Annotated in this window: 44 protein-coding genes (2 of these 44 cut by a window edge); 6 read left to right on the top strand and 38 right to left on the bottom strand. The window is 53.6% G+C overall.

What is annotated here, in order from left to right; genetic code table 11:
- From GSF01_RS14015 to GSF01_RS13970, 10 genes are all read right to left on the bottom strand, one after another.
- The coding region annotated (locus GSF01_RS14015) for a non-ribosomal peptide synthetase (protein WP_159884984.1) crosses the window boundary (this coding region is incomplete at its 3' end): on the bottom strand, positions 1 to 6,129 show 6,129 of its 16,037 nt. The annotated region extends 9,908 nt beyond the left edge of the window.
- Positions 6,130 to 6,189: 60 nt separating this feature from the next.
- Positions 6,190 to 7,968: an ABC transporter ATP-binding protein gene (locus GSF01_RS14010; RefSeq protein WP_159884982.1), complete on the bottom strand. Its 1,779-nt coding sequence runs from the start codon at positions 7,966 to 7,968 to the stop codon at positions 6,190 to 6,192.
- Positions 7,943 to 9,742, bottom strand: coding sequence for an ABC transporter ATP-binding protein (locus tag GSF01_RS14005; RefSeq protein WP_235941487.1), 1,800 nt, complete (start codon positions 9,740 to 9,742; stop codon positions 7,943 to 7,945). The genes GSF01_RS14010 and GSF01_RS14005 overlap by 26 nt, the downstream gene beginning before the upstream one ends.
- A gap of 26 nt (positions 9,743 to 9,768) precedes the next feature.
- Positions 9,769 to 11,043 carry a diaminobutyrate--2-oxoglutarate transaminase gene (ectB, locus tag GSF01_RS14000; RefSeq protein ID WP_159884980.1) on the bottom strand — a complete coding sequence of 425 codons (1,275 nt, stop codon included), beginning with the start codon at positions 11,041 to 11,043 and terminating at the stop codon, positions 9,769 to 9,771.
- Positions 11,044 to 11,125: 82 nt separating this feature from the next.
- Entirely contained in the window at positions 11,126 to 11,920 is a 795-nt protein-coding gene (locus tag GSF01_RS13995; RefSeq protein ID WP_159884978.1) for a thioesterase II family protein, read from the bottom strand.
- Positions 11,921 to 11,977: 57 nt separating this feature from the next.
- Entirely contained in the window at positions 11,978 to 13,183 is a 1,206-nt protein-coding gene (locus GSF01_RS13990; RefSeq protein WP_159884976.1) for an ABC transporter permease, read from the bottom strand.
- Entirely contained in the window at positions 13,180 to 13,869 is a 690-nt protein-coding gene (locus GSF01_RS13985; protein WP_159884974.1) for an ABC transporter ATP-binding protein, read from the bottom strand. The genes GSF01_RS13990 and GSF01_RS13985 overlap by 4 nt, the downstream gene beginning before the upstream one ends.
- The gene (locus GSF01_RS13980; protein ID WP_159884972.1) at positions 13,866 to 14,975 is read right to left on the bottom strand and encodes an efflux RND transporter periplasmic adaptor subunit; all 1,110 of its coding nucleotides are present in this window, start codon (positions 14,973 to 14,975) and stop codon (positions 13,866 to 13,868) included. Before GSF01_RS13980 ends, GSF01_RS13985 begins: the two co-directional genes overlap by 4 nt.
- A 162-nt stretch (positions 14,976 to 15,137) precedes the next feature.
- A complete protein-coding gene (locus tag GSF01_RS13975; RefSeq protein WP_159884970.1) occupies positions 15,138 to 17,246 on the bottom strand; it encodes a hypothetical protein in 2,109 nt (702 codons plus the stop codon).
- A gap of 174 nt (positions 17,247 to 17,420) precedes the next feature.
- Complete coding sequence (locus tag GSF01_RS13970) at positions 17,421 to 18,206, bottom strand: glucose 1-dehydrogenase (protein WP_159884968.1); 786 nt, start codon at positions 18,204 to 18,206, stop codon at positions 17,421 to 17,423.
- A 251-nt stretch (positions 18,207 to 18,457) separates the two neighbouring features.
- On the opposite strand from GSF01_RS13970, the gene GSF01_RS13965 reads away from it, so the two are divergent.
- Together GSF01_RS13965 and GSF01_RS13960 are read left to right on the top strand one after the other, a co-directional pair.
- Complete coding sequence (locus tag GSF01_RS13965) at positions 18,458 to 18,997, top strand: NADPH-dependent FMN reductase (protein ID WP_159884966.1); 540 nt, start codon at positions 18,458 to 18,460, stop codon at positions 18,995 to 18,997.
- A 206-nt stretch (positions 18,998 to 19,203) separates the two neighbouring features.
- Positions 19,204 to 19,818 (top strand): SCO family protein, encoded by a 615-nt coding sequence (locus GSF01_RS13960; RefSeq protein ID WP_159884964.1) that lies wholly within the window; start codon positions 19,204 to 19,206, stop codon positions 19,816 to 19,818.
- A 4-nt stretch (positions 19,819 to 19,822) separates the two neighbouring features.
- Here GSF01_RS13960 and GSF01_RS13955 read toward each other — a convergent pair whose 3' ends face one another.
- The 15 genes from GSF01_RS13955 to GSF01_RS13885 all read right to left on the bottom strand — a co-directional run bounded on the left by GSF01_RS13955 (position 19,823) and on the right by GSF01_RS13885 (position 34,723).
- A complete protein-coding gene (locus GSF01_RS13955; RefSeq protein ID WP_235941485.1) occupies positions 19,823 to 20,674 on the bottom strand; it encodes a cytochrome c oxidase assembly protein in 852 nt (283 codons plus the stop codon).
- Positions 20,675 to 20,727: 53 nt separating this feature from the next.
- On the bottom strand, positions 20,728 to 21,060 hold the full coding sequence (locus GSF01_RS13950; protein ID WP_159884962.1) for a c-type cytochrome: 333 nt from the start codon (positions 21,058 to 21,060) through the stop codon (positions 20,728 to 20,730).
- 25 nt (positions 21,061 to 21,085) lie between these two features.
- Positions 21,086 to 21,733 carry a response regulator gene (locus GSF01_RS13945; RefSeq protein ID WP_159884960.1) on the bottom strand — a complete coding sequence of 216 codons (648 nt, stop codon included), beginning with the start codon at positions 21,731 to 21,733 and terminating at the stop codon, positions 21,086 to 21,088.
- On the bottom strand, positions 21,699 to 22,400 hold the full coding sequence (locus GSF01_RS13940) for a sensor histidine kinase (protein WP_328803680.1): 702 nt from the start codon (positions 22,398 to 22,400) through the stop codon (positions 21,699 to 21,701). The genes GSF01_RS13945 and GSF01_RS13940 overlap by 35 nt, the downstream gene beginning before the upstream one ends.
- 349 nt (positions 22,401 to 22,749) lie before the next feature.
- Positions 22,750 to 24,018 (bottom strand): erythromycin esterase family protein, encoded by a 1,269-nt coding sequence (locus tag GSF01_RS13935; protein ID WP_159884958.1) that lies wholly within the window; start codon positions 24,016 to 24,018, stop codon positions 22,750 to 22,752.
- Positions 24,019 to 24,164: 146 nt separating this feature from the next.
- Positions 24,165 to 24,632, bottom strand: a complete 468-nt coding sequence (locus GSF01_RS13930; protein WP_235941494.1) for a flavodoxin family protein — start codon at positions 24,630 to 24,632, stop codon at positions 24,165 to 24,167.
- A 111-nt stretch (positions 24,633 to 24,743) separates the two neighbouring features.
- Positions 24,744 to 25,298 carry a GNAT family N-acetyltransferase gene (locus GSF01_RS13925; RefSeq protein WP_159884956.1) on the bottom strand — a complete coding sequence of 185 codons (555 nt, stop codon included), beginning with the start codon at positions 25,296 to 25,298 and terminating at the stop codon, positions 24,744 to 24,746.
- 40 nt (positions 25,299 to 25,338) lie between these two features.
- On the bottom strand, positions 25,339 to 25,911 hold the full coding sequence (locus tag GSF01_RS13920) for a GNAT family N-acetyltransferase (RefSeq protein ID WP_159884954.1): 573 nt from the start codon (positions 25,909 to 25,911) through the stop codon (positions 25,339 to 25,341).
- Positions 25,908 to 26,618, bottom strand: a complete 711-nt coding sequence (locus GSF01_RS13915) for an amino acid ABC transporter permease (protein WP_159885016.1) — start codon at positions 26,616 to 26,618, stop codon at positions 25,908 to 25,910. Before GSF01_RS13915 ends, GSF01_RS13920 begins: the two co-directional genes overlap by 4 nt.
- Positions 26,591 to 27,364: an amino acid ABC transporter permease gene (locus GSF01_RS13910; protein ID WP_159884952.1), complete on the bottom strand. Its 774-nt coding sequence runs from the start codon at positions 27,362 to 27,364 to the stop codon at positions 26,591 to 26,593. Before GSF01_RS13910 ends, GSF01_RS13915 begins: the two co-directional genes overlap by 28 nt.
- A gap of 14 nt (positions 27,365 to 27,378) precedes the next feature.
- Positions 27,379 to 28,203 (bottom strand): transporter substrate-binding domain-containing protein, encoded by an 825-nt coding sequence (locus GSF01_RS13905; RefSeq protein ID WP_159884950.1) that lies wholly within the window; start codon positions 28,201 to 28,203, stop codon positions 27,379 to 27,381.
- Between the two features lie 772 nt (positions 28,204 to 28,975).
- Positions 28,976 to 30,715, bottom strand: a complete 1,740-nt coding sequence (locus tag GSF01_RS13900; RefSeq protein WP_159884948.1) for a DUF5605 domain-containing protein — start codon at positions 30,713 to 30,715, stop codon at positions 28,976 to 28,978.
- 353 nt (positions 30,716 to 31,068) lie between these two features.
- The gene (locus tag GSF01_RS13895) at positions 31,069 to 31,851 is read right to left on the bottom strand and encodes an SDR family NAD(P)-dependent oxidoreductase (protein ID WP_159884946.1); all 783 of its coding nucleotides are present in this window, start codon (positions 31,849 to 31,851) and stop codon (positions 31,069 to 31,071) included.
- Between the two features lie 177 nt (positions 31,852 to 32,028).
- Complete coding sequence (locus tag GSF01_RS13890; protein ID WP_159884944.1) at positions 32,029 to 32,325, bottom strand: DUF2325 domain-containing protein; 297 nt, start codon at positions 32,323 to 32,325, stop codon at positions 32,029 to 32,031.
- Between the two features lie 208 nt (positions 32,326 to 32,533).
- Complete coding sequence (locus GSF01_RS13885; protein WP_159884942.1) at positions 32,534 to 34,723, bottom strand: alpha-galactosidase; 2,190 nt, start codon at positions 34,721 to 34,723, stop codon at positions 32,534 to 32,536.
- Positions 34,724 to 34,906: 183 nt separating this feature from the next.
- On the opposite strand from GSF01_RS13885, the gene GSF01_RS13880 reads away from it, so the two are divergent.
- The gene (locus GSF01_RS13880; protein ID WP_159884940.1) at positions 34,907 to 35,671 is read left to right on the top strand and encodes a GNAT family N-acetyltransferase; all 765 of its coding nucleotides are present in this window, start codon (positions 34,907 to 34,909) and stop codon (positions 35,669 to 35,671) included.
- Between the two features lie 63 nt (positions 35,672 to 35,734).
- Here GSF01_RS13880 and GSF01_RS13875 read toward each other — a convergent pair whose 3' ends face one another.
- From GSF01_RS13875 to GSF01_RS13860, 4 genes are read right to left on the bottom strand one after another with little or no spacing between them, the layout of a single operon-like run.
- The gene (locus GSF01_RS13875; protein ID WP_159884938.1) at positions 35,735 to 36,373 is read right to left on the bottom strand and encodes an HAD family hydrolase; all 639 of its coding nucleotides are present in this window, start codon (positions 36,371 to 36,373) and stop codon (positions 35,735 to 35,737) included.
- 1 nt (position 36,374) lies between these two features.
- On the bottom strand, positions 36,375 to 37,346 hold the full coding sequence (locus GSF01_RS13870) for an ATP-grasp domain-containing protein (protein ID WP_159884936.1): 972 nt from the start codon (positions 37,344 to 37,346) through the stop codon (positions 36,375 to 36,377).
- Positions 37,336 to 38,310, bottom strand: a complete 975-nt coding sequence (locus tag GSF01_RS13865) for a CgeB family protein (protein ID WP_159884934.1) — start codon at positions 38,308 to 38,310, stop codon at positions 37,336 to 37,338. Before GSF01_RS13865 ends, GSF01_RS13870 begins: the two co-directional genes overlap by 11 nt.
- A 21-nt stretch (positions 38,311 to 38,331) precedes the next feature.
- On the bottom strand, positions 38,332 to 39,276 hold the full coding sequence (locus tag GSF01_RS13860) for an NAD-dependent epimerase/dehydratase family protein (RefSeq protein WP_159884932.1): 945 nt from the start codon (positions 39,274 to 39,276) through the stop codon (positions 38,332 to 38,334).
- A 152-nt stretch (positions 39,277 to 39,428) separates the two neighbouring features.
- Between GSF01_RS13860 and GSF01_RS13855 the strand changes: the two genes are divergently transcribed.
- Complete coding sequence (locus GSF01_RS13855) at positions 39,429 to 41,021, top strand: glycosyltransferase family protein (RefSeq protein ID WP_159884930.1); 1,593 nt, start codon at positions 39,429 to 39,431, stop codon at positions 41,019 to 41,021.
- 33 nt (positions 41,022 to 41,054) lie between these two features.
- Here GSF01_RS13855 and GSF01_RS13850 read toward each other — a convergent pair whose 3' ends face one another.
- From GSF01_RS13850 to GSF01_RS13830, 5 genes are all read right to left on the bottom strand, one after another.
- Complete coding sequence (locus tag GSF01_RS13850; protein ID WP_159884928.1) at positions 41,055 to 42,125, bottom strand: Gfo/Idh/MocA family protein; 1,071 nt, start codon at positions 42,123 to 42,125, stop codon at positions 41,055 to 41,057.
- The gene (locus tag GSF01_RS13845) at positions 42,126 to 43,232 is read right to left on the bottom strand and encodes a DegT/DnrJ/EryC1/StrS family aminotransferase (protein ID WP_159884926.1); all 1,107 of its coding nucleotides are present in this window, start codon (positions 43,230 to 43,232) and stop codon (positions 42,126 to 42,128) included. It lies immediately after the preceding gene.
- A 16-nt stretch (positions 43,233 to 43,248) separates the two neighbouring features.
- Entirely contained in the window at positions 43,249 to 44,514 is a 1,266-nt protein-coding gene (locus tag GSF01_RS13840; RefSeq protein WP_159884924.1) for a nucleotide sugar dehydrogenase, read from the bottom strand.
- Positions 44,515 to 45,120: 606 nt separating this feature from the next.
- Positions 45,121 to 46,353 carry an anti-sigma factor gene (locus tag GSF01_RS13835; RefSeq protein ID WP_159884922.1) on the bottom strand — a complete coding sequence of 411 codons (1,233 nt, stop codon included), beginning with the start codon at positions 46,351 to 46,353 and terminating at the stop codon, positions 45,121 to 45,123.
- Positions 46,337 to 46,870, bottom strand: coding sequence for a sigma-70 family RNA polymerase sigma factor (locus tag GSF01_RS13830; RefSeq protein ID WP_328803678.1), 534 nt, complete (start codon positions 46,868 to 46,870; stop codon positions 46,337 to 46,339). Before GSF01_RS13830 ends, GSF01_RS13835 begins: the two co-directional genes overlap by 17 nt.
- A 215-nt stretch (positions 46,871 to 47,085) precedes the next feature.
- Between GSF01_RS13830 and GSF01_RS13825 the strand changes: the two genes are divergently transcribed.
- On the top strand, positions 47,086 to 47,529 hold the full coding sequence (locus tag GSF01_RS13825) for an Lrp/AsnC family transcriptional regulator (protein WP_235941484.1): 444 nt from the start codon (positions 47,086 to 47,088) through the stop codon (positions 47,527 to 47,529).
- Positions 47,530 to 47,542: 13 nt separating this feature from the next.
- Complete coding sequence (locus GSF01_RS13820; RefSeq protein WP_235941482.1) at positions 47,543 to 48,172, top strand: LysE family translocator; 630 nt, start codon at positions 47,543 to 47,545, stop codon at positions 48,170 to 48,172.
- Positions 48,173 to 48,206: 34 nt separating this feature from the next.
- On the opposite strand, the gene thpR is transcribed toward GSF01_RS13820, so the two are convergent.
- The 4 genes from thpR to GSF01_RS13800 all read right to left on the bottom strand — a co-directional run.
- On the bottom strand, positions 48,207 to 48,749 hold the full coding sequence (thpR, locus tag GSF01_RS13815; RefSeq protein WP_159884920.1) for an RNA 2',3'-cyclic phosphodiesterase: 543 nt from the start codon (positions 48,747 to 48,749) through the stop codon (positions 48,207 to 48,209).
- A 227-nt stretch (positions 48,750 to 48,976) separates the two neighbouring features.
- The gene (locus tag GSF01_RS13810; RefSeq protein ID WP_159884919.1) at positions 48,977 to 50,332 is read right to left on the bottom strand and encodes an OmpL47-type beta-barrel domain-containing protein; all 1,356 of its coding nucleotides are present in this window, start codon (positions 50,330 to 50,332) and stop codon (positions 48,977 to 48,979) included.
- Positions 50,329 to 55,269 (bottom strand): pectinesterase family protein, encoded by a 4,941-nt coding sequence (locus GSF01_RS13805; RefSeq protein ID WP_159884918.1) that lies wholly within the window; start codon positions 55,267 to 55,269, stop codon positions 50,329 to 50,331. The genes GSF01_RS13810 and GSF01_RS13805 overlap by 4 nt, the downstream gene beginning before the upstream one ends.
- Positions 55,266 to 57,671, bottom strand: the 3' portion of a protein-coding gene (locus GSF01_RS13800; RefSeq protein ID WP_235941481.1) for a pectin esterase. Its footprint extends 39 nt past the window's final position; 2,406 of the gene's 2,445 nt are visible here — the last part of the coding sequence; the start codon falls outside the window, past its right edge — the gene reads right to left on this strand; it ends in the stop codon at positions 55,266 to 55,268. The genes GSF01_RS13805 and GSF01_RS13800 overlap by 4 nt, the downstream gene beginning before the upstream one ends.

Here is a 57,671-nt window from a genome sequence, read left to right as displayed (position 1 = left end):
GCGGTCGGCCAGTATAGCGACGACGGATTCCTTGCGGATTCCTTTTGCTTGCAGCGTCCTTGCCAGACTGTTCGACTGCTCGTTCAGCTCCCGGTAAGACAATTGGGCGTCCCTGAAGATGACGGCCGGATGCTCCGGGGCCGTCAGCGCATGCTTGTGGAACTGAGCAAGGAACAAATCCTCGGGCATGCTCAGCTGAGGCACAGCCGGGCCTACGAAGTGATCCAGAATCAGCAACTTCTCCTCGGAAGTCACCAGCTCCAGCTCCCCGATCCGAATCTCCGGGTTGTCCGCAGCCTGCTCCAGCACACGGATCAGATGTCCTCGGATCTGCTCGATGCTCGCCGGGTCATAAGCCCGTGCATTATATTCGAAATGAATGCCGATGTTGTCGCCGGGGATGACCGTGATGTTAAAGTGATAGTTCGTCTGCTCCGACATCGACACTTGAGAGATGCTGAAGCTGTCTTCGGCACGCTCTCCCATCCGCTCCAGCTTTTGTTCCACCGGATAGTTTTCGAATACGATAATATGGTTGACCAGGTTTTGCTTCTGCTCGGTGAGCGCCTGAATCTCGTACAGCGGATACGTTTCATAGGCGGTCGAAGCCAGTGCCTGCTCTTGCGTTTTGCGCAGCAAATCGGCAAAGGACTCCTGGGCTCCGCCCTGTATCCTTACGGGAATCGTGTTGATAAACAACCCAAGCATCCGATCGACGCCAGGCAGATCGGACGGACGGCCTGACACAACGCTTCCGAATACGACGTCTTCCTGGTTGTTGTATTTCTGAAGCACAATGCCCCAAGCCGCCTGAAGCCAAGTATTGACGGTAACTTGATGCTGCTTGGCAGCTCTGTGAATCCGTCCTGTCAGCTCTTGCCCAAGGGCGAAGGACAGCTTGTCCGCCTCGTACCCGTCCGCCTTGCGTTCTTGCGGCAGGCTGGTTTGATGCTCGAACCCTTCCACATATCGACTCCAGTAGTCCGCCGCTTGAGCGGTGTCCTGACGCTCCAGCCATTCCAGATACTGGCCGTAAGTAGGGACTGCGGCAGTCTCGGGCTGCCTCTGCTCGACCAGCGCAAAGTAGGTTTGGAACACTTCGCTCGTCACCAGGGCCAGGCACCAGCCGTCCATGATGATATGATGAAAGCTCCAGACGAACTGATAAGCGTCATCACGGGTTTGTAGAACGGCGACGCGCATCAGCAGGTCATGCGCAAGATCAAAGCCTCTGGCCTTGTCTTCACGCACGAAGGCCTCGATATAAGACTGCCGCGCAGTCGCGTCCAGCCCGCGAAGGTCCTCGCAGCCGAAGCCGGCTGGCTTCTGGGTATACACGATCTGCAGAGGCTGTTCATGCCATCCGCTGTAATAATTCGTCCGCAAAATAGGATGACGGCCGACCAGCAGTTCCAGACTCTTCCGGAACTTCTCCACATGGAAGCTTCCCTTCAGCTCGAAGGTCGCCTGCTCGAAATAAGCCCCCGAGTGCGGCTCCATCAAGCTGTGGAACAGCATCCCCTTCTGCATAGGCGTCAGCGGGTAAATATCCTCCAGCTCGCCCATCGGCCGGGTACGCTCGATCAGCTCGTCGAGCTGCTCCATGGACAGTCCCTTCATCAATACGTCGCTTGGCGTCAGCTCGGGCTGCTCTTTATTTGCGCAGTGAGCAATGACCTCGCGAAGGCTCGCCTCCAGGAGTCCGGCCAGCTTCTCGATCGTCTCCTCGCGGTAGGTGGTGGCGCTATAGCTGATATCGATCCGAAGGGCTCCCTCCGTGATCATGCCGTTCAGATCGAGCGCATATCTTCTGGCCATGCGGCCGCTAACCGAGGCGCCGCTGGAATAAGGCGAGAAGCGAAGCTCGCTGTTACGCAGATCCTGGTCGAACTGCCCCAGATAGTTAAAGCTGACCTCGGGCTCAATCGATGACACAGTCCGTGAGGAATCCTCCGTCAAATATCGGAGCAGCCCATAACCCATCCCTTTTCCTGGAATACGGCGCAGCCCTTCTTTGACCCGCTTAATCCCCTCGGCTACCTCCGTACCCGCTCCCAGATCAAGGAGAACCGGATATTGGCTGGTGAACCAGCCTACCGTGCGTGTAACATCGACATCCTTTATAATGTCTTCCCTTCCATGCCCTTCCAGGTTAATAAGGGCAAGCTCATTCCCCGTCCACTTGCGAAGCGCGATACCCAGGGCTGCGAGCAGCAGGTCGTTCACTTCCGTGTTGTAGGCACGTGGAGCCTGTCTCAACAGCTGCTCCGTTTCCTCTGCGCTCCATCCCGCCGTCACTAGCCGGCTGTCCGAGATCAGCGGGTTGTCTAGTCCTTCCGTCGCGTAATCCTTAGGCAGCGGATCGATCGGGGCTTGCCGAAGATGCTGCCAGTACTCCCGCTCGGAACTCCTATCCGCCTCATTCGCATAGCGTGCGAGCCGGTCGGCCCATAGCTGGAAGGAATCCGTTTTATGAGGCAACCGGATCGCCTCTCCCCGAAGGGCCTGCTCGTACCCGGTTGACAAATCCTCCAGCAAAATACGCCAAGATACGCCGTCGACGACCATATGGTGAATAACGAGCAGCAAGTGGTCTCCATCGTCGCAGCGGAACAGACCCAGCTTGACGAGAGGGCCTTCACTTAGCGATAAGCCGCCTTGGATGTCGTTCACTTTCGCTTCAATCGCTGCGGCCGGCTCCGGGTTGCCTCTGAAGTCGACTACCTCCAGGCTGTAAAACTCGCCTTCCGAAGGCTCCCGATTCCAGCCCTCAATCGCTCCGCCTTCCGCCTGCCGATACACGATGCGCAGGGCGTCATGGTGAAGCACCAGGCGATCCAGCGTCAGACGAAGCGCCGACTCATCAAATCCGCTTTCCCGGCAAACCATAATCGCTTGGTTATAATGATGCGGATCGACTGGCTGCCGCTCCAGGAACCAGTGCTGGATAGGCGTCAGCTGGACGGCCCCGCTTACTTCACCCTGCTCGGCCATGCGCGTAACCGGGTGTACGTATCCGCTCAGTTCGGCTACCGTCGGATATTTAAACATATCCCTCATTTCAACCTTATAACCGTTCTGCAGCAACCTGGAGGATACTTGAATAGCCTTGATCGAATCGCCGCCCAGCTCAAAGAAATGATCCAGCACGCCGATAGTCCTGACGCCCAGCACGGATTGCCAGACGGATACTAGCGCCTGCTCCACAGCGGAACGGGCCTCCACGTAAGGCGCTCCAGCCTGGACGCTGCCTTCAGGCGCCGGTAGCGCTCTGCGGTCTACCTTGCCGTTGGCGGTCAGTGGAATCCGCTCAAGCTGTACATAGTAGGACGGAACCATGTACCCCGGGAGCTCGCTTGAGAGCTCGCTCCTTACTTTGCCTGCGCTCAACTCAGACTCTGCCATGAAATAGGCGCATAAGTACTTCTGACCGTTCTCATCCTCGCGGGCAATAACGACCGCTTCTTGCACGCCCTCCACCTTTAGCAGCTGCGCTTCCACTTCGCCCAGCTCGATGCGGTATCCGCGAATTTTGACTTGTTCGTCGATCCGGCCCTTATATTCCAGCGTGCCGTCGGGAAGCCAACGAACCCAGTCGCCTGTCCGGTAGCAGCGTTCGCCGGCCCGAACCGGACTTTCGATAAATTTCTCCGTTGTTAGCTCCGGCCGGTTCAAGTAACCTCGCGCCACCCCGTCTCCGCCAACCAGCAGCTCGCCCCATGCTCCAACCGGCTGCAGCCTTAGGGAGCTGTCTACGACATAAGCAGTCGAATTGGCAATCGGTCGCCCGATCGGCACCGAGCCTGTTTGCTCTACCGTGATGGGGTAGGTCGTGGAGAACGTCGTATTTTCCGTCGGGCCATAGCCATTGACGATCGTCAGACCCGGGTTATCGCGGAGCACCCGGTTGATATGAGTTCTTGAGAGCACGTCCCCGCCTACGAGCAGCGTAGTCATACCGCTGAACATGCGGCTGTCCTGCTGGGACAGCTGGTTGAAGAGCGGAGAGGTCAGCCACATGGTGGTGATCGCATATTGACGGATCGCTTGCTTGAGATTGGCAGCGCTCAGGATAACGTCATTGCTGACCAGATACAGCTGTCCGCCATTCAACAGAGCTCCCCAGATTTCAAAGGTCGAGGCATCGAATACGATGGCGCCCGTCTGCAGGATGCGGGTCGTCTCGTCGAGCTTGACGTAGTTCGTATGCTTGACAAGCCTTACTACGCTGCGGTGCTCTACCATGACGCCCTTTGGCTTCCCGGTTGTCCCCGACGTATAGATGACATACGCCAGCGCATCGGGCGCGCTCGACAGCTCCAGATTCGAGCCGTCACCGCTGTAGATCCGCTCGTCCTTCATATCCAGAATGGAACCGTCATAATCGGCCGGGATCATAGACGGGTCGCTTGCCAGCATCACTTGTGCCTGGGAGTCCTCAAGCAGGAAACGGATTCGCTCCTCCGGGTAGTCCGGGTCGATAGGGACATACGCTCCTCCTGCCTTAAGAATAGCTAGTATACCGACAACCATTTCTATCGAGCGTTCCGCCATAATAGCTACCGGCTGCTCGGAGGCCACTCCCAACGCCCTCAAGGTACGTGCAAGCCGGTTCGACCGTTCATTCAACTCCCGGTACGTCAGACGGCTGTCCCCGCAGATGACGGCCGTTTGTTCAGGTGTCCGCTGCGCTTGCTCTTCGAATAGCGTTGCTATTGCTTGCTCACGCGGATAATCGACCGTCGTATTATTGAAGACATTCAGGATGAGCTCTCGTTCCTCGTCGCCCAAGAGGGACAGCTGCTGAATGTTTTGATAAGGATTTTCGATCATTTGGCCCGCGACGGCAAGGAATTGCTCGATGATTTGGGTAATCTCGGTCGCGTTGAATAACTCGATCCGGTAGTCCAGAAACATAACAAGCTTATTCTCGTCTACCATTTCGACCATATGGATATCGAAGTCATTCACGGTATCGCCGCAAAAATCGCTGTATACCTTCATGACCGAATCTCCGAAGCCGGCAAAGCTCAAAGCGCGATATTGAATGGAAATCCCGAACAAGCGCTGAATATCCTGGCTGCGCTGGCTCTCCCTCAGGTCTTGAATAATTTTATTGTAAGGATATCTTTGATGGCGCAGGATGGAGGATTGCTCCTTGGCCACCTTCTGTACGAACGACAGCAGCTCCGCCTCCGGCTCCACCTCGACACGGGTAGCGACCGTGCTGACGAACATGCCGAGCATATCCTTTTCTTTCTTGGTCGTCCGGTTGGCGTACAGCGTACCGATCGGAATGTCCTTTTCGTTCGTTGCCTTGTGCAGATATATGTATAAAGCCGCTAAGAAAAACGTAAACAGGCTTAATTGATGCTTGGCGCAAAATTGCTTAACGCCTTCGTATACGTCATCGTCGACCGTCACCGCTTCTCGGACAGCTTCAGAGCTCATCGTTACGGGATTGTACGCTTTCAGCCCGAGCTGATCGGGCATGCTTTCGAATTTTTGGCGCCAATAGGCCTGATCCTTCTCATACCGTTCGGACGCTTCGTAATCGGCCTCGTTCGTCAGAAAATCAAGGTAAGAAGGAGCCTCCGCGTCTCCCGGCTCCTCTCCCTTCATATAGGAGGAATAGGCATCCGATATTTGGTTGAGGATCATGTTCATGGAGATGCCGTCGGTCGCAATATGATGCATCTTCACGTTATACCAATGCTCTTCGTCGCTCAGCTTCAGCAGCACGAACTCATACAGCACGGTGTCCAGCATCGGCATAGGCTTGCGGAGATGCGCCTTTACCCATGCCAAAGCGGCCTGATCCGGGTTTTCCTGATCAGAAAGATCTATTAGCTCAAAGTCTTTGATTTCATGCTCTTCTATATACTGCTTCGGCATGCCATCGACTGTAGTTAGTCGGATTCGGAAGGCAGCGTGCCGGCCAATGACATGGTGGACGGCTTGTTTCCAGAGGTGCCGGTCGAAACTGCCGTGAATGCGAATCGTAGCCGTAACCGTAGAGACACATGTGCCCGGATACATAATGTCCATGTACCATATACGCTGCTGAGGCTGCGATAAAGGAAGCAGCTCCGGTTGCTTGCTTGGGCTGTTTGTTAACCCGCTAGTCATCTTAAGTGCACGCTCCTGTCTAATGTGTATTAAATTGTAGGCTTTCCGTTTCATCCCGAATTACGCCGGCTCCAGTACCCGGCTCGTATCAAACTGCATCTCGTATAGTCTGGCATACAGTCCGCGACTGGCGAGAAGCTCTTCATGGGTCCCCTTCTCCTGGAGCCGTCCCTCCGCAATGACGCAGATCTGATCGGCATGCTCGATGGTCGACAGCCGATGAGCGATGACAATGGTTGTGCGGCCTTTCATCAGCGCTTGCAGAGCCTGCTGTACCTCGTACTCCGACTCGAGGTCCAGCGCGGAAGTGGCTTCGTCCAGCAGCAGGATCGGCGAATTTCGGAGCAGTGCTCTGGCTATGGAGATGCGCTGCCTCTGCCCGCCGGAGAGATTGGCCCCGCGTTCGCCTACCACCGTCTCGTATCCGTCAGGCAGCTCGGTGATGAAGGTATGGGCGTAAGCGGCCCTTGCGGCTTGCTCTAGCTCTTCCATCGAAGCGTCCTGACGCCCCATCCGAATGTTGTCGGCTATCGTCCCTTGAAAGAGGAAGGCTTCTTGAGGAACATAGGACATCAGATTCCGGATATCCGCAAGCTTATAAGCCCCTGCACGCTTCCCCCAGAGGCGGATTTCCCCTTGGTCGGGAGGATAAAAGCCAAGCAGCAGCTTCAGGATAGTACTCTTCCCCCCTCCACTCGGTCCTGCGATTGCCGTCACGCGACCGGCCTCAAAGGACAGCGAAAGATGATGGAGGACATGCCGCTCCGCGTCATAGCCGAATGAAATATCGTCGAGCTCCACGGCGAGGACCTGCTTCTCAGTCTCCTCAGCGGCCTTCGCATCGGCAGCTGCGTATGCGTCTGCCGGCTCTGTCGGCTCCTCGAGCAGCTGGCGGATGCGTGCCGCTCCGGCAAATGAATTTTGCATCAGCGTCACAGCAGCGCCAAGCTGCAGAAACGTTTGCGAAATGCTGCCCTGCAGCTGGACGATCTGCCCGAGCGCGCCCAGCTCCAGCTGCTGGCGTGCCACCAGAAACAAGCCAATGATCAGAATACCGCCCATGCTCAGGAACTGGATCGCGAAGTTCCCTGCTTCCAGCAGCCCGGATTGATGGCCTTGCCGGATGCCCGACTTGCCGACTTCTTCGCTTGCCTCCGTAGCCAGCCGGCCGACCTTGTCGTTCAGCCCAAACAGCTTGACTACCTGCAAGCCGGCAATCAGGTCGCCCATTCTCTCGGTCAACTGCCCCATTTGCTTCTGGAGCTGGTCGCTCACTCGGCGCATGGGTCCCGCAAACCTTGTATTGATGAGAACGGCCAGCAGACCGAGCACAAGCAGCGTAAGTGCAAAGCGCCAATCAATCGTGCATAAGACGGCCATCGATCCGACAAAGGTGATCGCCTGCGTGACTATGGATTTCAGATGCTCGTTGTACGTCTGTTCGATCGCTTGAACGTCATTGGTCATTCGGGAAAGCAAGTCGCCTGAATGCTGGCGCTCGGCCGCCCGATAAGACAGGCTGCCGATATGGCGGAATACGGTCATCCGAATATCGGCCAGGGTTAGCTTGATACTGCGCAAGTACATGTAGTTAAATAGGGGCGAAAGCAGACTGACCGCCAGCACGGAACCGCTGATGAGAGCGATCGCCCAAAATAAATCATCCTTCTGGCCTCCGACCGCGAAGTCGAGCAAATACCGGATCACAAAGGAGATAAAGATAGCGAGTCCCGCATTTACCAGACTGTCGCCGACCATGCCTATCAGATACGTCCGCTTTCTTGCCGCCATAAAGGTCATGAGCTGCTTAAAATCAGAGAATGCCTGCTTCAAGGACAACGGAAGCCCCCCTTTCCCGCACATCCTTATCCTTGTCCGTCTCCGGCTCAGGTTCCTTGGCTAATTGATAGGCATACAGCTTCTTATACACGCCGTCCATCCGCATCAATTGCTCATGGGTGCCGCTCTCGGCAATCTTCCCCTGATCGAAAACAAGAATGCGGTCTGCCTGCAGCACGGTTGACAGCCTGTGTGCGATGACGATAACCGAACGTCCTGCCATCAGTTGCTTCAATGCGGCCTGCACGTACGCCTCCGACACCGTATCCAGCGCAGAAGTCGGCTCATCCAGCAGCAGCAGCGGAGCTTTCTTCAGGAAGGCACGGGCGACAGCGATTCTCTGCTTTTGCCCGCCGGACAAGTTGCCGCCCCGTTCGCCCAGCACGGTCTCATAGCCCTCCGGCAGCTGCATGATAAAATCATGGGCGTTTGCCGCACGGGCGGCAGCTACAATCTCGTCACGGGTAGCGTCCAGACGGCCGTAACCGATGTTCTCGGCCACGGTCGCCGGGAACAAGTAGGACTCCTGGGAGACTACCGAGATCTGCGTGCGAAGCTCCGCTAGGTTCCAGTCCGCCAAGGGACGGCCGAAGACCTGAAGGGTCCCGTCTGTCTCCCCGGGCTCGTAAAATCCGCACAGCAGTTTGAAGAGCGTGCTTTTTCCTCCTCCGCTTGCGCCGACGATCGCAAGCGTCTCTTCTCTATGAAGCTGGAAGCTGATCCCGTCCAGCACCTTATGCTCCCCGTCGTAGGAGAAGGTAAGATTGTGAAGCAGGACAGGGACGCTGTCGGGCCCGGCTTGATGCCGATTCTCGCCCTGTCTTTCCGTCGGCCAATCCAGCGCCTCGAACAGACGGCGGGCGGCTCCGGAAGCTTCCTGGATACGCGCCATCAGCTCCGGTGCGCTACCGACCGGCTGGAGCACGAAGGCTAGCAGGTACAGAAATAGGATAATGCCGCCTGCGTTCAGCTCGCCTAGCGTAATCAGATGACCGCCATATACGATCACAAACACGACCGGCGCTGTCAGACAAAGAATCGCGATGGGGCCTAACGCCGCATAGCGTTTTTCAAGGCGCAAGCTTTGTTGGACCGCTTCCCTCATCAGGCTGCTGTATCGTTCGACGAACAGGGCCTGCGCATTGCAGGCTTTGATGACGGACAAACCTGCGATCGAATCCTGCGCCATCGCGCTCAGCCTGCCAAATTTCGTCTGCACCTGCTCCGAGATGGACTGCATGGAATTGGTCAACAAGCCCGCGACCACCATACCCAGAGGCAGCAGCACGAGGCTGGAGAGAACCAGCTTCCAGCTCGTGAGCAGCAGAATAATCAAGGCTCCGGTAAAAACGACGGGCAAATAAAACAGATTGGCAAAATGCTGGATAAAAAAGGTTTGCAGGATCCCAGTATCCTGGGTCAGCCGGGAGATCAAATCCCCTGTTAGCTTACGTTCCACGCTGGGAAGGGGCAGATCGCCGATCCGGCGGACCAGCTCGTTGCGCATATCGCGAAGAGCCCTCACGCTGAATTGGGCCGACGCATACTTGATCAGATACCGGCAAGGCATGCCGATCAGGATCATTCCGGCGATGAGCAGAACAATTTCGCCGGGGGTCTGATCCCCGCTTTGAACCATACGTTCCAGAAATTTGCCGAGTACAATTTCAATTGCTGCCACTGCAAGCGATGCCGCCACCGTCATGGCGACCCAATGGGAGTAGGGCCGCACATAACGGATTAGCCGGCGAAATACCGTAGAACGTGTTGTCAAAGTGAGTACCTCCAACTGGCAGAAGCTTAATTTACGACCAGCTCCAAAGTGTCCATTGCATATTCCATGGAATGCTTGATAATCTCGCAGCCGGTTTTCAGATTCTCCATAGATACGGTGAGCGGAGGCATCAGCTTGATGACGGTATCGTTCCGTCCGGCCCGTTCGATAACGAGACCATTCTCAAAGCATCGGGCGGCAATCTGCTTGGCCTTTGCTTCATCGGCAAAGCCGGACACATCGATGCCCCAGATTAAGCCAAGCCCGCGAATCGTAATGTCGGGATGCAGAGGCTTGATCTCTTTCTCCAAAAATTCTTTCACATAGGCTTCCTTATAAAAGACTTGCTCCTCAAGTCCTGTTAGCTCACGCAGCTCCAGTGCGGCCTTCGCCGAAACAAATGCGAGCTGATTGCCCCGGAATGTGCCGTTATGCTCGCCTGGCTCCCAAAGATCGAGCTCGGGCTTGAACAGCAGCAGGGACATAGGGAGTCCGTATCCGCTGATAGACTTGGAAAGTACGACCATGTCCGGGATGATGCCGGCCTTCTCAAAGGAGAAGAACGGTCCGGTTCGGCCGCAGCCTACTTGAATATCGTCGATAATAAGCAGGATATCATGCTCTGTGCACAGCTGCCGGAGGCTGATCAGAAACTCAGCGCCCAGCGTATAAATCCCGCCCTCCGCTTGCGTGGTTTCCAGAATAAAGGCAGCCGGCTTATCGATGCCGGAATGCGAATCCGTTAATATTTCTCTCATGTATTGAATGGAGTCTAGGCCGCCAAAATTTCCGCTTGGATGGGGAATGAACGTGACCTGGTCTAAGGAGATTCCGGCTCCTGCGCGGGATGATTTATTGCTGGTAGCCGCCAGGCTGCCGAGTGACATGCCGTGGAAAGCGCCCATGAAAGCAAAGATTCCTGTCCGTTTCTTGACCTTCCTAGCCAGCTTGAATGCGGCCTCGACGGCATTCGTCCCGGTAGGACCGGTAAATTGCAGCTTGTAATTCAGACCTTTCGCGTTCAGCAGCTGCCTGGAGAAGGTTACGATGAAGTCTTCCTTAGCCTTCGTATACATGTCGAGACCGTGCATGATCCGGTCGCTATGCAAATAATCGAGGATTCGTTCTTTTATGTACTCGTTGTTGTGCCCATAATTCAGCGCACCCGCTCCTGCGAAAAAATCAATGTAGGCGCCGCCTTTGTCGGAATATAACAAATCCCCCTTTGCCTTGTCGAAAATGATGGGAAAGCTTCTGCAATACGATCTTACATTGGACTCCAATTGTTCAAAAATAGTCATGACTCCTCATCCTCCATTGGTTTATTTTATCTATGCGTTAAATCCTTGTTACCTGAGGGTTTCGTCATAGATGCTCAGAACCTTATCCCGTTCGGACATGTACGGGTTCCGTGATGGAGGCGGTATGGAGTAAGGTGTCTTGGAGGACGTGCAGAATACGCCCCCGTTCCCGGACGGTATTCAAGAAAAAATGGTCGCCTTCCAGCAAATGAAGATCGAATTCGCCCAGACTGCGTTCCCGCCACGCCTTCAAGGATTCGAGGCTTACCTCGTAATCCTCGGTCCCCCCGAACACGGTAATCGGGCAGGTTAGCGGTTGAGCCGCCTTCGTAGGCATATACTGCTCGCAGACGGCAAAGTCTGCCCGGATGCGGGGCATCAGCATGGCCATCAATTCCTCATGCTGCAGCACTTCAGGTGGCGTTCCGTTCATCCTGAGCAGCTCCAGCTTAAACTCGGCATCAGGCAGATGCGACCGGTTCTTCCGGGTCATCCGGTAGCCGGGGGCGGACTGCCCCGATACAAACAGATGGACGGGCTGCTTGCCGTATCGCTCCCGTGCGGCCAGAGCCGCCTCATAGGCGATCATCGCCCCCATGCTGTGGCCGAAGAATGCAAAGGGCTTATGCAGTAAGGGCTCAATCTCAGCCATAAAGGCGGAGACAATCTGCTGAACCGCAGCCATCGGCGGCTCCTGCCACCTGCTCTCGCGACCCGGAAGCTGAACCGGACATACCTCCATATCTTCATGGAAAAACTCCGTCCAGTCCCGGTATACGGAAGCTCCTCCGCCAGCGTAAGGGAAGCAGAACAACCGGACTTTAGCCGTAGAAAGAATATTCGCGTTCGAACACCAGGCGTGATAGAAAGTTGTCACAGGCGGCCACTCCCTTATGAATCATAATTTTGGCGATAACCATGATAAGCGCAACCGCTATTCGTACCGCAAGGATTCAATCGGCTGCATATTGGCCGCTTTTTTGGCCGGGTACCAGCCGAAGAACAGTCCGACGGAGGCGGAGAACCCGAATGCGACGGCAACCGTCCAGGCCGACATGACGAAGGGCCAGCTTGTAAGCAGGGAGAAGGCAAAGGAGCCGAGTCCCCCGATCAGAACGCCGACGACTCCGCCGATGAAGCAAAGAATGATCGCTTCCATCATAAACTGCTGCAAAATCAACCCCGGCGTCGCTCCGATCGCTTTGCGCGTCCCGATCTCCCTGGTGCGCTCTGTAACGGATACGAGCATAATGTTCATGACTCCTATACCGCCGACGAGCAGCGATATCCCGGCGATGGAGCCGATCAAGATCTGAAGCATATTGAAGATGAGATCCAGACTTTGCTGGAAGTCCTCCACCTTCTGCACCTCATAGTCCGACACTTTACCCTGATTTTCTCGGCTCAGGTGCTTCACTACCGCTTTGCTGACCAGATCGCTCTGGGCCGGATCGACGGAATCAGCTATCACCATAAGCGTATCGATCTTCTTATTGGCGCTATTCTTCTGCAAAGGAAGCGAATCATAAGGCATATACGCGCTGTAGCTCTTGCCACTTAAGCCTGCGAGTAGCGACTTGTCGGATTTAAACACGCCAATGATTTCATACTTGCTGTTGTCCAAGGTCACTTTCCGGTGAAGAGCCTGCTCTGAGGAGCCGAATTCGTGTATGGCGTAATCCGATTCGACTACGATCACTTTTTGTCTTGAGGTTTGCTGTCCGGCGGTGAAGAAGCGTCCCGCCTCCATCTTGAGGTTGTAAAATTGAACGATGTTGGCGGACGCGCCTGTCATCATGAATGTAATCGTCTCGCCTTTTGATTTCGACTCCATCGTCAGGTTCAACGATCCCGAGGCGATTCTTACCCCTTCCATTCGGTTGACCTGCTTCGCGTCATCCATCGAAAGCATAGTCCGGTCCGTGGAAGAGGTCGTGCCGAACGAGGGGGTGACGAAGAATACGCCCGGGGAATATTTGGCAAGCTCGGAGACGACAGAGCCCCGTCCGATTTGCCCGATGGAGACGACCAGTACGACGGAAGCGACTCCGACTACGATCCCGATCATCGTCAGAAGGGATCTCAGCTTATTGACCCGCAGGCTGTCGAGCGAGATCTGAAGATTTTGCCATATAGTCATAGTCGATCACTTCCTCTACGGCGATCCTCGATGATTTCTCCGTCGCCGAAACGAAGAATTCGCTTGGCGTGCTCGGCAATATCCATCTCATGCGTAATGACAATAACGGTTGAGCCTTCCTCATTCAATTGGGTGAACAAATCCATGATTTCATGCGAGGATTTCTGATCCAGGTTGCCTGTCGGTTCATCTGCGAGCAATATCGAGGGATTCATAGTCAGAGCCCTTGCGATCGCGACCCGCTGCTTCTGTCCGCCAGACAGCTCGCTGGGCCTGTGATGAACACGCGCGCCGAGACCTACCTTTTCCAGCAGACTTTGAGCTCTCTGTGCCCGAACGGACGATGGCAGCCCGCCATATACCATCGGAAGCTCCACATTTTGCTGAACGCTTTGCCTCGGGAGCAGATTGAAGTTCTGGAATACAAAGCCGATCTTCTTGTTACGAACCTTGGCCAATTCCTTCTCGGTTAGCGAGTGTACCTCTTCGTTATCCAGCATGTAGGTGCCCCCGCTCGGGATATCCAGGCAACCGAGAATATTCATCAACGTGGACTTGCCCGAGCCCGACGGGCCGATGATGGCCACATAATCCCCCTTTTCCACGAGCAGATTAGTCGGCTTAAGGGCTTGAACCTCCAGGGCTCCATTACGATATACTTTATAAATCCCCTCCAGTTCAATCATCCGGTTGTCACCCGGGTGCCATCCTTCATGTCCGGCGACGGCGAGCTGATGACCGAATCATTAGCCTGCAGTCCTTCCAGCACTTCGATCTGCTCGTCGTCCTCCTCCCCTACCTTTATGCTCGTTTTAACCGCTTTTTGATCGGCCACCCGAAATACATATGCGTTCTGGCCCTCCCGCTTGACTGCCGTTAAGGGGACAAGCAGACGCGGAGCATTCTGTACGGTGACTTGTACGGTTGTTTTGAACCCCGGGCGCAGTTCCTCTGCCTGCTCCTTCAGATCGACCGTCACCTCCACCACCGTTTCCTTCGCATCCAGCTCGGACGGGACAGCAACCGGAGAAATGGCGGTGATGATTCCGGGATATTTCGTCGTGAAGGCTTCCCCCGTCACCTCCACCGCCATCCCCACCTTGGTCAGGTTGACGTCGTTTTCACTCATATTCGCCTTCACCTGCAATTGGCTGACATTGGTGACCTTGAACGCGTAGGTGCCCTGGGCAACTTCTTGTCCTTCTTTAACAAGCACTTCGGTCACCACGCCGTCAATATCTGCGAATAACCGGCTTTTTTCGAGTTTGGCTTGCAATTCCTCCATACGGGAGCGCGTATGGCTCATCTTTAAATCAAACAGCCTCACATCGGCTTCACTGCTATCACCCAGAGCGTCACGGCTTGTCGATGCCCCGGTTTCGCTCATTTCTTTTTTCATGTCCTCGAACGTTTGCTTCCTCGATTTTTCGTCATCCTTGATAAATTTCTGCTTCTCGGCCTCGTTAAGCTCCAGCTGCTGCCTCTCCTGCTTGAGCTGGGCTTGCGTGTCGGTGGTGGCGAGGGTCAGTAATTCCTGGCCCTTCTTAACCGACGCTCCCTTGCTCACATGCACCTTCTCGATGATGCCCGAGCTGGCAGCAAAATGCTCCTTGGCTACTTTGGCTTCCAGCTTGCCGTTCGCGAATACCTCTCTTACGATCTGACCTTCTTGGACCGTGACGACCTGTACGGCCGTCGATTTTCCGGCATTGTTGGTAAAAACGATCGAAACTCCGATTACAATTACAATAAGTACAACAATTCCTACTGTCCAAATCGCTTTTTTCGACACCTACCCTACTCACTCCATTCTCTATGAGGAATAACAAAAGCGGTCAGGAATACTTTACCAACGGTTTGTAACCTCCGTGTTATTCCCATTTGAAGAATATATTAACATGTAAACTCGTTTGAAAAAAGCCCGTAGCTCAAAATGAGACTCCGGGCATGCCTTTTAATCGGTTTTAGTAAACCAGTCGGCATATTGCGTCGCTAGCAGCTTGCGCTGTCCCTGTACTTCCTCATACAAACTTAGCTTGTATTTCTTCAAGTAACTCGATTTATAGATAAAGTCGGGGTCCGTGATCTGAATGGTGAAATTCTCATGCTTGCCCATCTTTAGCTTGGTCCCGATGGTTTCCGGCGTTTCCCCGTCTACAGGATCGACATCCTTCAGCTCGAAGGATCTTTCGAAAGACTTCTCGCCGCCTCCGTCTTCAAACACGAGGACAAGCTTATGGCCGTCCATATTGACCGGCTGATGTTTCTCGCGTGTAATCTCATAGTCGAATTTAAACGTGAACGTATCCAGATTTATGCTGGTCGAAAAATGGTTCAGCGTGATCTCGTACGGATACAAGCTGACCTTCTTCAGAGAATCCTGCACGCTCGACTTTGCTTCAGGAAGGCGAAAAGCAACGGGATTCACATAGGCGTCAGGTTTGTCTTCGGCTGCCGACAGCTTGCCTTCCGTAACCGATTGGCCCAGAATCAGCTGCATATTCTCCGTCGAGAAGCCTTTCGGCACCAGGGCGGCTACCTGCAGCAAGGCTGTGCCCTCAGGGCTTATGCGCTGCGCGACATCGGCGACAGAAGCGGGCAGCAGCGTTCCGTCTGCCCCTCTGAATTGAGCGGCAAGCTTGGTAAGCGCGCTGTATCTCTGTTCCAGGTTCGTCGCTTCCACTTGGGCGAGAACCAACGATCCGGTATTGCTCGTGTATCGGCTCAAGCTGCGCACCCGAACATCCATGCTTCTGCCTGTTTCCGCGAATTGATAAGGCCCCACGGAGTCATGGAACGGTATAGGCTGAAGCTCGGAGTCGCCAGACAGCTCCAGGACATCCGTTGTCAACGTCTCGCTTTCCTTCTCTTGAAGCACAAGCTTGACTCGAGAAAATTCTGAGCGGTAAGGAAGGGCGGCCACCATCTGAAGGCCGGCAGAGGTTTGAGCATCCAGATTCGCTACATCTGTCGTTTGGATCGCCTTCGCTTCAATTTTCACCTTATCGTCAAGTAAAAAATAACCCGTTAAATTAGGAATAGGCAGCGCATCCGTGCCCGTATTGCCAAGCGAGAGATTAGCACTTAGCAAATCACGGTCTTCCCACGGAAAGCGGGACATCGCGTTCATGCGTGCTGTATACACCCCGTCCTTGGTCGTAAAGGTGTAGTCGGTGCCTAACGAGCCCTTCTGGTTGAGGGCGGCTTCCGGAAGCTGGAATGCTCCGGCCTGCAGCTTGATGGGCAGATCCGGGACGCTTTCGGTCAGAACCAGTTCCCATTGACCGGCATCAACCGCGATAGGAATGGTGCCTGACAGCTCAATATCCTTCTTTTCCTTAGGCTTGATGACCACATCCTTGGCGCCTCTTGGCTCCAAAGGGTATAAAAGTCCATCCGGCGTTCGGATCGAATATTGATATTCCGGTAGTTTTGCCGTATGAGACCCGCTATTTTCTAGTGTGATAAATACGTTTGGGACATGGTATTTTTCATTCGTATGGCTGATGAGCTTCTTGATCGAGGCTTGCATGTCTGTTTCGCCTATCCGCAAGACAGACGTTTCATGGGAGGGTGTGACATCCTTATAGGTTTCCGGTACCGCCACGGCGCCAAGCGACCTCTCGAAGTTAGGCTGATTGAATTCCCACTTCATAAATTCAACGATGAGGTCTTGCACCTGCGTGTTTTCGTTAACCGTGGCATAATACGTCAGTTTGGTCGTCGAACCGGGCGCTACATGAGTTTTGGCAAGATCGGACGGCAGCATGCGGACCGGGAATTGGCTGCCGGATTTATTCGTCAGCCGGAGCCAGTAATCGATCACTTTCATCGCACGGTCTCCGCCGTTGTGGATATGGATATTCAGGATGGCTGTTTTGCCATTCTGGGAAGCAGTCAGGTGAAGCTGCTCCAGTACAAAGTAACTTTGGCTCGTGATCGCAATCGTTTTTCCAATTCTCATGTCGGCATGGACAAGCGGGGCCGGCCATGCCGAGCCTAGCGTTACCGTCATGGCGACGGCTAAAGCGGCTATCTTCCTGTAGGAACTTTTCACGCGCATAATTACTTCCTTTCTCCTGTAGAGGGATATTATGTATATTTCTGTCGTAATACATGTTCGGTATGATACGGCTGATTCCTCCCTCTTCACAATTTTTTCACGATCGAAATAGCCCGCCCCCTCTCATCGAGGAAGCAGGCTAGGATGATTAGCAGGCATGAAATGTGCCTTTGATTAATATTTATAGGATTGCCCGCCATCGATCGGAATCACGACGGCGTTGATAAATGCGGCTTCATCCGATAACAGAAAAGCAACCAAGTGCGCCACTTCTTCCGGCTTTCCGAACCTTTTCATCGGATTTACGCTGACAAATTGTTGGCCGGCCGCTTCCCACTGATCGCCGCCGATTTGCTTCAAGGAGGCTTCAACCATAGGAGTCATAATCGCCCCCGGCGCGATCGCCTTGATGCTTATCCCATATTGTCCGTACTCTACGCCCGAATTTCTTGTTAATCCTACCACTCCGTGCTTACTCGCTGCATATCCCGTCTGATTGCCGACGCCCCGGATTCCTCCGACGGAGGCCGTATTTACAATAGCTCCAAAGCCCTGCTTCTTCATGACCTCCAGCACATATTTCATCCCATAGAAAACTCCGTTAAGATTGATGCCGACTACTTTTTGGAACTCGTCAATCCCATATTCGGCCGTAGGATTTTGCTTGCCTTCGATTCCTGCATTATTGAAGAATCCATCAATTTTTCCATACGCAGCTACGGTTTCCTTCACATATTGTTGAACGGCTTGAACGTCCGACACATCGGCCGTAACCACAAGCACCTCGGCTTCAGGCGACTTTTGCAGGATGACTGCTTTCGACTCGTCCAGGGACGCACGATTCAAATCGACTAAAGCCAGCCTAGCTCCTTCTTGAGCCAGCTGGAGGGCCGTTGCCCTCCCTAGGCCTGAGCCTGCTCCAGTGATGATGACCACTTTATCCTCAAAACGTTTGTTCATTTCTCCATGATCCCTTCCTTAGCTTTCTCAAAATTGACATCATTTTGTACTATTAATAAGTTAAACAAAGGAGCAGAATTTATACGTAAGTAAATGAAAAAAGCAACTTACTAACTATACGTAAGTTGCTTGACAAAAGGAATTTGGTGAGCTAAGATAATCACATATCCAAATCATGAAGTAAGGCGGTATAACTAATGGGATTTCTAGACAAACTATTCGGTAGAACTAATCTTGAGGAGGACAAAATGATGTCAAAATTAAACATCGGTATTATCTTGGGAAGCACTCGTCAAGGACGTGTAAGTCCACAGGTCGGGGAATGGGTAAAGGGCATTGCCGACAAACGCGGAGACGCCAATTATGAAATCGTGGATATCGCAGACTACAAGCTTCCGCTACTGGGAGAAGCCGATGCAACCGAACAGGCAACGGCTTGGAATACGAAGCTCGCCAGTCTAGACGGCTTCGTATTTATCGTACAGGAATACAACCACAGTATATCTGGATCCTTGAAAAATGCCCTCGATTATGCCCGTGAAGCATGGAACAATAAGGCTGCAGGGATCGTAAGCTATGGTTCCGTAGGCGGTGCCCGCGCGGCTGAGCATCTGCGCGGCATATTGGGAGAATTGTCCGTTGCGGACGTCCGCATTCACCCCGCCTTGTCGTTGTTCACGGATTTCGAGAACGGAACAGTTTTCAAGCCTGCCGATCTGCATCTGACTAACGTTAATGGCATGCTTGACCAGGTAGTCGCCTGGAGCGGCGCCTTGAAAACATTGCGCTAATCGCACCGACACTTATTCAGAAAAATCAAAGAAAAGAAGCCCTCCGGGAAATGGTTGAACATGATGCCATTTCGTTAGGATGGGCTTCTTCTTTGTGCTGCAACGGGAGATAGCACTTAGGAGTCATAGGTTGGCGGGACTTTCCATGGTATAATAGAGGTTACAGACATCTAAACTACATGATAAGATAAGGAGCTTTATAAAGAATGAAGGCTGCGCTTAAGCAACATGGCTTCAAACTGACGGTCATCGTGCTGTTAGTCGCTCTGGCCCTGAGTATGCTCAGCTGGCTCAAGCAGGATCGTCCGCCGCTTCCCTCGATCAAACAAGCACCCGACTTCAGCTTGCTCGATATGGATGGGCAACCCGTGAAGCTATCCGATTCTCACGGCAAAGTGCGACTCATCTCCTTCATGTTCACCAGTTGTCCGGATATATGTCCGATGACGACTTATAATATGGTGAAGCTGCAGAATGATTTGAAGCAGCAGGGGCTTTGGGGCGATCAGGTGCAATTTCTTTCTATAACCTTCGATCCGCTAACAGATACCCCGGAGGTATTCAGCAAATACGGCGAGCGCATGGGCGTGGACCCTTCGGGCTGGACGCTTCTAACCGGCACGGAGAAAGAAACGGCCGATGTCGCCAAAAGCTTCGGGGTCGTTGTCCAGAAAATGCCTGACGGCAGCTTCGCGCACACGGTAACTTCCCTCTTCCTCGTGGATACCAAAGGTAAAATTCGGAAAATCTATCCTATGGGCGAAGATATGAACCATGATGAGCTCATGAAAATGATCCGGCTGTTAGCCGGATCCGCGTAAGAGGTCAAGAGGCCGAGGGCAGCAGAGGATTGTCCGGATCGTCTGCTTTTTCACTCCTGTACCATTTGAAGAAAATAAGGCCGAGCACCGTCCCGTAGGCGATCTCTTGCATAATCTTCATGATCACTCCGCCGAGCTGCTGGTCTCCCAGTTGCGTAAGCCATTTGGATTCAAACGCCGGCTGATCGACCGTCATCGAATAAAATGGCAGGCACAGCAGACGGGTTTCTCCGGTATATATAGCATACAAAGGTTCCCGGGCAAAAATAATGAGCGCGCAAGCGGGCGTCAGCATAAGACCGTTCAAGAAGATATAGCCGATCTTTTTGATCGGAGAAATGATTTGCTTGCCGACCGGTGTAAAGACGGACCACCAAAGACCGAAAGCGGTAAGGATCAAAAAGATATGGACGACTTTATGAAGCGCGTAGTTGGACATCGTCGCTTCGAAGATAAGCGGGATATGATAGAAGGAAAACGTCCCGTTAAATAAAAACATAGCGACGAGCGGCTGCCCGAACACCGCCACGATCCCCCGGCCGATCTTGTACTTTACGACTAATTCATAGAAGCTTCGCGGCAGTCCCGAGAAGATGAGCGGCGGAACAATCAGATATAAGATGGACTGCTGGAGCATATGCATACTGAAATAAAAATGCCCAAGGACATTCAACGGGCCGCCAAGCGCGAAGTATAAGAGAAATGTGCCGGCTATAAAAGAAATGGAGCCTCTGCGGGACACCCCGTCCCCCTTATATCTCCAATAGAAAACGATGGCAAGCATGGCCATAATCGCTAATTCCGGACTGAAAACCGACCTGAACCCGTAGGTTTCTACAAGTATGCCGATGTTCAAGATTCATACTCCCCTTTCCTGTTCAGAATGATAGTTTGTTTAGCCTTTCGCAGCTATTGCTCGGCAAGCCATTCGGCCAAGGCTTGGATATCGGTCTCCCTCAGCTTCGCTGAATAAGAGGGCATTCCTCCCCCGCCATGCTGAATTTTGGCGACGATCTGCTCCTTATCCAGTCGGGTTCCTACCTTCTGCAAGCCCGGTCCCATCCCGCCCTGCAGCTGATCCCCATGGCAGGCAAGACAGCTGGACTTGTAAATCGCTTGAACGCTTGCAGCTTCTGTCGATGCCTGTTTTTGTTCTTGGCTCCCCGGAGCCGCGCTGCTACATGCGGTGCAGGCCAAGACAAGCGCAGCCGCAAGAACGAAAGTTAAGCGAGATTGTCTCAAGAAAGCCTCTCCTCCTTAGCCTACGCTAGGCTTGCAGCCAGCCTTTCTCGTAAGCGTACCTCATGAGCTGCACGCGATTGTCCAGATGAAGCTTATGCAAAATATTTTTCAGATGGTTCTTCACCGTATGCTCGGAAATGTCCAGCTCCTCGGATATCTCTTTGTTGGATCTCCCCCGCGCGACACATTCTAAAATCTCCTTCTCCCTCAAAGTCAGCGGCGATTTTTCGGGCACGTTCGTTTTCGCCAGCGTAAACTCCTGCAGAAGCCGCACCGCGACTTCTCGGGACATCGGCGCTTCATCGATCGCGACGGCCCGTAAGTATTCATGCCAGGAGGCCGGACTAAGGTTTTTCAGCAGGTATCCCTGCGCCCCCCGCTTGATCGCTTCGAACAGGTGGGTAATATCCCCCGAAACGGTTACCATTACGATTTTGACGTAGGGGAACCGTTCCTTGATGACTTTCGTCGCTTCGAGGCCATCCACCTGCGGCATCCGGATATCCATAAGGATCAAGTCCGGCATGTATTGCTCCGCCAGTTGGATCGCTTCATCCCCGTTGACGGCCTCGCCCACGATCTCGAAAGAAGGATCCAGCTCGATAATATCCCTCATGGCCTCTCGGGCATGCGCATGATCATCGGCGAGTACTATCCGGATCGGTTGTATCATCGGTCTCCTCCTTCCCGATCACCACCATTGTGAGATCTTGTTCTCGCTGCACTTCAAAGGTCCACTTGAGCTTGTCCGCCCTGTCCCGGATCATCGCCAGGCCAAAGCCTCCGCCGGAATCCGGCTCGCTGCCCGGCGCAAAGCCGGCTCCGTCATCCTTGATCACGCACCGCCAGCCTTGCTCCCGAACATCTTTCCCTTCAACCCATAGACGGGACGCCCCGGCATGCTTGTACACATTGATCATGGCCTCCCGGATCGTGGAGTAAAGCTCGACTTTTTCCTTCAGGGTGAGCCGATTATCTGTCAGGGACCAGTTCAGCTCTACGGCTATGCCCGTATCTTGTTTAAACTCAGCGACAAGATGCTGGAGCGACTCCAGCCAAGGCCTGGAGGCCGGGTTGGCCGGGTAGCGCAGGCTGGCGATTGCTTGCCTGACGTACTCGTTGACCTCATAGACCGTTTTACGAAGGCTCTGGTAAGCGGACTGCAGCGAATCGTTCCACCGCCCGGCGTGGCTTTGCTCCATGCGATCTACCCTGACCGATAGCAAGAACAGCGACTGAGCTATGCCGTCATGCAGCTCCTGCGCCATCTTTTCTCTTTCCTCCAGAGCCGCCTTGGCCGCTCTTTCTTTCTGAAGCTCCTCCTGCATAACCTCTATCATAGCAAAAAGCTTGCGAAGAAGCGTCATTGTCACCAAAAAGACAAGTAAAGGAGCTAACCAATTTCCCAAATCCATAGAAATGTAGGGCAGAAGAAAGGCGTGGCGCACATATTCCCACAATCCGATCGTAAGCGTAGGGATAATCAGGATTAAACTCTTCAAATGCCGGTATCGAATGCGCTGTCACTCCTTTAGCGTATCAACCTCCCTACATCTAATCACAGGTCCTTGGACCTGGCTATGACCCGGAAGAGCCATTTGGAGCGCCGTTCTTGAACAACCTTTGACATTTCTCACGTGAGTGGAAGGAACTTCAAAATATGCGAGCGTTTCCAGCCTTTCAGATCGCCTACAGGTAAAGGGTCTTTTCTTCCATAAGCGGGCTTAGGGCTTTCGTGCGATTGAGGTATACGAAGGCATCGTAGCGCTTCGCGACCACCGTCGGAACGTAATTGCCTTGCTCCCAAGCCGGATGATACACGACCCCAATCGCACGGTGACCGAGGGGCTTAGTTTCCAGCACTTCCTCCCTGTTGTCGAATATAAGAATTTTATCGTCGGCACCGCTCTGGTGAAGCAGCTCCTCCCAGCTGTCGGCCATAGCTTGGGGGACTTGCATGACTTCGGATGGAGCCCCCCATTCCTTTCCGGCGATCACCGTACCCTCGTAGCTGCCGAACCCGACGGCATACACGTCGCCCGGATGCTTCTCCCTCAGCAGCTGTCCCAAGTTGATCATTCCCTCTTCGATCATGTCCGTGGCGCGGGCGTCCCCGATATGCGTGTTATGCGCCCAGATCACCCCCCGCGCTTGAGGTCCATAGTACTCCATCAGGTTTTCCAACACATTAGCCATATGCCGATCTCTGATATTCCAGGATTCGGCATTGTGGCGGATCATCGAGCGATAGTACGCCTCCGCTCCTTTGACCGCCATGGCGTTCATCTCCGCATTAAACAGACTATCCCGGTCTTCCTCATCACCCGCGGTCATCCACCTGTCCGTCAAGCGATAGAGAAGCGCCAACACCTCATCCTCGCAGCCTTCTCCGTACAGCGCTGCAGATACTCCATAAGACTGCTCATTTCTTCCAAAAGGCTCCAGGCATTCGAAGGCTCGTTTCGCTTCCGGCAGGCTATCGGGAGCTTCAGCTTGAAGGTAGGTCAAAATGGCGTCCATGGACTCCCATAAGCTGTATACGTCCATTCCGAAGAAGCCTACCTGTTCTTCGGTAGGCTTCTCAGCGTTATAGTGTCGAAGCCACTCGGCGAATTCGAGGATTTCCTGGTTGGCCCACATCCAGGCGGGCCATCGGTTGAAGTCACTGAACGCTTCCTTCGCGTCCTCTTTGTCCAGACGCCCCTTCACATACCGATTCAGCCTATAGCAGGAGGGCCAGTCCCCTTCCACTGCGATAAAACGAATCCCCTGCTGCTGGATCAAGCGTTTAGTCAACTCTGCACGAAACGTATAGTACTCTGAGGTCCCATGAGAGGCTTCACCGAGAAGCACGTAACGTACCTTGTCCATGCGCTCCACAAGTTGGGAGAGATTATCTTGCAGGCCGCCTTGCAGCGTCACCTTGCGAATAGCTTGCAGAACCTGTTTTCTATCCATAGCCTTACCCCCTTATCCGGTATGTTTCCTTATTCATAGTTGTCCTTCGTGTCCTTTTTTATACAGAAGCGAGCTATCCTGGGGATGACGGAACTAACAAAAAAAAGAGGCGGCTCGGGGCCACCTCCTCCTCATGTTCATTCGACTTATGTCCAATTGTCCCTCCAACTGTCTACCTTCGCGAGCGCTTCCTTATCCCGAAGAATGTCCCCCGGCGTATTGGCCGTGCCGAGCACGTAACCGGCGAAATCGATGCCGACGAAGTCAAAGATGGACTGGAATTGCTGGATCAGAGGCTGTCCTTTTAAGTGAGGGTCGTCGTCCCCGACCGCGATGACATAAGCCTGCTTGCCTGCAAGTCCAGCCAAAAACGCTGGGCGATTCTCCACCAGGGACTGCGACCAGCGGTCGATGAACGTTTTGAGCAGCCCGGAGATCCCATACCAATAGATAGGAGTTGCGAAAACAAGCGTGTCCGCCGCCAGCACCCGGTCGATCAGCCCGCGGTAATCGTCGTCGGGATAGCCCCCGTTCTCCGTATGCCGGTAATCGATGATAGGCTGAAGCCGGTAGTCGGTCAAAAACAGATGCTCCGCTACCCTCCCTTCTACCAGCCGAGCCGCCAGCAGCTCCGTGTTTCCATGTCTCCGGTGAGCTTCCGTACAATACAGCAGTTTCCACCCGGGTTCATCTCCTTTGCTAGTCCGTTATACCGATGCGATCAGCTATGGGACCGCTGTCAGCAGAGCCTGGCCGTCAGCTATCGGAAGCCTATAGGCTTCAACAACGGTGCTCGCATCACTGCCGGGGAAGTCAAATTCCGGAGCGCGTTCGAAGCCCAGCCGCCGGTACAGTCGAACCGCGGCTCTCATCTGACTTGTCGTATGCAGGCCAAGGAAAGGCGCTCCGCTATGCCGCGCTCGTTTCGTACATTCACGGATTAGCCTAGTAGCGATCCCTTGACCGCGTGCGTCTGGATGAACGGCCAGCAGGCGGATTTCATGATAAGGTATCGTCGCTTCGAGCTTCTCGTATAAGCGGTCCACCGGCGGGTATAGGAGCAGACAACCGAGCAGACGTCCGTCCCGGAACGCTGCGATCCGCTCCGCAGGCAGATCTTCCTGCAGCCACAGGTCTTGCATCGACTGCTTGTAGCCAGCCCAAAAATCAAGGTCATAGCTTTCCTGGTACTCGCTGTAGGCTTGAATGGATAATCTAGCGGCTTCCCCTCTCTCTTCGGGCAGCGCATCCCGAACCAACAAACCGGCTTCGTCTGACATCGCATCTGCACTCCTTTCCTCATCCATACTCTCAAAGCCGTCAGCTCTGATCTTGCGCTCCCACGGCCGTGATCTCCTGAAGGGGCTCGGCCTGCTCCTGATTGACCAAGCTTCCTTCCTCTTCTAGTTGAAGCTCCGGAAGAAGCTGCTTGGTCATAAAAACCAGCTTGTCATCCGTACCCAGGTCACGTTCAAACCAAGGCTGATAGCCCCTCCTCTTATACATCGGAAGCAGCCAAGGGTGCTTCCGCGAGGTGGCCAGCGTCACGGCGGGGGCTCGCAGCTCCTGTCGGATCACGCGCTGCTCGATATAATCCAGCAGCTCTCGGCCTATGCCGCGGCCTTTCCACCGGGGATCAACCGCAAACCAATACAAAAATGGATGCGGCGTAACATCAGGCAATTCCTTTAAGGAAACGGTCGCGGCAAGCCTTCCATCCTTCTCCACTACGTAGCATGTGTGCTCCAGAATGTTCGTGGCCACCAGCTCGATATCGGCCTGAGCGGCCGTGAATGCGATGTTTAGATCCCTTATCGTCTGGTAGGCTCCCAAGATCAAGTCAAGCAGTTCTTCTGCGTCTTCGGCTACGGCGAGCCGATATCCCTCACTCATGCGAGTCCTCCCCGATTGTATAGATTCAGCCGTCTTTCCAGCAGGGCAGTCAGGCCCTCTGCCAAAAGGGTCAATGCCCAATAAATGAAGGCCGCGGCAATGAACGCTTCGAGAAACTTCAGATTGGATGTGGCGACGATGTTCGCCTTTCCATTCAGCTCCTCTAGGGAGATCGTGAAGGCAAGCGAAGACCCGTGCAGCAGTCCGACGAACTTATGCAGCAGATTCGGCAGGCTGGCCATCAGCGCCTGGGGCAAAACGATGCGCCGCATTCCCTGCCAGCGTGTCATGCCGACGGTAGAGGCGGCCTCGAGTTGACCACGGTCGACCGATAATATCCCCGAGCGGATCGCCTCCGACATATAGGCCCCCGAATTAACCGAAAAAGCGATCAGCACGAAGGCGATCAGCGGAATCGCACTCGAGCGCGCATTCCAGCCATAGTTTGCGGCCAACGAATCGAAGAGCAACGGCAAACCGAAGTAAATGATCATGATATGGAGAAGCAGAGGCGTCCCCCGAATAAACGATACATAGAAGGAGGCCAAATAATGAAGACCCCGGACCTCGTATACCCGGATCAAAGCGATGGCTGTGCCGATGACGAAGCCGGCCAATAACGGAACGACGGAAATGATCATGGTTAAGGGCAGAGCTTTCAGGATTTCGAAGAACGCTTCTATGAGGAAGAGCGGGTCAAGCTGAATCGGAATCCCCTCCTTCGGGCATCGGGAAGATCAGGGCCTATGTCCTTCGGATCTGCGCTTCCCTTCGACTCATGCCGCTGGAATCTGCGCTCCGCCCAGGCAAACAGCTTCTCCAATGTGAGGCTGACTGCGTAATAGATGACGGCAAGCGCCATATAAATTTCAAGGTAGTGGTTGGTAGTTCCAAGCGTCTCAGCCCGCCCCGACATATCCATCACGCCAAGCGAGAATGCGAGCGACGTGTCCTTCAGGCTGGAGATGACCAGATTGCCCATATTAGGCAGCGCGACGATCAACGCCTGCGGAAGTACGATGCGCAGGAATGCTTCCCTGCCGGTCATGCCTATAGCGTAAGCCGCATCGAGCTGACCGCGCTCCACGGTGACGACCGCGGAGCGGGCAATCTCCGAGAAGAAAGCCGCGATATGCAGGCCATAGGTCAAAATCACGAAAGCGAGCGCATGAACGTTCGACAGGTCGACGCCCAGCATCCGAAGCAGCTCCGGAAGTCCGTAATAGACGAGGAATAATTGAATCAAAATCGGAGTTCCCCTCATAAAGGAGACAAAAACGACAACCGCCTTGCTGAGGACAGGCACCTTGTAGAGCCGAATCAGCGCCAGAATAGAACCGATCACAATGCCCGTGAGCAAGGAGACAAACAAAATGAAAAGCGTGACGTGCAGGTAAGCGAGCAGCTTGGGCAGGAACAGACCGACAAGCGTGATATCGAAAGCTTTTCCCATAGGCGTACCGCTTTCTATTCGGCTACGGTATAGTCCGCGCCCAGCCACTGAGTGCTTAGCTTACCGAGGGTACCGTCCTTTTTGATGGCTTTCAATGCTTCGTCCATTCTTGTTTTGAGCTCATCGGCATCCTTCTGGAGAATGAAATACACCTTGGAGTTCGATATCGCCGGGCCTACCGTCTTCTGCTGAGCGTCCACCGTCTTGTTGCGCTGGTCGACGGCGAACTGCGTGGAGATCGTCGCGTCCACACGCCCGGATTTCAGCTGCGCAATCACATCATTCGTACCTCCGCTGCCCGAATACACGATCTGGATCGCGTTATTGTTCTTCGCGTTATACTCCTGCAAGAGCACCGCCGCATTGCTGGTGGCGCCCACGATCACCTTCTTGCCTTTTAGATCGTCAATTGAATGAATATCTTGGCGATCCTGATGAACGATTACCTTATTCGGGAAAATATTATAAGCCTCGTCGTTGAACAGGAACTTCGCCTTCCGTTCCTCGTTGACTTCCATCTGATGGGCGATCACATCGATTTTTTTGGTCTCCAGGCTGAGCAGCAAATTCGAGAAATCCATCGTTTTGAACTCGAATTCATACTCGGGAAGCCGTTTATCGATTTCCTTGACAAGCTCGACATCGTATCCGGTCAAATCCCCTTTGTCATCGATGAAGCAAATGTTCGCGAATTGGGTTCCGGTTCCGATAATGATCTTCTTGGGCGGGGCTTCAGCCTTCCCGGCCGTTTCCTGGGGAGAGGGGGCCGATCCGCAGCCGGATATCACCAGCAGGGCAGTTAAGCATACGGGGACAAGCTTGGTTCTAGTCTTCAACATGGCATCCATTCCTCCAGGCATATGTAAGATAGGCGGAGAACGCCAAAGAGCCGCTGCGTTTATCTAACAGCGGCTTTTGGTAGTCCAATCAGCCTTAAGCGTAAAACAAGTATTTGCATTAATCACATATGTATAGTTGGTTTTAGATGTCTCACTTAATGTATCATTTTATACCGAATCCATCAACAATGGATTGAAATATTTGATGCTATCATCGAATTTTTCTATGCAAAGGGAACTTGGCAGAATTCCCTGTAATCCAAGGTTCTCTATCCAAGCTCGCTCCCCGATACTGGTTCTGCAAGTGACAATAATGATTTAATTCAATATAATGTAAATAAAGGAGGGATGTAACATATTAGTAACGACAGCGCTAATCATCGGATTTCTTGTAGTCTCTGCATTCATTATCATAAGTGGTGTAAAGCTCTTGTTAAGAAATTATCCAAAGAAAGCTGACTTGGCATTAATAGGTATAACCTTCCTTTTCATAATTGCAGCTGCAAGTTCTACTTTTCATGGGAAACTTAACGCAGGAATTCCAATCTTCCTACTATCAATTGCATTAATTGGGATTGGAACAAGATCTCATAAACAAAAATCGAAGTAGTGAATGAAAAAAGAAAGAAGGCAGGCACTTATAGGCTGTCTGCCTCCCTTTATCAACCATGTGAAATGGTTCAGATGCGAGCGATGCGAGTCTCCATGCTGTTCCTAAATCGCGGCCCCAGGCTGTACAAGCGATATGCGGCTTGGTTATCAGCCACGGGCTCTAGGCTTTGACCAGACGTACCGCTATATAAGGCTTGCCAGGCAGTTCGATACGGAACGATCCTTCATAGGTACCCTCGAGCTTCTCCACGGTCATCTCCCATGTATCGATGATCTCCACGCTGTACCGGATGCCCGGCTTCATGCTGTAGATCCGGTAGCTCGGCAGATTAAAGCCGTAATAGAACAAATAATACTCGTCCGGGATACCGGCTGATGGAGCATCCCATTCCGACTTGAGCGGATTCAAGCCTTCCCGGGGTCCCTCCTCCATTATCGTACGCAGAAAAGCGATCCGCTCGGGGCTTGTGCCATGCAGTTTGCCGCCCTTGGACCACCACAGAATGTCGTCGGGATGCAAATAAGTTTCCCCATGTCCGACATAACCGCCGCGCACTGCGCCCTCCCAGAAGCGGCGGGTCATCTCCTGCCCGCTGATATTGCCCCAGCCCAAGTCAATATCGCCCTCATACGCGCATTCGTCGATGACGATGGGCTTCTGCCACTGCTCCCGCCATTCATTGGTGTACTCTGCCGTTTTATAAACGTCGATTCTCTGAATACTGCAATGGGTAATCCACGGGCGGCTGTAATCGTAGAAGGTGAAGCAGTTATGTATCGAGATCAGCCTTCCATAAGGATCATGCTCGGTGACGATCCGCGCGAAGCGCTCCCAGTCCTCCGGCTGCTTGGCCCACATCAGATCGTACTCGTTCGCCAGCGACCACCAAACATTCCGGTACGCGGACAGCCGCGCCGTCAAATATCGCAAGTAACGATCGTCCGCAGCCCGGCCCATCTCCGAGAAGCCCCAACGGTCGTAGGCGTGGAACAGGATCAGATCTGCCTCGATGCCCAGGTCCAGCAGATCGGCGATGCGTCGCTCCAGATGCCGGAAGAATGCAGGATTGAAGCGGGTATAGTCCCAACCTTGCTCCATTGAGCCTTCATATGGATAAAAGAGCGGTTCATTGGCATTGAATTGATAATATTTAGGAAAGACGCACATCCGAAGCTTGTTGAAGGGTGAGGTCCGGAGCGTATCGAGCGTCTGTTCCTCGAGCGCTTCTTCCTGATGCGTCCATACGTAACAGGTCGTGCCGATAGGCAGATATGCCGTGCCGTCCTCGTAAGCAAAGTGAAACTTATTCTTTACTCGAACCGGTCCATGATTGTCCGGAGCCGGCGCCGTACACGTAAAACGCCCCTCTATACCGCTTAACGAACGGGCGGTGCTATGCGTCGTGAATGCCCATTCGCCCTCAGTATCCGGCATGAACCGGATGCGGTATAGGCCGTCGCCATCGTAGAAGCCGTGAGCCGTAACGGATCGTCCGGCATGCCGGAACTCCGCATGCAAGGCTACGTCAGTGAAAGGATTGCCATGGGACGGGCCCTGAAGCTCCAGCTCGAAGATCCCCCAGCGCTCTGTCCGCTCCGGCCCGCTGGTTTTGGCGGAGCCGATAGCCACTGACGGACCCTCGTAGTCCTTCGCGGGAATATTGTCTTCTTCTTGAACCGGCTTGTCCGGGATTCGCGATAATTCCTCCAGCAGGTCCCTTAACTGCTCCGGGGTCCAGGTGAAGGATTGGTTCGCTGCCGCGAGCTGCGGCAGTGTCCGCATTTTGATGAAGGATAAATAAGGAGATTGAGCGAGGTCGGGAACATGCTTGAGCAGTACCGCTCGGGCGTCGGGATTTGCCCAGATAAAGCCGATTTTAGTCTGTTCTGTAAATGCCATGTGTGATCTGCTCCTTTCATACTTACAACGTTATCTACTAAACTGTTTAGTTACAATCGAGCATGGTAAGCAAATCGTATCAAGTATCATGCTAATAGTCAAACAATTTCATCCCACAATTGGGCAAAGCCCCACATCTAAATACCGATTCAACTTAATTATAACTAAATTACTGTAAACATATATTACGTTGTTCAGTTCTCTTCTCCACATGTCCATCCTTGATCGCTAGCCTTCGTTGACAAAGAAAATGAAAAAAAACCGGAAGCCTCCTGGCAAGTACCGGTTTCTCAGCCTACTCTCAAGATTAGTTGTTGTCTGCTCGCCTAACGCGGGACATTAGAGATGCCGCCTTACAGGACGGCAGCTATCCCGCCGTCGATATTAACGGAGGTGCCCGTTACGAAAGAGGCGGCTCCAGAGACAAGGAAGGTGATGACATTGGCAGCTTCCTGCGCTTCACCGATGCGTCCAAGCGGAATTTGATGTCCTGGATCGCGGGAAAATTGTTCCCAGGATTGCTCCGGCGCCTTCGACTTCCACTTCCGTTCGATCTGAGCGCTGCGGATAAGACCGATGCATACCGCGTTCACTCGAATGTTGTCCGCTGCCAGGTCCTTGCTCATCGCCTTGGTCAAAGCAAGCCCCGCCGCCCGGCTGACCGAGGTCGGGAGCGACGAAGCGCCCGGCGTCTTGCCGCCGACGGCCGTCACATTTACGATCGCTCCGCCACCGGCTTCCCGCATATGCGGAAGGGCAGCCCTTGCGAAGTGAACGGCTCCGAACAGCTTCAGGTCCAGGTCCGCCGTCCAAGCCTCCGTCGTCACCTCGGGAAAAGGACGCGCAGCCGACGTTCCCGCATTATTCACGAGGATATCCAAACCGCCCAATCGCTCCACCGCTTCCGCGACCGCACGGTTGACGTCCTCTTCCACGGAAACATCCGCGGAAATCCAGACCGGCTCTTGTCCGGTTTGTTCCCGGATCAGACCGGCAGCCTGCTTCAAACCTTCCTCGTCGCGCGCCACTATAGCTACCCTGGCGCCCTCGGAGGCTAACGTCCGGGCTGTGGCCAGTCCGATTCCTTTACTGCCTCCTGTTACAATCGCCCTCTTGTTCTGCAACCCCAACTCCATCTACCATACCTCCCAGGCCGGTTTCTCATCGTCATGCATGACTTCCCTCTCAGTATACCATGCACCCCGCTTCTCACCAACGAATGCCCTTTTGTCTTCATCTCCCTAAACCACAACAAGCAGCCCTTTCCCGAAGGATCGTGGCTGCTTGCTAACCGGTACGTCTCTTCATTGTCATCATCCTACAAGCTGGAGAGCCTTTTCCAACGCACCCGACGCTCCGAACCCATCGTGATAGTCGATTTTCTTACCCTTCTTCTCGGCGAGCTCTCTCACAGCCCACATCGAAGTGTGTTTGATAGCGCCTCTTAAGATGATAATCACATCGGCCTTATTAATGATGCTGAGGAAATAGTTTTCGATCGGGCCTCCACCTGTTTTCCCGCTATGGTGCTCAACGATTAATCCGCGTTTCTCTCCAAGCTTCTTGAACGTTTCCGTCTGACTGCCTCCGATGATCGCTACGGTTTTCATGGCATCCTCCCTCTGAGCACTCTAGGCTCCCCTAGTTCTCTAAGCTTCGTTCGTCTGTTAGTTATCTTTATTCTAACCGAAATATATTAAATGTCAATCGGTTTAGTCGGATTAAAAGAGAACTTTTCATTCCGCTTTTCTGCGCGCCAAAAAAGCCATGATTTTCTGCCAATAGCAGGAACCATAGCTTTCGGCTACTTGGTTTAAACTACACCACCGCCCGGAAGCTGAACAGGCAGCTTTGGAAATCTCCCTTCGCCCGGGGCAGACTGATCCCGGCATGCATCAGCTCGTCGCCGCCATATACCTCTCCCGTATCCACCTCGCGGTAGTCCAGGCTAGGGTTCAATCCCTTCAGTCTCAGTCTCTGCAGAGGCGCGTTAGGCTCGGCCAGCACCCGGAAGGAGCAGGCGAGCACCTCGCTTTGATCCGGAGAAACAAACATCCAAGCTGTATCCTGGCCTTCGAACGGGCTGATCAACCGGTAAAAACGACCGTATTGAACAAACTCCCGAAGCTCTTTGTAGTCCGCAACCTGGCGCTTGGCGAGCTCCCGCTCTTCGGTTGAGAAGGTTGTCAGATCCAGCTCATACCCGAAGTTTCCGCTCATCGCGACATCGCCACGCATCTGGAGAGAGGTCGTCCGGTGCAGCTGATGATTAGGCACGGCAGACACATGGGCGCCCATCGCGCTGACCGGATAGACCAGACTTGTGCCATATTGAATCTTTAAGCGGGAAACCGCATCCGTATTGTCGCTTGTCCAGGTTTGGGGCATGTAGTGCAGGATGCCCGGATCGAACCGCCCGCCGCCTCCCGAGCAGCTTTCGAACAGGACGTTAGGGAAGGAAGCAGTAATCCGCTCCATCACATCGTAGAGTCCGAGCATATAGCGATGCGCCGTCTCTCTTTGACGCCTCGGCTCAAGCCTCGCTGATCCGACCTCCGTCATATGGCGGTTCATATCCCATTTGACATAGGCGATGGGCGCGCTGGCCAGAACGCGGGAGACCGTTTCTACGAGATAGTCGCACACCTCTTGACGGGAAAGATCAAGAACAAGCTGATGGCGTGCTACGGTTCGAGGACGATCCGGCACATGGAGACACCAGTCCGGGTGTTCACGGTACAGGTCGCTGTCCGGCGAGATCATCTCCGGCTCGAACCAAAGTCCGAACTGCATCCCTCGGCGCGTAACGCGCTCTGCCAGATCCTCCAGCCCATGAGGGAGCTTGCGGCGGTCCACGGTCCAATCCCCTAGCGAAGTGCTATCATCATCCCGCTTGCCGAACCAGCCGTCATCCAGCACGAACAGCTCAATGCCGAGCTCCGCGCCCGCTGCCGCAATCTCCTCAATCTTATCCGCTGTAAAGTTAAAGTAGGTCGCCTCCCAGTTATTGATCAGCACCGGCCGGCTCCGGTCGCGGAATGTCCCCCGGCAGAGCCGGGTACGGTACAGCTCATGGTACGTATGTGACATCCCTGTCAAGCCAGTCGACGAATATACCATGACGGCCTCGGGGGTCTGGAACGCTTCGCCTGGGTCCAGTACCCAGGTGAAGTCAAAAGGATTGATCCCCATCGAAAGACGGGTCGTATGGAATTGATCCACTTCCGCCGACGCTGTAAAATTCCCGCTGTACACGAGACTGAAGCCATACACCTCTCCATGATCCTCGTCCGCCCCACTGGCCAGCAGCGCGACGAAAGGATTATGCTGATGGCTGCTTGCGCCGCGTCTGCTCTCTACCGATTGGGTACCGGAACGCAAGGGACCCCGCTCGATGTACCTTTCCCGGGCCCACGCTCCGGACAAGTGAAGCAGCTCGAACTGATCGTGCTCCAGATCAACGCTCATGCTCAGCGCCCGCAGCAAACGAAGCTTCTGCTCGCCTGCATTAACGAACCGTGCGCTGCGCGTGACTGCGTTCCACCGAGCGTATGCCGTGTAGCTAAGCGTAACCTGCAGCCCGGACAGCTTGTCCTCCATCCGAATTTCCAGCGTATCCGCTTCCTCGTCACTCTCGACATAGGTAGCAGGAAGTCCTTCCAGCTTTGGCTTGCCAGGTCGAATCGAATGGGAAACATAGCGCAGATCCGTTAGGGTAGAACCGTTGCTAAGCTGAACCTGATAGGCGGGCTGCCGGAAATCCGAATTGCCATAAGCGGGATATTCCAGCGGTGTCGTATCCAGGGAAAAGGACTCGTCCGACGGATCGGGATTCGGCGAGAAAGCCCGGCTGACGGGGCGCAGCCTATGCTCTGCTTTCACATGGCGAAGCCGGCTTCCCCAATACACATGTGCGAGATGTCCGGAAGGAAGAATATGCATGACATAGCTGCTCTCGCCTGCTTGCAGATGAAACAACTTTTGCTCGGCTTCATATCGAATGGTCATGTTCATGATTCTCCTCTATATGCGTTGTATCGATCTAAGATTATCTTAACGCAGTCAGCTCGAATGATAATGGAAGGATGCCAGCATTACATGGAGGTTTGTAGTTTAGATTGACGGCGAAATGCTTTATAATAAAAGGAAGAAGATGGATGCTCTACTATTTCCGAATATGGGGTGGAATCAATGGGGTTTGTCCAACTAACAAAAAGTAATATCGAAACGGAGCACATCTGCTGTGCATTGGGGGCCAACCTATATGAACATGCCGTAAACGAAAAAAAGAAATGGCTGACCGAACGCATGGATGAAGGATTAGTTTTTTATCGGTTGGATGAACGGGCAAAAGTATTTATAGAATACTTACCAGCTGACATGGCGTGGGTTCCTATTCAAGCACCTAATTTTTTGTATATCAACTGTTTATGGGTTTCAGGTAAGTATAAAAATAACGGCTACGCCAAGCAATTGTTAAATCACTGTAAGGAAGATGCCATCAAGCGCGGTATGGATGGGATTGTACATATTGTGAGCAATAAAAAATATCCGTATTTAAGTGATAAACGTTTCTTTGAACATATGGGCTTTGAGCTGGTAGACCAAGCAGCGCCTTATTTTGAGTTATTAGCATGGAAGTGGAATGAACAAGCAGCCGTACCTTCAATAAAAAAACAGGTGAAGACAACAATTGCTGACCAGAAAGGTATATCCATCTATTACACCGCTCAGTGTCCATTTGCTGTCGGTATATTAGATGAGCTCAGAAAAGTCGCAGCAAACAGGAATGTCCCTTTTAGCCCTTACAAAATAACAACAAAAGAAGAAGCCCAGAATTCGCCAACACTATGGACAACGTTTGGTTTGTTTTACAACGGCGAATTCCTTACACACGAAATCATCAGTCCTGCTAAATTTAACAGCCTATTAACAAAGCTGGGTATAGAAGAATGACCCTCTTCCTTTATAAAAAATAAAGGACTTCATCATTTGAAGTCCTTTTTGTTACCCCACGGCCTAGATAAACGACAAGACATCGGCGTACGTTTCCAGTTGGATTGCTTTGCCCGCTCGGGTCGCATAGTCAAAGCTCCTTAGCCCCGTCCCGACGTGGAACGTCCTCAGCCCAAGCGCCGCCCCGCAAGCGATGTCGGTTTCGCTATCTCCGATAAAGAGATCATCCGGCGCTGCCCTCTCGTGGATCAGCTCCCCCTTGGGATTGCTCGCGCCGGAAGGCGAAATAAACTCGATGCGGTCGAACCATCCGATCAGCTGCAGCCGCTCCAGCTGTCGCATCGCCCGGCCGGGATTTCTGCGGATGGAGATCAGCTGCAGCTTGTAAGCTGGTCCCGCCCTCTGCGCGAATGCTTCCAGCGAACCAATCGGGCTGTCCAAGCGCAGCAGCTCCTCCTGCTCCAGCATCCGCCGCTTCCAGACGGTATAGCTGGGCAGCAGTTCGCTTATCCGCTCTGGATCATCCTGGAAGATCGTTTGCAAGATATCAGCATCTTGAATCTTAGTTAGCTTGAGCTGTTTATATTCCTCCAGGCTTGGAAATGGTTGCTCCAGATGCTCAACAAATTGTTTCATTACGGAATAATATCGGGGCCACACATCAAGAAGCGTTCCGTCGAGATCCATATAAATGACCGGCATCTCAAACTTCCTCGACAAAGAACTCATCATAATAGCGGTACATTGTTAGCCCTTCCTTCGTACAACGCTGCACTTGAACTTCCTGACCCAACAGCATACGGATGATGAGATTGGGGATATCGAGGCCGGAGGCGATCGTTAGCGGCAACCCTCCCGAGGCAAACCGGGTGTTGAAGTCGGTGATAAACAGATCGCCGGACCCATTGACCATATACTGGAAATTAACAGGACCAACAAGAGTGAGATGAGTTTCGAGTTTATGCAGAATGCCCAGCAAAGGCTCAGAAGCGTCTATACGCCTAGTGACGGTTGCGCCTCCTCCCTCCGTCTTTCTCCTGTCCCGATTATTAAAAGCAATGAGTCGTCCGGATGCATCGAATAAACAATCTACGGTATATTCCGTTCCTTGTATAAAGTCCGTGACGACATAATCATTCAGCTTCGACGACCAGTAACGATAGTCATTGTCGTTCTCCAGCTTGAATACGCCCTTGCTCCCGCTGCTCTCCGAAGACTTCATCATCGCAGGATAGCGAAGCGTTTCCCCATGCTTATACACCAGGGGAACCGGTATTCCCAGCTGCTCCATACAGGCATACATTTTTCTTTTATGATGAAGCATCTCGTGCGTGTTGAGATCGCAGACGAGAAGCTTGCTCCCTTGCCGGTTCAATTGATCCCGGCGAGCGGCATAAAAAGGGATATCATAGGACGTCACCGGAAGGATGATCTTTACGCCTTCCTTTTCGAGGATCTCCGTGATGGCTTGCTCATAGCCGGGATCATCGCACATCGGGACGCGGTAAAATACTGAACTTATATATCTGGCTATGGAATTTTCATTACTGTCGACGGCAATTAGCCGGTATTCATAATTTTCAATAGGATGGCGCGATAGATGCCGGAGCAGGAACGTCCCGGATATCCCGCCTGCGGAGGTGATCAGGATAGGAATCACTTGGTTATCGGCCATAATAGCGATTCACTTCTTGTTCGATCCGGGGCCAGATTCTCGCAAATCTCGTCTGGTAAGAGCCTTCCGTACTTGCGAATTCCTGACCTTTCCGAGCGATAGCTTTCCGTTGATCCTCGTGCAGCAAATAATAATGAATTTTTTCAATCGTCTCCTCAGGGGAGTTGGATACCTCGCAGTTTATACCCGGCTTCAGAATTTCTCGAACTCCGGGCGTATCCGAGGTAAGCAGGAATCCCCCGGATGCCAATATATCATAGGTGCGGCTGCTCAGCTGATCCTCTACAGTTTGAACGCTGATATTGATTTTGGAGGAATTATGCACCTTGGGCGTCTCATAATACGGTAGATTTCCGTAAAGCATAGCCGGATTGGCTTCTATGCCGATATGCCTTGGCAGCTCCGTCTCCCAGTCGTTCCCTCGAATGCGCGTGTCGAAGGGAGCGTTAAAGAGCGGATATACGAGATCCGCAAGACTTTTTCGGCGATAAATATCATGTAGAAACTGACCGTTTACTACGACCGATACCTCGCATTGATACTGAGGGTCCGGCTCAAGCGGTCTATGGAAGGAAGGATTGCTCGCTACATCGAAAAAATCGGCTTGGATGCCCATCTGCGTATAATTAGGAACGCAGCGCTTGCTTCGCGAAAGCACAAAATGGGTAGGAATTGTCGTCACATAAAATTTGGACCACCAATCATAATGAAGCCAATCCTCTTCGGCAAAATACAAGTGAAACAGATTGTATTTCCTAAGCAATCTCGGCAATAGCTCAGTTTGATTCTGAAGCAGGTCCCAGCCCATCCCAAACGTCATATCCGGTTTAAAATGACGTACGGCCTCATCGACCAGCCTCTCATCCAATTCGTTCAAATGGTACACTTCATGGCCTATTTCCTCCAAGGCCCAGCCAACGTTCATCCTATGATGCTCAGAGTGCATGAGGGCAAGTATCCTCATAGCGTTCTATTCCCCCTCCACTTAGTGACCTTGATTCAACCAGGCATAAGTTTTGACTAAGCCCTGTTGAAGCGTATGCTTCGGACTCCATCCCAACGCTTGCCGGATATGGGTGATATCCACCGACCGCCCGGCGATATGATCGATCGGACGCTTGGGCAAGTACTCGGCCGGATAGTCAGTGAATCCCGCAGTAGCGGCAATATGCTGTGCAAGCTCGCGAATATTGGTTTCTATGCCGGTGCCGATATTGTAGAGCTGGCCTAGGCTCTTCGGAGATACCGCAGCTGCCAGGATCGCATCGAGCGCATCCTCGATGAATGTAAAATCTCTTGTCTGCCGCCCATCGCCGTAGATGGAGAACGGAGCCTCCTTCTGCAGATGATCGAAAAATTTGGCGACAACGCCGCAGTACGGATTCGACACAACCTGCCCCGGGCCGTATACGTTGGACAGCCTTACCAAGGTAACAGGCAGTTCGTACATCTGATAAAACATGTGAAAATAATGCTCAGCCGCAAATTTACTTGCCGAGTACGGAGTGCTGATGTCATAAAAGGATTCGGGTGTCGGTCTAACAGGCGCGTTTCCATACACAGATGCCGTCGAGGTATAGACGATTCGCTGAAGCGAAGGACATAATGCCTTTGTTTTTTCAAGCAAAACATAGGCTCCGTACAGATTGGTGTTCAGATCCTCCTTCATATCGAGTATGGACATGCTTAAGCTCCTGCATGCGAGGTGGAAAATCCACTCGACTTGCGGTAAGACTTGATCCAGTAGCTTTTCGTCGAAATAACTTCCTTTGTAGAACGTTACCTTGTCGGAACGGAGGACGGCATTCGGATCTCCAGCCGAGAGATCGTCGATCACATGGATGTGCTCGGCCAGGGGCTCCATCCGTTTTAACAGCTGAGAACCGACAAAGCCGGCCCCCCCTGTTATCAATACATGCCCAAATTTCATAGTTATCAGTCCCTTCGTTCTTATATTATGCGCTGGGTGCACGAGCTGTAAGTACGCTAACCCAGATCACAAATAGGCTGAAGCTGAATGTTCAATGCTTCGGAAATGTCATAAGATGAATGATGAATTCGATTATGGGGAGGATGAACCGCTTGAAAATCTTGAGTGCCTATGAGGCCGGAAACGAACAAGCCGAATTACTCACGACAAGCTTACGCGATGTACAGGTCGAGATATGCCGCTTGGGTCAGCAGTCCATTCAGGAATTCCAGGAAGCCGATATTCTTCATGTTCACAATGCATCGTTTATCGCGTCGCATCTATCCGAGCTGTCCGGGTATCTGGAGCGCCATCCGGCCGTCCGATTTATCCACTACGACACGTCGGACATTCGAACACGCAAAGAAGCGATCCGCTCCAATTTCTACGCCCACCTGGCATCCTACAATGATGATCAGGTCGCCGCCAATCTCCAGCAATTATCCGCCCTATTTCCTGCCTGCTTCGTAAAAAATGCGGAAGCTGCCGACTATGCCGCCAAGTATCACAAAAGGGTTTATATTTTGCCCTATGCCGTCAATCTGGAAGACATAGCGAAGCTGTCCGGCTCGCGAGAAGCTTCGAACACGACTCGGCCGGTCATTGTCCATGTAGCTGCAGACGATAACAAGGGTACCGAATTCGTGGAGAAAGCGATCCGCCTTTTGCAGCAAAACGGATACAGCCTTCACTATGAACGACTCGAGAAGCTTAGCCAGGCCGACGTATTAGCCAAGTTAAAAGAAGCGGACATCGTGATCGACCAACTGCTCCACGGCTCTTATGGAACGGTATCCATCGAGGCGATGGCGTTGGGCAAACCAGTTATTTCTCATATTCGCGAGGATATAAAGCCTAAGAACGATCCTGCGCTTCCAGTCATCTCGGCCAATCCGGCCACGCTGTACCGGACTTTGCTCCCGTTGCTTGGAGATAGCCAGCGACGACAAGAGCTGGGGAATGCCGGACGAAGGTTCGTTGAAAGCAACCATCATATCAATGCCGTTGCCGAAAAATTACGTTGGGCTTACCTTCAAGAAGCGGAGTATGCTAAGGAGGGAGCGTTACAAGGCAAAGAACAGGATGGCGGACATCAGGTTTTCGATACCTTTACAGGGGAATCCTACACCCCTAGCCATGCAGCCCCTGTTCCTGAACCAGCACCGCCCGCCAATCAACAGCAGCAGCCTGCCGCCGGAAACGAAAATAAACAACCGCATTCTGTTCCTTCGATTCCAGGGAGAGCACCTAAGCGATCGGCCAAGTCAAGACGAACGACTCGAACCAAAGTAAGCCGCAGGTCCTCGCGTCGTATTAAAACGGGAGCCCTTCGGCCTAATCGGTACTCTATAAGCAATGGGACAGGCAAGAATTCGGCCACCTATCTCTCGTTTAACGTGGGCAAGCTGGCGTCCCGTGTCACGATAACAAGCGCTTTTATCAAGCTCCCGGTTCGTACGAATAAAAATAAGGCGGTTGCCATTCATCGAATCAAGCAGAACTGGTCGCCGGATCATTCCGGGCATCCCCTCGTATTTTCCCGGAAAATACGGAAGCTTTCCGTTCGAAAATCCCGCCGGATCTCCTATTGGCCGTGTACCAAGCTGATCCGAAAATGGCATAAGGGGCGAGTAAACAACTACGGCGTACGGATCGGAATTCGTTTGGCTAAGCCCCCTACCCTGGTGTTCCGATATAAAAGATAATAAACTCAGCGGACTCACGATGGGTGAGCCCATTTAGGTTTGCTTCATCTGAAGCGTGGAGAAGCCGGCGAGCGGAAGAGGCTGAACCTGGCCTGTGGAGGCGGACAGGTATAAGGCAAAAATAAGCTCAAGCGTGCGTCGGCCCTGCCGAAGATCTATTAAATTGCCGGGAGGCTTTCCTTGGCAGGCTTCGATCAGGCTACGATACATCTCGATATGCTCATCATGATGATGCAGGATCTGCAAAGCCGCTTCCCGTGTATCGGGCTGGCCCTCGATATGCCAGCGATCGATGCGGTCCAGCTTGGGGCCCCCTATGCTGATGACCCCCTGATCTCCGAGCAGAAACAAGGATTGCTCCAGATTTTCGGGCAGTGTAACGGAATTGGCCTCGATCATCCCCTTGGCGCCGCTTGGGAACGATAGAAGACCCAGAGCTATATCCTCGGTCTCCTTGCCGCCAGCCTGGCTGTATAATTCCCCATAGATCCGGCTCGGCTCGCCAAGGCACCAGAGCAGCAGGTCGATGGCATGAATGCCTTGATTGAGCAGCATGCCCCCATCGTACTCCCACGTCCCCCTCCAGGGAGCGGTTTGATAGTAGCCGGGAGGCCGATAGATCCGTAAGGTTACGGAAGCCATCGATAGATTCCCCAAAGCACCTCCCGCTACGAGCTCCTTGATCTTCTTCATCAGCGGACGATAGCGAAGCTGATGGCATACCTGCACGAACAGCCCCCGCTCCTCGGCCAGCCGGATCATCTCGTCTACATCCTTTAGCGACAGGGCGACCGGCTTCTCCAAAACAACATGCTTATCGGCCTTCAGCGCTTCCTTTGCGATTTCTGCATGCAAGCTCGATATCGTGGCGACAACGACAATGTCAATCGCCGGATCGGCGAGCAGCTTCCTGTAGTCCGCGAACAGGACGATGTTATTTTTCTCCCCACTCTCCGCCTGCCATAACGTCGCCATGCTTTCCATTCGTTCCTGACTCACATCGCATACGGCATATAGCCTGGCTCCAGGACAAGCCGCGATGGAAGCCACATGCTTCCTTGCGATCGAGCCGCAACCGATCAGGGCAACCGATAGGGCGCTCATTTAGTTCAAGCTCCTGTAGGCTTGCAGGACGGAGATAATATAATCCTGTTCGGCTGTCGTTAGGAAGGGATGCATAGGAATCGCGAATAATCGAGTGGAAAGCTGCTCGGCGACAGGTAAATCTCCTGTTTGGTAGCCCAGATGCTTATACGCTTTTTGCAAATGAAGAGGACACGGGTAGTAGACCCCTGTTTGCACCCCGGCAGCCCGAAGCATCGCCGTGATCGGCTCCCTCTCTTCCGATCCGATACAGAAGAGATGGTAGACGCTGCGAGCCGCTTCCGGCTCATAGGGCAACTGCAGATAGGGAAGCCCGTCTAGCTGCTGACAATACCGGCTTGCCAAGCTCCGGCGCTGCTCATTCCACTGCTCGATACGATCCATGGCTGAGAGCAGAATCAGCGCATGCAGCTCATCCAGACGGGAATTATACCCGATGGTATCGTGATAATATTTCCGCGGGCTTCCGTGGTGGCGGAGCTGGCGCACCTTGGCTGCTAGCTCCGGATCGGAGGTAACGACGATCCCGCCATCTCCCATCGTGCCTAAGTTTTTGGTTGGGAAAAAGGAGAAGCAGGCCACGGTCCCGAGGCTGCCGGCCTGTCTTCCTTTGTACTGGGCGCCAAAGGCTTGACAAGCATCTTCGATAACTAGCAGTCCATATTGCTTTGCCAACGCGTTAATGCTGTCCATATCGGCCGGCTGACCGAATAGGTGTACGGGCATGATCGCTTTAGTGCGTGGGGTGATTAATGCTTCGATATGCGCCGGGTCGAGGTTATAGGTGAGCGGATCGACATCCGCAAATACCGGTATGGCCCCTCTGCGGGAGATCGCCTCGGCTGTAGCGAAAAACGTATAAGGGGTTGTAATGACTTCATCCCCTTCGCCTATTCCGCATGCGTCAAGGGCAAGAATCAGGGCGTCCGTGCCGTTCCCTACCCCAATCGCGTAGGAAGCTCCGATCCTTTCGGCGAAGCTTTTCTCAAGCAAAGCCACATGCTCCCCCATAATATAAGCTCCGCTTTCGATGAATGACCCGAATTTGCGGAGCAGCTCATCTTTCATGGATTGAAATTGCCGGGCCAAATCAGAAAGCACCAACATATCCGTTCACATCCTCCTAAAGATAAATGATGTTCCCGCGGTCAGCCCACGCCGAAGTTGCGTTTCTCGTATCGAACACTAGGGTTGAGTGGTCCGTCACCCATTCATAGGGAAGGCCTGTATGATCCGTTAGAATGAGCGTGCAGTCAGCAAGCTTCACATTCGATTCAGTAAGCGCCGTTCCGTGAATCGTGCGGCCATCGATGACTAGCTTATCGACATACGGATCGAAGAAAGAAACGTCGGCTCCCTTTTGCTGCAGCAGGGAAATGATTTTCAATGCCGGGGATTCGCGGACATCGTTTACATCCTTTTTATAGGTTACGCCTATAAGCAGAATGCGACTCCCGCCCAATGATTTGGGATGGATGCTCTGTTCTACTCGCTCGGCGATATACGCGGGCATTTCGTTATTTACCTGGCTGCTAAGTTCGATGAAGGGCAAGCTCAGCTGCTGCTCCTTGGCCTTCCATAGCAAATAGAGCGGATCGACCGGTATGCAGTGACCGCCGATTCCCGCCCCGGGATAGTAGGGTGTAAACCCAAATGGCTTGGTGCTGGCGGCGTCGATCACCTCCCACAGGCTAATATCCATCCGGTGAGCTAGTTTCAGCAGACTATTCATAAGTGAAATATTAACGAATCGCTGACTGTTCTCCAGCAATTTTGTCATTTCGGCCGCCCTAAGCGATGAGACGACAACGATCTGATGGAATGCCGATTCGTAGACTTGCTTGGCATAGGCCGTACACGCGGCTGAGTATCCGCCAACCACCTTGGGGATGTCCTCAAGCTGCCACTTCGTACCCGGATCTATTCTTTCGGGCGAATAGGCCAAGAAAACATCGCGCCCTACTTCAAATCCTGCCGACTCCAGCATGGGCTTCAGCAGCTCATCGCAAGTACCCGGAAAGGTGGAGCTTTCCAGAACAAGTAGCTGATCCTTATGCAGATAGGGAAGGATGCCTTGCATCGCACCCCGGATGTATTGCAGGTCTGGACCGCCATGCTCGTCGAGCGGTGTAGGCACGCAGATAATGATGACATCTACTTCACGAACAGCCTCGTAGGAAGTGCCGACGTGGAAATGACCGGTCTTAAAAAGCTGACTCACTTCTTCATCCGTAAAATCGGATAAATAAGATTCCCCTTTGTGCAGCCGAGCTATTTTTCGCTCATCCACATCAATCCCATGGACCTCTTGCCCTTTTTGAACAAACAAACGCGCAAGAGGGAGTCCTACATATCCTAGTCCGATCACGCCAATTCCATAAAATGGCATGTATGATTTCACCTCCGAAGATTTATGGATACGTTGCATTGTACGCCTCTTCGGAAGCTTTTGTCCTAGTTGAATGTAGGTACTGAGGACAAATAGTAGAATGTCACGAGAGTATGCAGCTAGATGTGGCTTATAACCCGGAAAGAGGAAAGGACGGGGATAGTCAGATTCAAGCTCTATGGCATGTGGCTGGCTTGCGGCCCGCTTGCCCTGCTTTGTCTGCTTTGCCTATCCGTGCGGCTGCCCTGCTTTGTCTGCTTGTCCCGGCAATCGGGGCTGTCGCATTCTCGGACGGAAGCGCAAGCTTTTCTCCGCGTAGTTTTTCCTAGACCCATGCCAAAAAGGCGGGCGCTAGGCCCACCCTGCTCTACGCTCGCTTTTTCGCTAAGTCTCTGATTGTTATGAGTATATTCCTGCTAACATACCGGTTTTTTCGTAGAAATTAGTTATTTCTGCTCAATTCCTGCAAAGCTACATGTATGACAAGGCTGCACTTCGAGTTAGCAGAAATTGGGCCGGAAACGTCTGTAGATTCGCAGGTTCTCCCCACACCGTACGATAACAACTAATAATACCCGCCTCCCAAGTGATCCTCCGGACATCGCCTCAACTTCGGTCCCTCCAATTCCACAGCCGCACATCGCCCACTTGGAGATTTTTGACCCAAGATTCCTGCTTCAGCTTTAAAAGCTCCTTCACCGGGCCGGTAACGACTAAGCCGTACAGCTTGACGCCGTTCTTCTCGATATAGGCCACCGATTCGTCGATCTTCAGAAAGGGAGCGACTTTTCTCGTGATCGACTTATATTCTTGAAGAAACTGTAAAGTTTTCAAGAAGTTTTGTTCCCTAAGCTCACCGTCGCCATAAGCCTTCACGGTCGGGTACATTCCCCCGCTTGACACGACTTTGCTGAACCAGCCGGTTTTTTCTTCCGAATAGTGCTGGATGGACAGATCCTCAGCGCGCCACATCGGCCAATAAGGAAAGCCTAGCGGGGTTAATACGATGCCGTGATCCTCACGTTCTGACTCAAGTCCGGTATCCGCGGCAAACCACAGGGGCTGCAGGTTTTTGTGCTCGAGCTGCTGAAGCAGGTCGTCTGTCGTCCAAAACCGGTCTAGCGATATAAAAGCCTCGGCTACCGTCCCTTCGGGCAGCTTCTCCAGGGTCGACCATTCCTCCTCGTCCTGACGACCTGGAGTCTGGCTCGCCTCTTGCCCCTCTGCTAGCGGAAACGTTTTGTCGAAACGAAAAAATAAGGAGCTCCCGCCGCTTCCGTTATCCTGCCAGGATATCTGGGGCATAGATGCCACGTTCATCAAAAAACGCGTGGACATATGTCCGACGCCCACCCTCTCATCGCCGATCTGTTTAACCAGGCTACCCGAGAGGTCCATCGTAAAGAAGGCAATGCCCTGACCGTTCAGCTCCGCAGAAATATTGGGGCGCGAGACGGCTATCGCCGATGCTACCGCATCTCTGTACAGCGATGTGCGGGTAGGCTCTCCAAGCCCATAGAACACGCCCGTGACTATGGAGGAGACAACCGTAATCGCAAGACCAAGGATGAGAACACTCAGAGTGTTGGTCAGGCGCGCCTTCCATTTTCCCTTCCGGATGATGCGATGCTCCTGAGTCCTTGCGGCGCCTAGGATCAAACTGTCGTCCTGACCGCTGTCCTGACGTTTACGCTGCAGGTCGCCTTCTGTCAACAGCTCATCAAGGTAGCCTTGATAAGCTTCCATTTTCTCCAGCTCCCGCTCCATTTCTTCTTTATCCGGGCCTGATAGTGTCCCTTGGACATATTGCTTCAGTTTGGCTTTAAATTCCTCGCTCATGCTTCCCCATCCTTTCGTTTGTCTGCCGAAGACGTTGTCTTGCACGGAAGAGCAGTACTTTGAAGTGGGACAGACTGACCCCCATAATTGCCGCCGCCTCCTGGTAGGAAAACTGATTAAAATCATACAGCAGGATCGCTTGCCTCTGGTTTTCGGGAAGTCCGGTCAGCGATTGCACGAGCTCATCCCTCGCTTCCTGCCGCAGCACATTGTTCTCGGGTGTATCCGTATGGGCCAAATTTTGAAAAAAATCCGGCTGCTGCAACGAACTCCTGCTTTCCTTGCGCTTGTAATCCACATACGCGTTGTAGGCGACGCGGAACAGCCAAGGCTTGATTTTATCCTCCCGGCAGTCTTCCAAATAGAGATAAGCGCGGTAAAACGTTTCCTGCGTCAAGTCCTCCGCCGCATGATGGTCATCACAGAGGGAGCGCAAATACCGATAAACATCTCTTACGTAGCTTTGATAGATCGTATCCAAGCTGCTCGTGTCAATCCCTCCCTCTCCTTTAACCACGTTTGAAAACCTTAAAGGTTACACGCTGCCTAAAAAAGAAAGATGCCAGGGGAGGTCTGAACTTTTTTAAGGTTCAGGTGCGAGCCAACTCTTTGTTTTTAAAGAGTTTAAGTATGAAGATACATTAACATAATATTCTAAGGATTTTTTGCGATATATTTACTCTATTTTAAACAAATATTACAATAAAGGAAATAAACAACGTAGGAGGAATCATGTTGGACGCGATTGATACCGCCATACTCGAGGCGCTGAAAACGAACAGCAGAATGACGGCTTCCGAAATAAGCCGCAGAGTGAACTTATCCATACCGGCTGTAACCGAACGGATCAGAAAAATGGAGGAAGCGGAGATCATTGAAGCCTACACGATCAAAATTAATCGATTCAAAACCAACTGCAAGCTGTTATCCTTTATTTTTGTCCGGCTCGATGAAACCGGGCATATCGGGGCATTCCGAGAGGAGATCGTCCAGTGCGTCCCTGTTCTGGAATGCCATCACGTTGCCGGAGAATACGATTATTTATTAAAGGTTTTGGTGGAAGACACCCAGGCCCTCGAACATTTTTTGTCTCATACGCTTAAAAACATGAAAGGAGTGCGATCGAGCAATACGATCATCTCCCTCTCGTCCTTGAAGGAAACTATCAACCGATAAAGAAGGGATCACTGTGCTGATCAGAGGATTTAAGTTTGGGATGCTGCTGCAATTGGCCGTAGGCCCTGTGTGCATGTATATTTTTCAGGTAGCATCCGGCGATGGTTTTGTTCCGGCCGAAGCGGCGGTGCTTGGCGTTGTGCTGGTGGATGGGCTTTTTATGCTGGCCGCCCTATGGGGAATTGCATCGGTGATGGAGCGGTTGAAGAGCAAGGCAGGCTTGAAGCGGCTCGGGGCCGCTGTCTTATTTCTCTTCGGGGCTGATTTGGTCGCGAGTCTCTATGATCTGCAAGTCCTGCCCCGGCTCAGTCTGGGGGCCGCTTCCGGTACGGACGAGGCTTTTATTTATGCCATTCTTCTGACAGCTTCAAGTCCTCTCACCATCCTGTTCTGGGCGGGAGTGTTTTCGACGAAATTGGATTCCGAGCAGCTGAAGCGCTCAGAGGCATGCCTGTTCGGCGCCGGGGCTTTGGGAGCGACGGCTAGCTTCATGACGGTAGTAGCGTTCATGGGCAGTATAACCCATACCTTTATCAGTCCTCATGTCAGCCAGCTCTTGAATGCAGGAATCGGGCTTGTATTCATGGGCATCGCGTTAAGTATGCTGATGAAGAAGGAAAAACGGGTGAGAGGTGCAACGTAAATAAAGGTCACCCTCTCCCGCTCGCTCAATTAGCTTATATGCCGATCAGCGGATATTCTCCTATTCTCTCGTACATGGGCGATGCGCCCATATGAGTCTGCATCAGCACGAAGGAATCCGCTTTCCATGCGACGGCTGGAATTTGTTCCAGGCTGTCAAGACGCAGGGGAGAAGCTCCTACAAAATTTCGGGCAAGCGTAATATGAGGTGCATATGCCCGTTCCTCCAGTTCGAATCCATGTCCCTGCGTAGCTTGGGCGACAGCCGCGTGCAGCGCTTGCAAACCCGTAAGTTCCCCGGTGACGGAGGACCAGAGGATGCGAGGAGCTTTGGGCGGACCGAAGGTGCCGATGCGGCTTAAGGACAAAGCGATGGGCTCCTGCCTGATCCGCTTCAGGTCAGCCTGAAGCGCTTCGACCTTGGACATCGAAGCCTCCCCTAGAAATTGAAGGGTGATATGGTAATCATGGGGATGGGTCCATTTACGGAAGGGCAAACGTTCCCGGTGAGCCTCCACCCAGCTCTCTAATTCCTTTGCTATAGGCTCTGGTAGCGGTACGGCTGTGAAAACACGCATCTTGGCTTCTCTCCTTTTATTCGCATCTCTACCCCATAATCATACCCTTTTTAAAGTGCTTGCAATCCATAACGAGGGAAATCAGCTTCATGAAAAAAGCGCCTCCAAAGTATCGGCCATTGTCAGCCAACACTTTGCGGCGCTTTCCTTCGTCAACTGCTTGAAATGGTCGCTGTCCTCCTCACCTAAGCTGTTCTTCCCCGGACCAACCTATTCACGCTATCTTACTATTTTACCTCGTATTCTTCCATTTCTTCAAAATCCTCAAAGCTCTCGAAGTCATTAAAGTCCATAAATTCCTCAGAGTCATCAAAGTCATCCTCCAGGTTCAGGTGCAGCGTGTCCTCAGGCTGTAGCCCATCTGCAGATTCAGATCGAGCGCCTGATCGGTGAACAGGAACCTCCACCGTCGCCGAGGCGGTTGACTTTCGTCCCGCATAATCGGTTGCCGTGTACGTAATCACATATAATCGTCCGCTTCCGTTGGCATCCGCCTTCGCACGCAGCTTGAAGGAGGTATCGAGCGTACCGTAACGCGCTCCTTGAATATCCCCGGGACGAACCGGTTCGTTCGCCGTGATAGACGTCAAGACGATGGATTTGAAACGGGAGCCCTCCCCGGCGTAAACGGATGCCGTGACCGTGACCAGCTTGTTGTCGGCGCGCTGCAGGACCGGTTTATCTACGCCGACATGCAGCATAGGCGCTCCGGGCGCATGATGAACCTGTACCGTCTTGACAGGCTCTTCGTTGCCTGCCTGATCGTAGCTCTTATACTCGAAGGTATGGGAGCCCTGCTCGGATATCGTGACCGGCTGCCCATATTCGCTCCATGCTCCGCCGTTTAGGCGGTATACGGTTTGCGTGACCGACACGTTATCCGCAGCCGTCAGCCTCACGACTGGAGCTGATGGACTGCTGTGGCTGCCGCCCTCTCCGTAGCTGACCTTCGCTGTCGTCAACGGCGCCTTCGTGTCCAGCTTTATCGTTGCGCTTTGAACCGGCCCTTCCTTTGATCCGCGTTCGCTCAAGCGATACTCGATCAGATGCTCGCCGTCCGTCTCGATGACAATCGGCTTCGCATAACCTTTCCAGTTCTTCTTGTTCATCCGGTATTCAACAGTCGTCCCGGGCGGCAGGCCGACCGAGGATCGGATCTCGACCAGAGGCGGAGTTACATACCACCCATTCAAGCCATCGGGCTCCTGGGGTGCTGTAATTAATGAAAGCTCTGGCGTTACCGGTCCGATCTGGAACGAAGCGGAGGCTGTCGCATCCGCCCGCTCGCCGCCCGATATCACGCGGTAAGCGCCCGGAGCGGCATCGCCGATCTTGTAGGCGAAGCGGAAGGCCCCCCCGTCCCCGGTCACCCCTTGATCCGCATAATCAAGCTGATTGGCTGGGGTACGGACCTGGACGGTCACGATCAAACCGGCCGCGTCGCCGTGGGTCCCCTCGATCGTAACCGTCTGCGTCTTCTTGTCGAAGCCGGCCGTAACGACCGGCTGCGCCGCCGCTGCTGTCTTAAAACTTCCAAGGACGCCGGCCAGCAGCACCAGCAGGGCTAATATCCATCTGTTCAATGGCGATCCTCCTCCTGTACCACAAGGTCATTCGAGACTTGCTTCCGAGTTATGAAGTCCTCCCACACGAGCGCTTTCAACCGGTAGCCGTTTCCTTCCTTCGGCACATTCATCAGCGCCTGGAAGGTGCGATCCGAGCCCGCCGGGACCGTTTGCTCCATCATCGCATAGCGGACCAGCCGGTCTCTCCGGTCGTAGAGCCCCAGGACGAGTACTCCATTCTGCCCAACTGCGGAATTATTGTGGAAGTTGGCGCTGACGTACGTATCCTGCCCGCGCTTCAAGCCGCTCAGCGGCCTGCCGTCCAGATCGGTGAATGCTACGCCGGATACCGTGAACAAGCCTTGTCCCCAGTCCTTGCGGTAAATCAGCGAATACAGGTCGGTTGTGGCAATTCCATACTGATCCACGGCCGTCAGACTAAGTTCGTTGATGCCTTCCTTCAAGCTCAGCGGCACATGGAATGCCGCTCCCGCCGTCTGCGGGACTGCCTCCATCAGCAGGGTTCCATTCAGAGTCACCGTCACGGCGGTTGACTTATCAACGCTCGCACGCAGCGTATAGGAAGGCGAGCTCACGATCTCAGGCAGCGCTTCCGTCAGCGTGATGACGGGGGCGCGTTTGATGTAAGTGACCGTAAGCGTGCGAGTCTGCACCAATCCGCCCGGTGCCTCAGGGTCGTATGCCGATATTTGAATGGTATTCATTCCTTCGGTCAGCGCGATTTGCTCCGCGAATCGATCTCCCGCAAGCAGGTCCAGGGGACCTGCGGCCGGTTGGCCGTTATTCGTCACGGTCAGCCTGCCGCTGTCGGTCATCGTGCCGGTCACCGTATATACCGGAATCTCGACCTGTTCGACAGCCGGATTATCGACCGTAAACGCTGGAGCGCGGTTAAACGCAACGCCGGTGAAGGAAGCCGCCGTCAGATAATCGGAGTTGCTCGTTGACTTCGCGGCATCTACCGCAAACCCCAGGTAGACCTGCTCCGGCCAAGAAACTTCCGCTGAGCCGATGCGGCCCCAGCTGCTCCCGTCTTGAGACACATATCCGGCTAGCACATTCCCTTCCCTTGCCAGCTTGAACCAATAGGGGGCGCTGATACGCGCGCCATCGATTCGTTCTTTCACCGAGGCTCCGCCTCTCGCAGGGCGATGCAGCCATAAGGCGTATTTGCCTTCGTAAGCAGGATCCATGCTAAGGGCGAGCATCGTGGAAGGAGAATCGGGCTGCAAGCTTTCCCGTACCATCAGGCCGGCTTTGACCTGATTATCGATCTCGGAGGCGAATGACACGTTCGCGATCAGCTCAAAGTCCCCCTGTACCTGTTGGTACGTATATTGAAAGCTGTCGCGATTACGCGCATCGATCTGTCCCGAACCCTTGACCTTAAGCTCTGTCCCTGTCAGACTGGCCGTCCCCGGGATCGGCACCTCGCCGATATCCTGGGATTGCCAAGAGCCGGTGGAAGCAGGTCGGTTCACATGAAGGATAATCCCCGACGATAAGGTCATGGTCCCCGTATCGTCTATCGCTTTGGCGTAGGCCATATGCTGGCCCTCCGCCGCATTCCGCCACGTTAGCTGGAAGGGCGCTTCGGCAGCTTCTCCCAAGAAGATGTCCCCATCGTAAAACTCGACTTTAGCCACCGTTCCGTCGCTATCCGAAGCCTCTGCGGACAGGACGATATCCTCGCCCTCAGTGAACATCTGGTGCATGGTCACGTTCTCCAGCCTCACATGAGGATTCTGAGATCCGGTCGTTCCCAAGCTGTTCATGTATTTTTCCAGGTTGGTGAAGCCGTCACCCGTCTGATCGGCGTTGCCGTCAGCGGGATCGTGCGGATTAAGTCCACGTGCGACTTCCCATTCATCGGGCATTCCGTCATGATCGCTGTCCTGCGGAGCGCTCACGCTGTTCAGGACCGGCAAGCCTCCGTCGCTGGCTATCGTGTTGACGATTTTGCCCGTGCCGTTCCTGACATCGGACACGATGCGAGCATCCAAGGAATCCCGCTTGGGCAGAATGGCTCCTACCTGCTGCAGGACCGACGCATACGCCTCCTCGGCTGACTGCGTGGCTACCGGCCCGCCGATCGGATCATCAGCACCCGGCACGACCGCCGGCTTAAGCAGGCGCGTCAAGGAATCCATCCCGAAATCCGGATGTACCGAGTCCATCCAGTTATCCGCCGAATGCTCGGGGAAGCCTTCGATGACATTGCCGTCGATATACCAGGAGCCGGCCATTTGGCTGCTCGGGTTGACGAGACGCTTTTTGACCCCGTCAAAGGTGCTGGGGCCAGGCTTGTAATAATTGTTGATCATATTGATGCTCGTGGCCTGTTCGCCGCCGTAAGCCGAATTAAAGCCCCAGTTGTAGACGACATTATTGCGGTAGTCGATCTTCGTCGGATATTCATCAGGATCGACCTGCCGGTCAAACCGCGGGTTCCGGTTCGAATGGTTGACGATCAGATTGTGATGATACGTGACATTCGTCCCGCCCCATATGCCGCCGTAGCCGTGGGAGCCTTTTCCATGGATGGATTGATTCAAGCTGTTGCTGACCAGGCTCCACTGTACGGTAATGTTGCGGTGCTCCTTCAACGAAAAGGTTTCGTCCGAGCTCCAGCTGAACGAGCAGTGATCGATGATGATGTTATTGCCGCCAACATTGGCCGAATCGCCGAGCTGGCTGATCCCTGCCCGGAAGCGCAGATAGCGCACGATCAGATTATCGCCACCGATGGTCACGGGGTAGCCGCTTATCGCGATTCCGTCCCCCGGGGCCGTCTGACCGGCCAGCGTCAAGTTGTTATGAGACATTTTCAGCTCGTGCTTCAGATGGATCGTGCCGGACACCCGGAACACGATCGTACGATTATCCTGGCTGACCGCATCCCGCAGCGAACCCGGGATGGCAGGCTCCGACTTCGTCGGATCATAGTCCTCCAGCGTCGTCACCTCGTAGACCGACTGGCCGCGTCCGCCGGTCGCATACATCGCGCCCCCTTCGGCTCCCGGGAATGCTGGGACGCGCAGGACGGCATTCGGATCGATCCGGATGGACAGCTTCCGAGTCGTGCCAGCGATTCCCGTATCGTCCAGCAGCCGGTACTCCACCTCGTTTAAGCCTTCTGCGCTTATTTCAAATTCCATCGTATACGGGGTCCAGTCTCCGCCGTTCACCCGATATTCCGTCCGATAAGCGCCATATTCATTATGCGAGATGTCGAACGAAACGACGACCGGCTTCGTGTAAGCCTCCCCCTGCCCGTCGGGCTGCGCCGGAGCCTTGATCGCCGTAACCTGCGGCATCCCCTTGGGCAGAATCATCCGTTTCGACGGGTCCCAGCCGCTGAAGAGACGAGGCAGCGTCAAAGCGCTGGCCTCCTCGGCCGACATCGATGTGGACAGGACACGCGTGCCAGGGCTTGCTCCAGGTCCGGTGCTGCGATACTCGCCGAAGTAGGAGGGCTCCACCTGCATCGTCGTCCAGCCTTCGGGATGAATATGATCGTCCATCCACGTATCGACGAATCGGACAGTCGGATAATCCTGCCAAGGGCGGCCCAGATAATGAAGCCCGGCAGTCGATCCATCCTTCAACAGCCGGGAATGCAGAAAGACAAGTCCCGGGTCCGAAGGCTGCTTCGTAGCGGCCGCCGTCACATAACCGCCGCTGCCCGCACCCGGCTCATTGATGCTGATAGCATCCACATGATCGAATACCGCTGCAGTTGCGGGTCCATAGATGAAGTCGGTCCGGCCCTGGATAACGCTGTTGCGGAAATAATGTCTGCCGATCCGCGGGCTTGCGGCGGGAATGCCGGTATAGAGCGTATCCTGGTAGCCGAGCAGCATCACATTCTCGAACACCGACTGATCCGCGTTGATCATCACGGCAACCGCTTGGCCTTCGGCGATCGGGGCGTCGTTCTCCACCGTTAGATTGGATGCGGTGAACTGATTCCCGGTAACCGTAAGCGTGGCGCCGTTCAGCGCAGAGCCCGGAGAAGTGGCCGCTGACAGATTGAAGACGATCTTCGTTTGATCCCGGCCAGCCCCTACCAGGCTGACCCGGGGAGCCGATACAGTGACGCGCTCCCGATAAATCCCCGGTCCGATATAGATGACCGTCCGACCGGACGACCCGGCAGGGATCGCATTCACCGCTTCCTGAATCGTCGTATAATCGCCGATGCCATCTTGAGCGACGATGATCGGTCGAGCCGGCACGACGTGTATTTCATCCGTTTGCGGCCCGGCTCCACTGGAATTTTCCGCTTGCACGACATAATAATAGCTCATCGAGTTGGTCATCGACAGATCCTCATAGACAGTCGTCTCTAGGCCGCTCGCTATCGTCGTATAAGGCCCGCCGCTCTCCGTACTGCGTCCTACGCTGTAGGCAGCCGCACCCGGCACCGGATCCCAGGTCAACGTTACGCTGCCTTCTCCCGCTGCCGCTGCATAGCCGGTCGGCTTAGCTGGCACGCCGGAAGCTGCCGCGTAGGGTACCGCTTTGGCCTCACGGGATATCATACTTTCGCCGGCGCCCGCGATCCCGGCTGCAGTGACCGTATAATAATAAGCAGTACCATTGACTGCCGTCGCATCCTCGTAAGACGGAACGTTAATCCCGTCCGCTATGGAGACATAAGGGCCTCCATGAATCTCGCTCCGCTTGACGCTGTAGGCGGCAGCGCCTTCCACCGGCTCCCAGGACAAGGCTACCTTGCCGTCCCCCGGCGCCGCCTTCAGTCCGGACGGATGCGCCAGTGTCTGCGGCAGCGCCTGTATAACCGCTGAAGCTCCGGCAGTGTCTGCGGCGTGCGTCATCACCGGAGCCGCCTGCAAGCCCACCAACAGGCTGATTCCGATAAGAAACCATTTCTTCATCTTCCCGCCTCCCTTCTCGTATCTCGGTTTCATGGCAGCACCGACTCCTCCGACAATGGTTTCATGCTGTTCAAGCCATCCCATACATAGGCCTTCAGTTTATAACCGTTTACCCGTTCAGGAAGGACAAAGCCGGTTCGAAGCGTCTTCGTTTCCCCCGGAGCGAACGTAGCGGCAAGGTTTGAAACATCTATCATCCTTTGCTTGCTATCGTACAGGGCGACGAAAAGCGCGATTTGCTTCGCTTGCGAGGTCGTATTCGTAATCTGCTTGGCAGCAACGATCGGCGTGGACGGTACCAGCGTCTGCAGCCTGCTGCCGTTCATATCATAGAACTCCGGCGCACCGGCCCAAAATGTATAATGGATCGCCAATTCACGAATAGTTTCATTGCCTGCAAGATCGGACGCCGTCACCACCACGCGATTGCTCCCGTCGTCGAGTGTAAGCGGAAGGTCGAATGAAACGCCTGGCGATACGGGAGCCTTGTCGATAATGAGGCTGCCATTATTCGTTACGCTGATGACCGATGTCTCATCTACAGTACCTTGCAGCGAGTAACCCGGAGATTTCACCTCGCTTGGCGGCGTAACCAGCATGAGCTGCGGCGCCTCCGGATCGTAGTAGACGACCGAAGTCACCTGATCGGTAAGCGTGGTTCCCGGCCGGCTCGCAGATAACACGAGCGTATTCTTTCCTACAGCAAGCGGAACTTCGAGCTGAAACTGCTTATCCTCTACCAATCCGCCGAACACCGGCTGCCCGTTGTTCGTAACGGTGAGTGTAACCGGACTTTCGTAGACCGTTCCGCTAACGGATAGTTGAGAGCGGCTCGTCCATTGAGGGAGCGCATCCAGCTGCAGCCCTGTGGACTTTCGCTCTGCGAGTACAAAATATCCGATATTGCGGCCTTCCGTCACCTCGGCCGTGGTGTTTAACCCGAGCGTTACCGCCGAGTTGGCCGCAACCTCTTTCCTGTACACGCGCATGGTATAAGGATACGTCGCGTCGGCTACTTGGATCGTCTCGCCTGTGGGAGCCCACCCCGACTCGGGCTCCAGCCATGCCGGTACAGTTGCTCTGGCATCCATAGCGACATAGACGTCAGCCGCATCCCGTGCGGTGAACACAGCCAGCTGAGGCTTTTCTGCATACCTTTGCGAATTTCCGTTTGGCTGAATCCACTCCATCCGCTCAAAGCGTGCGGGGAGGGCCGTTACCCGGTATTCCCTTTCGCTAAATGGCGCTTCTTGCAGCTTTAATCCAGCCTTAACCGCCCACTTCGATCCATAGTAGGCATCATACACCTGCAATCCGCTTATGATGCTGGTAGCTGCGGAAGGAACCGATATGACGTCATTCGGCGTCGCTTCGATCACCGTGGTCGGTCCCTCGTACAGCTTGCCGTCCAGGTCCTTCAAGACGTTGCTGACTCCGACAAAATAGGATGTGCCGTTGACAATATTCGCTCCATTTACTTTTTTGACGGAGGTCCGTTCCGTAGGAAGGAAATTGGTTTTGTTATAGACGAACACCGTCCATGGATCATCCGGGTTTTCCTTGATTTTGATATTATGCTGCGTGGCATGGGTGACGCCGGCATCCCAGAATATCGCGATCTCTTCATTGCGGGGGATGTAATACAAGCCGGTCGGAGCAGGAGGCTCCGTCGTCGGTGGCGTTGCCTTCACGCGTACATGCCGGATGTACACCTCGCCGTTGTTGGGTGTAGTCGTCCATTGAAGCTTATAGATGCTTCTGACACTGTCGGCGATGCCGATGCGGGAGAAAACTAGCACATCGTCAACCCAGACGGATACCTTCTGAGTTTGGACATTCGCTTCCACCTTTAGGTTGTACCAGATGCCGGGAGCGAAGATGACCGCGCTTTCGGCAGGTCCGTTCTTGGTGGAAAAGAAAGCAAGCTTGCCCTTGCTTGAGGAGATCCGGGCGGCGAACAAATCCGCGGAATTCGTGGCGTCTCGGCCGATCAGATTCAGGTAAGGCTGTGTGCCTGTGGCTGACATGAAGGAAGTCTCGAAGATGACGGCACCCGTCTGGCTGTCGAACGTTTTCGACAAGGCGGAAAAGCTATTGGATGTACCATCCTGCAGCGAAAGCCGCATGGCGTTGCCCGCCCCTTCAGGGATGGCAGCGATGACCGCCCCGCCCGTGCCAGTCGCCGGAGCCCCGAAGTCATAGTTCCATGCGGCCGCGCCCGTTCCGGGCAGTGCCTGGGAGAAGTCGTCTTCCACCAGCACGGTGCGGGGAAGATCGGAGGATGCCGAGACAGGCGGCGGCGTCAGTAGGCCGCTTCCCGCCAGGAGATGAAGCAGCAATGCAAATACGACGATACGTCGAATCGGAAAAGGCAAGTCGATCACACCTCCATGGTTGAATGGATAAGTAAGGCGGCAATGCCGCGCTCCGGCCTC

It is taken from the genome of Paenibacillus puerhi (assembly GCF_009846885.1).
GTDB classification, from domain to species: domain Bacteria; phylum Bacillota; class Bacilli; order Paenibacillales; family NBRC-103111; genus Paenibacillus_G; species Paenibacillus_G puerhi.
The sequence above is the reverse complement of the archived record's forward strand: the minus strand, read 5'-3'. Positions and strand labels throughout refer to the sequence as shown.

Bases quoted from the DNA above. Each gene is read 5' to 3' on its own strand.
- ectB (WP_159884980.1), bottom strand. From the start codon at position 11,043: ATGACTATTTTTGAACAATTGGAGTCCAATGTAAGATCGTATTGCAGA.
- GSF01_RS13990 (WP_159884976.1), bottom strand. From the start codon at position 13,183: ATGACTATATGGCAAAATCTTCAGATCTCGCTCGACAGCCTGCGGGTC.
- GSF01_RS13985 (WP_159884974.1), bottom strand. From the start codon at position 13,869: ATGATTGAACTGGAGGGGATTTATAAAGTATATCGTAATGGAGCCCTG.
- GSF01_RS13975 (WP_159884970.1), bottom strand. From the start codon at position 17,246: ATGCGCGTGAAAAGTTCCTACAGGAAGATAGCCGCTTTAGCCGTCGCC.
- GSF01_RS13970 (WP_159884968.1), bottom strand. From the start codon at position 18,206: ATGAACAAACGTTTTGAGGATAAAGTGGTCATCATCACTGGAGCAGGC.
- GSF01_RS13965 (WP_159884966.1), top strand. From the start codon at position 18,458: ATGTCAAAATTAAACATCGGTATTATCTTGGGAAGCACTCGTCAAGGA.
- GSF01_RS13960 (WP_159884964.1), top strand. From the start codon at position 19,204: ATGAAGGCTGCGCTTAAGCAACATGGCTTCAAACTGACGGTCATCGTG.
- GSF01_RS13945 (WP_159884960.1), bottom strand. From the start codon at position 21,733: ATGATACAACCGATCCGGATAGTACTCGCCGATGATCATGCGCATGCC.
- GSF01_RS13940 (WP_328803680.1), bottom strand. From the start codon at position 22,400: ATGATAGAGGTTATGCAGGAGGAGCTTCAGAAAGAAAGAGCGGCCAAG.
- GSF01_RS13935 (WP_159884958.1), bottom strand. From the start codon at position 24,018: ATGGATAGAAAACAGGTTCTGCAAGCTATTCGCAAGGTGACGCTGCAA.
- GSF01_RS13925 (WP_159884956.1), bottom strand. From the start codon at position 25,298: ATGTCAGACGAAGCCGGTTTGTTGGTTCGGGATGCGCTGCCCGAAGAG.
- GSF01_RS13920 (WP_159884954.1), bottom strand. From the start codon at position 25,911: ATGAGTGAGGGATATCGGCTCGCCGTAGCCGAAGACGCAGAAGAACTG.
- GSF01_RS13910 (WP_159884952.1), bottom strand. From the start codon at position 27,364: ATGGGAAAAGCTTTCGATATCACGCTTGTCGGTCTGTTCCTGCCCAAG.
- GSF01_RS13905 (WP_159884950.1), bottom strand. From the start codon at position 28,203: ATGTTGAAGACTAGAACCAAGCTTGTCCCCGTATGCTTAACTGCCCTG.
- GSF01_RS13900 (WP_159884948.1), bottom strand. From the start codon at position 30,715: ATGGCATTTACAGAACAGACTAAAATCGGCTTTATCTGGGCAAATCCC.
- GSF01_RS13895 (WP_159884946.1), bottom strand. From the start codon at position 31,851: ATGGAGTTGGGGTTGCAGAACAAGAGGGCGATTGTAACAGGAGGCAGT.
- GSF01_RS13890 (WP_159884944.1), bottom strand. From the start codon at position 32,325: ATGAAAACCGTAGCGATCATCGGAGGCAGTCAGACGGAAACGTTCAAG.
- GSF01_RS13885 (WP_159884942.1), bottom strand. From the start codon at position 34,723: ATGACCATTCGATATGAAGCCGAGCAAAAGTTGTTTCATCTGCAAGCA.
- GSF01_RS13880 (WP_159884940.1), top strand. From the start codon at position 34,907: ATGGGGTTTGTCCAACTAACAAAAAGTAATATCGAAACGGAGCACATC.
- GSF01_RS13875 (WP_159884938.1), bottom strand. From the start codon at position 36,373: ATGCCGGTCATTTATATGGATCTCGACGGAACGCTTCTTGATGTGTGG.
- GSF01_RS13870 (WP_159884936.1), bottom strand. From the start codon at position 37,346: ATGGCCGATAACCAAGTGATTCCTATCCTGATCACCTCCGCAGGCGGG.
- GSF01_RS13865 (WP_159884934.1), bottom strand. From the start codon at position 38,310: ATGAGGATACTTGCCCTCATGCACTCTGAGCATCATAGGATGAACGTT.
- GSF01_RS13860 (WP_159884932.1), bottom strand. From the start codon at position 39,276: ATGAAATTTGGGCATGTATTGATAACAGGGGGGGCCGGCTTTGTCGGT.
- GSF01_RS13850 (WP_159884928.1), bottom strand. From the start codon at position 42,125: ATGAGCGCCCTATCGGTTGCCCTGATCGGTTGCGGCTCGATCGCAAGG.
- GSF01_RS13845 (WP_159884926.1), bottom strand. From the start codon at position 43,232: ATGTTGGTGCTTTCTGATTTGGCCCGGCAATTTCAATCCATGAAAGAT.
- GSF01_RS13840 (WP_159884924.1), bottom strand. From the start codon at position 44,514: ATGCCATTTTATGGAATTGGCGTGATCGGACTAGGATATGTAGGACTC.
- GSF01_RS13835 (WP_159884922.1), bottom strand. From the start codon at position 46,353: ATGAGCGAGGAATTTAAAGCCAAACTGAAGCAATATGTCCAAGGGACA.
- GSF01_RS13825 (WP_235941484.1), top strand. From the start codon at position 47,086: ATGTTGGACGCGATTGATACCGCCATACTCGAGGCGCTGAAAACGAAC.
- thpR (WP_159884920.1), bottom strand. From the start codon at position 48,749: ATGCGTGTTTTCACAGCCGTACCGCTACCAGAGCCTATAGCAAAGGAA.
- GSF01_RS13805 (WP_159884918.1), bottom strand. From the start codon at position 55,269: ATGAAACCGAGATACGAGAAGGGAGGCGGGAAGATGAAGAAATGGTTT.